This is a genomic window from Ruoffia tabacinasalis, from assembly GCF_042652985.1.
Lineage (GTDB): Bacteria > Bacillota > Bacilli > Lactobacillales > Aerococcaceae > Ruoffia > Ruoffia tabacinasalis.
Window position 1 is genome coordinate 1 of record NZ_JBHSHQ010000049.1, and the last position, 57671, is coordinate 57671.

At 36.2% G+C, this 57671-nt stretch carries 54 protein-coding genes, 1 pseudogene and 2 other annotated features (1 of these 57 running past the window's edge); of the genes and pseudogenes, 48 read left to right on the forward strand and 7 right to left on the reverse strand.

The genetic code is table 11. The features are described 5' to 3' along the window. A pseudogene (locus ACFO5Y_RS08160) lies at window positions 1-246 on the forward strand (IS110 family RNA-guided transposase); the annotation flags it as partial. A 185-nt stretch (window positions 247-431) separates the two neighbouring features. Here the strand turns inward: ACFO5Y_RS08160 and ACFO5Y_RS08165 are convergent. Beyond that, a complete protein-coding gene (locus ACFO5Y_RS08165) occupies window positions 432-1190 on the reverse strand; it encodes a hypothetical protein (RefSeq protein ID WP_197104591.1) in 759 nt (252 codons plus the stop codon). Window positions 1191-1416: 226 nt separating this feature from the next. Here ACFO5Y_RS08165 and ACFO5Y_RS08170 point away from each other — a divergent pair, with 226 nt between their 5' ends. The 9 genes from ACFO5Y_RS08170 to ACFO5Y_RS08210 all read left to right on the forward strand — a co-directional run bounded on the left by ACFO5Y_RS08170 (window position 1417) and on the right by ACFO5Y_RS08210 (window position 10682). Next, the gene (locus ACFO5Y_RS08170) at window positions 1417-1848 is read left to right on the forward strand and encodes an HIT family protein (protein WP_197104590.1); all 432 of its coding nucleotides are present in this window, start codon (window positions 1417-1419) and stop codon (window positions 1846-1848) included. Between the two features lie 14 nt (window positions 1849-1862). After that, window positions 1863-2216, forward strand: a complete 354-nt coding sequence (locus tag ACFO5Y_RS08175; RefSeq protein ID WP_197104589.1) for a YtxH domain-containing protein — start codon at window positions 1863-1865, stop codon at window positions 2214-2216. A gap of 123 nt (window positions 2217-2339) precedes the next feature. Further along, window positions 2340-3428 carry a peptidylprolyl isomerase gene (locus ACFO5Y_RS08180; protein ID WP_197104588.1) on the forward strand — a complete coding sequence of 363 codons (1089 nt, stop codon included), beginning with the start codon at window positions 2340-2342 and terminating at the stop codon, window positions 3426-3428. Between the two features lie 217 nt (window positions 3429-3645). After that, window positions 3646-3801: a hypothetical protein gene (locus tag ACFO5Y_RS08185; RefSeq protein WP_171031350.1), complete on the forward strand. Its 156-nt coding sequence runs from the start codon at window positions 3646-3648 to the stop codon at window positions 3799-3801. A 361-nt stretch (window positions 3802-4162) separates the two neighbouring features. Next, a complete protein-coding gene (locus ACFO5Y_RS08190; RefSeq protein ID WP_197104587.1) occupies window positions 4163-6037 on the forward strand; it encodes an FAD-dependent oxidoreductase in 1875 nt (624 codons plus the stop codon). A gap of 117 nt (window positions 6038-6154) precedes the next feature. Then, window positions 6155-7129 (forward strand): polyprenyl synthetase family protein, encoded by a 975-nt coding sequence (locus tag ACFO5Y_RS08195; RefSeq protein WP_197104586.1) that lies wholly within the window; start codon window positions 6155-6157, stop codon window positions 7127-7129. Window positions 7130-7238: 109 nt separating this feature from the next. Then, window positions 7239-8507 carry an FMN-binding protein gene (locus ACFO5Y_RS08200; RefSeq protein WP_197104585.1) on the forward strand — a complete coding sequence of 423 codons (1269 nt, stop codon included), beginning with the start codon at window positions 7239-7241 and terminating at the stop codon, window positions 8505-8507. A gap of 131 nt (window positions 8508-8638) precedes the next feature. Then, window positions 8639-9745 carry an FAD:protein FMN transferase gene (locus ACFO5Y_RS08205; protein WP_231606889.1) on the forward strand — a complete coding sequence of 369 codons (1107 nt, stop codon included), beginning with the start codon at window positions 8639-8641 and terminating at the stop codon, window positions 9743-9745. Further along, window positions 9738-10682, forward strand: coding sequence for a UbiA family prenyltransferase (locus tag ACFO5Y_RS08210; RefSeq protein WP_197104584.1), 945 nt, complete (start codon window positions 9738-9740; stop codon window positions 10680-10682). Before ACFO5Y_RS08205 ends, ACFO5Y_RS08210 begins: the two co-directional genes overlap by 8 nt. Window positions 10683-10720: 38 nt before the next feature. On the opposite strand, the gene ACFO5Y_RS08215 is transcribed toward ACFO5Y_RS08210, so the two are convergent. Then, entirely contained in the window at window positions 10721-11140 is a 420-nt protein-coding gene (locus tag ACFO5Y_RS08215; protein WP_197104583.1) for a DUF1801 domain-containing protein, read from the reverse strand. Between the two features lie 29 nt (window positions 11141-11169). Continuing rightward, a complete protein-coding gene (locus ACFO5Y_RS08220) occupies window positions 11170-11568 on the reverse strand; it encodes a NusG domain II-containing protein (protein ID WP_197104582.1) in 399 nt (132 codons plus the stop codon). A 160-nt stretch (window positions 11569-11728) separates the two neighbouring features. Between ACFO5Y_RS08220 and ACFO5Y_RS08225 the strand changes: the two genes are divergently transcribed. The 3 genes from ACFO5Y_RS08225 (at window position 11729) to serS (ending at window position 14592) form a co-directional block, all read left to right on the forward strand. Beyond that, window positions 11729-12346, forward strand: coding sequence for a 50S ribosomal protein L25 (locus ACFO5Y_RS08225; RefSeq protein WP_197104581.1), 618 nt, complete (start codon window positions 11729-11731; stop codon window positions 12344-12346). Between the two features lie 91 nt (window positions 12347-12437). Beyond that, on the forward strand, window positions 12438-12965 hold the full coding sequence (locus ACFO5Y_RS08230) for a tRNA (cytidine(34)-2'-O)-methyltransferase (RefSeq protein WP_197104580.1): 528 nt from the start codon (window positions 12438-12440) through the stop codon (window positions 12963-12965). A 34-nt stretch (window positions 12966-12999) separates the two neighbouring features. Next, window positions 13000-13225: a binding site (T-box leader), on the forward strand. Between the two features lie 77 nt (window positions 13226-13302). Then, a complete protein-coding gene (gene serS, locus ACFO5Y_RS08235) occupies window positions 13303-14592 on the forward strand; it encodes a serine--tRNA ligase (RefSeq protein WP_197104579.1) in 1290 nt (429 codons plus the stop codon). Between the two features lie 274 nt (window positions 14593-14866). Here serS and ACFO5Y_RS08240 read toward each other — a convergent pair whose 3' ends face one another. Both ACFO5Y_RS08240 and ACFO5Y_RS08245 read right to left on the reverse strand, forming a co-directional pair. Further along, entirely contained in the window at window positions 14867-15706 is an 840-nt protein-coding gene (locus tag ACFO5Y_RS08240; protein WP_171031349.1) for an undecaprenyl-diphosphate phosphatase, read from the reverse strand. A gap of 165 nt (window positions 15707-15871) precedes the next feature. Continuing rightward, window positions 15872-16900: a lactonase family protein gene (locus ACFO5Y_RS08245; RefSeq protein ID WP_197104578.1), complete on the reverse strand. Its 1029-nt coding sequence runs from the start codon at window positions 16898-16900 to the stop codon at window positions 15872-15874. Between the two features lie 133 nt (window positions 16901-17033). Here ACFO5Y_RS08245 and ACFO5Y_RS08250 point away from each other — a divergent pair, with 133 nt between their 5' ends. From ACFO5Y_RS08250 to ACFO5Y_RS08265, 4 genes are read left to right on the forward strand one after another with little or no spacing between them, the layout of a single operon-like run. After that, window positions 17034-18242 carry an AI-2E family transporter gene (locus ACFO5Y_RS08250; protein WP_197104577.1) on the forward strand — a complete coding sequence of 403 codons (1209 nt, stop codon included), beginning with the start codon at window positions 17034-17036 and terminating at the stop codon, window positions 18240-18242. Window positions 18243-18261: 19 nt separating this feature from the next. After that, window positions 18262-19746, forward strand: a complete 1485-nt coding sequence (locus tag ACFO5Y_RS08255) for a DUF5068 domain-containing protein (RefSeq protein ID WP_197104576.1) — start codon at window positions 18262-18264, stop codon at window positions 19744-19746. 18 nt (window positions 19747-19764) lie between these two features. Beyond that, a complete protein-coding gene (locus tag ACFO5Y_RS08260; protein ID WP_197104575.1) occupies window positions 19765-20445 on the forward strand; it encodes a DUF554 domain-containing protein in 681 nt (226 codons plus the stop codon). Between the two features lie 30 nt (window positions 20446-20475). Then, window positions 20476-22227 carry a M3 family oligoendopeptidase gene (locus tag ACFO5Y_RS08265; RefSeq protein WP_197104574.1) on the forward strand — a complete coding sequence of 584 codons (1752 nt, stop codon included), beginning with the start codon at window positions 20476-20478 and terminating at the stop codon, window positions 22225-22227. Between the two features lie 57 nt (window positions 22228-22284). Here the strand turns inward: ACFO5Y_RS08265 and ACFO5Y_RS08270 are convergent, their stop codons facing one another. Both ACFO5Y_RS08270 and ACFO5Y_RS08275 read right to left on the reverse strand, forming a co-directional pair. Continuing rightward, window positions 22285-22932, reverse strand: coding sequence for a type 1 glutamine amidotransferase (locus tag ACFO5Y_RS08270; RefSeq protein ID WP_197104573.1), 648 nt, complete (start codon window positions 22930-22932; stop codon window positions 22285-22287). 22 nt (window positions 22933-22954) lie between these two features. Further along, window positions 22955-24295 (reverse strand): Mur ligase family protein, encoded by a 1341-nt coding sequence (locus ACFO5Y_RS08275; protein WP_138405052.1) that lies wholly within the window; start codon window positions 24293-24295, stop codon window positions 22955-22957. Between the two features lie 288 nt (window positions 24296-24583). On the opposite strand from ACFO5Y_RS08275, the gene ACFO5Y_RS08280 reads away from it, so the two are divergent. The 31 genes from ACFO5Y_RS08280 to ACFO5Y_RS08430 form a co-directional block, all read left to right on the forward strand. Further along, entirely contained in the window at window positions 24584-25189 is a 606-nt protein-coding gene (locus ACFO5Y_RS08280) for a thymidine kinase (RefSeq protein ID WP_197104572.1), read from the forward strand. Then, window positions 25182-26261 carry a peptide chain release factor 1 gene (gene prfA / locus ACFO5Y_RS08285; protein WP_197104571.1) on the forward strand — a complete coding sequence of 360 codons (1080 nt, stop codon included), beginning with the start codon at window positions 25182-25184 and terminating at the stop codon, window positions 26259-26261. Before ACFO5Y_RS08280 ends, prfA begins: the two co-directional genes overlap by 8 nt. Beyond that, entirely contained in the window at window positions 26245-27096 is an 852-nt protein-coding gene (gene prmC, locus ACFO5Y_RS08290) for a peptide chain release factor N(5)-glutamine methyltransferase (protein ID WP_197104570.1), read from the forward strand. Before prfA ends, prmC begins: the two co-directional genes overlap by 17 nt. A gap of 14 nt (window positions 27097-27110) precedes the next feature. Next, on the forward strand, window positions 27111-28154 hold the full coding sequence (locus tag ACFO5Y_RS08295; protein WP_197104569.1) for an L-threonylcarbamoyladenylate synthase: 1044 nt from the start codon (window positions 27111-27113) through the stop codon (window positions 28152-28154). Between the two features lie 28 nt (window positions 28155-28182). Beyond that, complete coding sequence (locus ACFO5Y_RS08300; RefSeq protein WP_197104568.1) at window positions 28183-29406, forward strand: serine hydroxymethyltransferase; 1224 nt, start codon at window positions 28183-28185, stop codon at window positions 29404-29406. 23 nt (window positions 29407-29429) lie between these two features. Further along, window positions 29430-30068, forward strand: a complete 639-nt coding sequence (gene upp / locus ACFO5Y_RS08305) for a uracil phosphoribosyltransferase (RefSeq protein WP_197104567.1) — start codon at window positions 29430-29432, stop codon at window positions 30066-30068. A gap of 223 nt (window positions 30069-30291) precedes the next feature. Beyond that, window positions 30292-31551 (forward strand): hydroxymethylglutaryl-CoA reductase, degradative, encoded by a 1260-nt coding sequence (locus ACFO5Y_RS08310; RefSeq protein WP_197104566.1) that lies wholly within the window; start codon window positions 30292-30294, stop codon window positions 31549-31551. Window positions 31552-31589: 38 nt separating this feature from the next. Then, on the forward strand, window positions 31590-32771 hold the full coding sequence (locus ACFO5Y_RS08315) for a hydroxymethylglutaryl-CoA synthase (protein WP_380706434.1): 1182 nt from the start codon (window positions 31590-31592) through the stop codon (window positions 32769-32771). A gap of 355 nt (window positions 32772-33126) precedes the next feature. Continuing rightward, complete coding sequence (locus ACFO5Y_RS08320) at window positions 33127-33357, forward strand: DUF1146 family protein (RefSeq protein ID WP_138403656.1); 231 nt, start codon at window positions 33127-33129, stop codon at window positions 33355-33357. Window positions 33358-33418: 61 nt separating this feature from the next. Further along, a complete protein-coding gene (murA, locus tag ACFO5Y_RS08325; protein WP_197104565.1) occupies window positions 33419-34723 on the forward strand; it encodes a UDP-N-acetylglucosamine 1-carboxyvinyltransferase in 1305 nt (434 codons plus the stop codon). Between the two features lie 28 nt (window positions 34724-34751). Continuing rightward, window positions 34752-35819: a rod shape-determining protein gene (gene mreB, locus ACFO5Y_RS08330; RefSeq protein ID WP_197104564.1), complete on the forward strand. Its 1068-nt coding sequence runs from the start codon at window positions 34752-34754 to the stop codon at window positions 35817-35819. Window positions 35820-35841: 22 nt separating this feature from the next. Next, entirely contained in the window at window positions 35842-36039 is a 198-nt protein-coding gene (locus ACFO5Y_RS08335; protein ID WP_197104563.1) for a DNA-directed RNA polymerase subunit beta, read from the forward strand. 226 nt (window positions 36040-36265) lie between these two features. After that, window positions 36266-36640, forward strand: coding sequence for a hypothetical protein (locus tag ACFO5Y_RS08340; protein WP_197104562.1), 375 nt, complete (start codon window positions 36266-36268; stop codon window positions 36638-36640). A gap of 183 nt (window positions 36641-36823) precedes the next feature. Beyond that, window positions 36824-37255 carry a division/cell wall cluster transcriptional repressor MraZ gene (gene mraZ, locus ACFO5Y_RS08345; protein WP_197104561.1) on the forward strand — a complete coding sequence of 144 codons (432 nt, stop codon included), beginning with the start codon at window positions 36824-36826 and terminating at the stop codon, window positions 37253-37255. A 17-nt stretch (window positions 37256-37272) separates the two neighbouring features. After that, complete coding sequence (rsmH, locus tag ACFO5Y_RS08350) at window positions 37273-38226, forward strand: 16S rRNA (cytosine(1402)-N(4))-methyltransferase RsmH (RefSeq protein WP_197104560.1); 954 nt, start codon at window positions 37273-37275, stop codon at window positions 38224-38226. Between the two features lie 25 nt (window positions 38227-38251). After that, window positions 38252-38689: a hypothetical protein gene (locus ACFO5Y_RS08355; RefSeq protein ID WP_197104559.1), complete on the forward strand. Its 438-nt coding sequence runs from the start codon at window positions 38252-38254 to the stop codon at window positions 38687-38689. After that, window positions 38686-40401: a peptidoglycan D,D-transpeptidase FtsI family protein gene (locus ACFO5Y_RS08360; RefSeq protein WP_197104558.1), complete on the forward strand. Its 1716-nt coding sequence runs from the start codon at window positions 38686-38688 to the stop codon at window positions 40399-40401. Before ACFO5Y_RS08355 ends, ACFO5Y_RS08360 begins: the two co-directional genes overlap by 4 nt. Window positions 40402-40415: 14 nt before the next feature. Further along, window positions 40416-41921 carry a UDP-N-acetylmuramoyl-L-alanyl-D-glutamate--2,6-diaminopimelate ligase gene (locus tag ACFO5Y_RS08365; protein ID WP_197104557.1) on the forward strand — a complete coding sequence of 502 codons (1506 nt, stop codon included), beginning with the start codon at window positions 40416-40418 and terminating at the stop codon, window positions 41919-41921. Window positions 41922-41943: 22 nt separating this feature from the next. Beyond that, window positions 41944-42894 carry a phospho-N-acetylmuramoyl-pentapeptide-transferase gene (mraY, locus tag ACFO5Y_RS08370; protein ID WP_197104556.1) on the forward strand — a complete coding sequence of 317 codons (951 nt, stop codon included), beginning with the start codon at window positions 41944-41946 and terminating at the stop codon, window positions 42892-42894. An 18-nt stretch (window positions 42895-42912) separates the two neighbouring features. Continuing rightward, a complete protein-coding gene (gene murD / locus ACFO5Y_RS08375) occupies window positions 42913-44304 on the forward strand; it encodes a UDP-N-acetylmuramoyl-L-alanine--D-glutamate ligase (RefSeq protein WP_197104555.1) in 1392 nt (463 codons plus the stop codon). Between the two features lie 12 nt (window positions 44305-44316). Next, a complete protein-coding gene (gene murG / locus ACFO5Y_RS08380; protein ID WP_197104554.1) occupies window positions 44317-45429 on the forward strand; it encodes an undecaprenyldiphospho-muramoylpentapeptide beta-N-acetylglucosaminyltransferase in 1113 nt (370 codons plus the stop codon). Between the two features lie 40 nt (window positions 45430-45469). Continuing rightward, window positions 45470-46861 carry a cell division protein FtsQ/DivIB gene (locus tag ACFO5Y_RS08385; RefSeq protein WP_197104553.1) on the forward strand — a complete coding sequence of 464 codons (1392 nt, stop codon included), beginning with the start codon at window positions 45470-45472 and terminating at the stop codon, window positions 46859-46861. A gap of 142 nt (window positions 46862-47003) precedes the next feature. Next, window positions 47004-48557, forward strand: coding sequence for a cell division protein FtsA (gene ftsA / locus ACFO5Y_RS08390; RefSeq protein WP_197104552.1), 1554 nt, complete (start codon window positions 47004-47006; stop codon window positions 48555-48557). Window positions 48558-48586: 29 nt separating this feature from the next. Next, on the forward strand, window positions 48587-49888 hold the full coding sequence (gene ftsZ / locus ACFO5Y_RS08395) for a cell division protein FtsZ (protein WP_197104551.1): 1302 nt from the start codon (window positions 48587-48589) through the stop codon (window positions 49886-49888). Between the two features lie 128 nt (window positions 49889-50016). Beyond that, window positions 50017-50280, forward strand: coding sequence for a YggT family protein (locus tag ACFO5Y_RS08400; protein ID WP_197104550.1), 264 nt, complete (start codon window positions 50017-50019; stop codon window positions 50278-50280). Window positions 50281-50296: 16 nt separating this feature from the next. Then, window positions 50297-51079: a YlmH family RNA-binding protein gene (locus tag ACFO5Y_RS08405; RefSeq protein ID WP_197104549.1), complete on the forward strand. Its 783-nt coding sequence runs from the start codon at window positions 50297-50299 to the stop codon at window positions 51077-51079. A 40-nt stretch (window positions 51080-51119) separates the two neighbouring features. Next, entirely contained in the window at window positions 51120-52007 is an 888-nt protein-coding gene (locus ACFO5Y_RS08410; protein ID WP_197104548.1) for a DivIVA domain-containing protein, read from the forward strand. After that, window positions 51995-52216: a binding site (T-box leader), on the forward strand. (Overlaps the previous gene by 13 nt.) A 48-nt stretch (window positions 52217-52264) precedes the next feature. Beyond that, window positions 52265-55057 (forward strand): isoleucine--tRNA ligase, encoded by a 2793-nt coding sequence (gene ileS / locus ACFO5Y_RS08415; RefSeq protein WP_197104547.1) that lies wholly within the window; start codon window positions 52265-52267, stop codon window positions 55055-55057. Window positions 55058-55548: 491 nt separating this feature from the next. Continuing rightward, window positions 55549-56328: a sensor histidine kinase gene (locus ACFO5Y_RS08420; protein WP_197104546.1), complete on the forward strand. Its 780-nt coding sequence runs from the start codon at window positions 55549-55551 to the stop codon at window positions 56326-56328. Beyond that, window positions 56318-56968, forward strand: coding sequence for a response regulator transcription factor (locus tag ACFO5Y_RS08425; protein WP_197104545.1), 651 nt, complete (start codon window positions 56318-56320; stop codon window positions 56966-56968). The genes ACFO5Y_RS08420 and ACFO5Y_RS08425 overlap by 11 nt, the downstream gene beginning before the upstream one ends. A 150-nt stretch (window positions 56969-57118) precedes the next feature. Beyond that, window positions 57119-57671 carry the 5' portion of an ABC transporter ATP-binding protein gene (locus ACFO5Y_RS08430; protein ID WP_197104544.1) on the forward strand. Its footprint extends 389 nt past the window's final position, so only the first 553 of its 942 coding nucleotides appear in the window; the start codon lies at window positions 57119-57121; its stop codon lies off the right edge, out of view.

Here is a 57671-nt window from a genome sequence, read left to right on the forward strand (position 1 = left end):
GATAAAATTAGTAAACGAGGGAATACATTCGCTAGAAAAACATTATATCTTGTCATAACAAATATGATTCATTCACAAAAATCAGGTCCGAATCATATCGTTGATTACTATTATCGAGCAAAAAAACAACCTCACGCTAAAAAGCACAAGGTCGTTCTGATTGCTTGTATGGATCGATTTTTAAAATCCATTCACTATTTAGTACTTCACGGGAAACTATATGATTATGATCTCTCACCAAAATAATCAATAGGTTCTCTGTGATTAATTAAATTGTACCAAGTTTCTTCAAAAAAAAGTAGTCTTTTGAAGGATTATTTGGCATGCCTATCAGTTTACTACTCTCTCTCTAAATAGCACTTGACTAAAAGTAGGAAAATACCTTCTAACGAAGTTACTTGAAAAGTACTTATCGTTAGAAGGTATTTTGTTTAATGACTTGAACCTTGTGCAGAAATTAATTGTAAGACACGTTGTGTTGTCCCATCTGAAGCAGTTCGTTCGATAACTATGATACCGACAGTTGGGGCATAGTAATAATTATAAGTAACAGGACCGCTGTCTTCTTGCGCCTGTTCTTCAATACGTAGAACATCATTAAAGGTTTGGCCACCCACATCATATGAACTAATTAATTCAGATATCATGCGTCTTTTTTCATTATTGTAGCCACTTGAAAAACTTGATCCAATGGTTAAATTACTCGGTAGAATGAGCGATTCATCATTATCGCTTGCTTCAGGTGAGTAACGTAAATCTTCTACAACATAATAATCATTGAAAGAAGCTAGTTCATAAAAGCCTGTGTCGCGAATTTGATATACATAGGCGATGGCTTCTTGACCAGAGAATGATGTCACTTGAAAAATACCATTACTATCTGGTGAGTATTCCATAATAATATCTTGGGCGTCAAAGTAAACTTGGTCACCTTGATATTGATAATTTGTAAAATTTGCATACGGAACAAATTCCTCAAAGGAAATGCTTATTTCTTGGCTCGCACTTTCATCATTTAAACTTTCATTTGTTTCTTGATCCTCAGAAGAGTCAAGCGATTCATCTTGCTGGGAATCATTTATATTATTTTCTTGGGCTTGAATAACTTGTCCACTACTGATGCTTAAAAACATGATTGATAGAACAAAAGTTATAAACTTACGCATATTTAAATTAAAACTGACGCGCAAAATTGCCACCTACTTTCCATTTACTTCTTGTGTAATAAAAGTATAGCACATCAAAACTATATGTGTGTAAAGATTTCGGGGAATAAAGATTGAAGTTTTTACTAATTATAATCGGCTTTATGAATTATTTGTGAAATTAATCTCCGATTATCCATTTTATTTTTTGTATTTTCGACAAAATCTAGTATGATAAACAAGATAAGAATTATATGAGAGGGAGATAAAGATGACAGATTGTATTTTCTGTAAGATTATAAATGGTGATATACCTTCAGCAAAGGTTTATGAAGACGATGAAGTATTTGCATTTTTAGATATGTCGCAAGTAACTCCAGGACATACTTTAGTAGTACCAAAGAAACACGTTGAGAATATCTTTGAATATGATGAAGATGTTGCGGTAGCAATCGCAAAACGCTTACCTAAAATTGCGAATGCAATAAAAGAAGCATTTCCAGAAATTAAAGGAATGAATATCGTTAATAATAATGGTGAATTAGCATACCAATCAGTTTTCCATACTCATTGGCATCTATTACCACGTTACAATGAAGATGATAAATTCGCTATCGAGTTTAGTAATAATCAAGACAGCTATACACAAGAAGAGTTCAGTGAAAGAGCAGCATTGATTGCGTCACAAATCAAAGAAAATTAAAGAGGTGTATTTTTATGGCTGGATTTAAATCAGGATTATTTTGGGGTGCTTTCTTTGGCGGCCTAGCAGGGTTAATGAATGCGCCAAAGAGCGGTAAAGAAACGCGTGAAGATCTGAAACACTTTATCGATACGACAACTGATGACGTGAATGATGTTCGTTATAAAGTTGATAATTTAAGAATGTCAGTGCAGAAATTAACTCAAGAAGGTATGGATAGTGTTAAAACTGCGACAGACGGTATTCAAACATCTTTACAGCATTTTGAAGAAGAAACGTCTCCGCGAATTAATCGAATTCAACGTCATATCGAAGATTTGACCGAAGATATCGAAGAACAAGCAGAAGAAATTAATCTTAATAATTAATTTAAATGAACTAAAAGCAATATGTTTGAATTTTCCTAGATTAATATATTAACATGGAGTTCAAATACATAATGTATGATATATTTGTTACATATTTAAAAATAGTTAGGAGCCAAAAACTTTATGAAAAAAACGCTAAAAAAGGTATCATTAGTTGCTTTAACATCAACATTGTTACTTTCAGGACTAGGTAGTATTGCCCCAGTAATGGCACAAGAAGAATCAGCAGGTGAGGTCATTGCAACTGTAGGTGGCGAGGATATTACTAAAGATGAATTATATGAATCAATGAAAGCTATCGCTGGCGATACGACATTGAGAACAATTATTCTAGAAACTGTCTTAGAACAAAATGTATCGGATGCTGAAGCACTGAGAACTGCAGCGGAAGAAGAAGTTCAAGCTCAGATCGACGAAGCGGGTGGAGAAGAAGTTTTCCAACAATTACTTGCATACCAAGGTTTAAGTGATATCGAAACATATACTTACCAAATCTTTGTAAGAAATATGTTCCAAGAAGTAGTAGAGAGCCAAATTGATATGTCAGATGAAGCTATCACAAACTACTATGAGAATGAATACTCACCATTAATGGAAGCCCAACATATCTTAGTTGAAACTGAAGAAGAAGCACTCGATGCAATCGAAAGAATTAATAATGGCGAAGAATTTGATGCAGTTGCTCAAGAAGTTTCATTAGATTCAACAGCACAAAACGGTGGATTATTACAACCATTCCCAGCTGGACAAATGGTTCCAGAATTTGAAGAAGCAGTAATGAACTCAGAGAACGGCGAAATGACAGAAACACCTGTAGAATCACAATACGGTTTCCATGTTATTCGCACAATCAATAATGGTGAAAAACAACCATTAGAAGATGTTCGTGAAGAAGTTGAAGAACAATATGTTACTTCACGCTTTGCTGATAGCCAATTCGCTTATGGAGTCATCGGTCAATTAATCCAAGATACTGGTTATGAAATTCATGACGAAGACTTACAAAATGCTGTTCAAGACTTAATCGATCTTGCAAATGCAAACAATGAAGCAGCAACTGAAGAAGAATCAACTGAAGAGACATCAGAAGAATCTACGGAAGAAACTTCAGAAGAAGCAGCTGAGGAAACAACAGAAGAATCAGCAGAAGAAACGACTGAAGAAACAACTGAAGAGACAACCGAAGAATCTACAGAAGAGTCTGCAGAATAATTTATAGCTTTTAATAGACGACTGATTATTAAATCAGTTGTCTATTTTTTTGAGAATGAATGAGCAATTACTTATTATTGGCGGGGACTTCACATTTAGTTTAAGATAAACTCATGAAAAGACTAGCGATTTCTTAGGGAACTTTAAAGAAAGTCATCTGATGTGTATGTTAAATTGTATAAGGTTAAAAAACACATAATAATCAGGAGGCTATGAAATGACACAAACAATAATTTCAAGAATAACTCAAGGTAAAGATGTCGCTCAAAAAGCAATCGTTGAAAATTTCAGAGGTCTATATCGTAAAGATTCCCGTTTTACTTATCCTGAAGCCACACTAATACTACCAAAATCAATTAAAAACAATAAATAATCACTTACAAACTCCACTGTATATCGCTTGCTGATGTATAGTGGACTTTTTTTGTCTAATAATGTGAATGCAACTACAAGCAAAGTGCTGTGTGCTTGATAAAAAGTGTTTGTGAAAAAAACAATAGCAATTTTAATCAATAAATTAAAAAAGAATCGTATAGAGATAGCATTGATTGTTTGATAATAGAATATCCATTAAAAAAATTAATATGTGAAATAGCGAGCTAGCAGTCTTATTCCTATGGGATAAGCAACGAAACAACTTGTGAAAAAGTTATTAAAGTGAAAAAAACACATTGTAAAAACGCAATACTAGCGGTATACTATGAACGAAATTATTTGATAGGAAGTGAATTTAATTGGCAAAAGAAATAGTAATTGTAGGTGCTGGCTTTGCCGGTGTTGCTGCGGCAAGAAAATTAGGTAAGAAATATAAAAAAGACAAAACTGTCAATATTACATTAATTGATCGTCATTCATATTTAACATATATGACTGAATTACATGAAATTGCGGGAGGGCGTTTAGAACCAGATGCAATTAAATATGATTTACGTCGTATTTTCCATCGTTTAAACAACGTAAAATTAGTAACAGATAATGTATCTGAAATTGATCATGATAACAATGTTGTTATTGGTGAACAAAGCAATTATAAATTTGATTATTTAGTATTAGCTGTTGGTGCTGAACCAAATGATTTTGGTATCGACGGAGTGAAAGAAAATGGATTCACATTATGGTCAATGGAAGATGCAGAACGCGTTCGTGAACATATTATTGATATGGTATATAAAGCTGCGCGTGAACACGACCCAGTTAAACGTCGTGCTTTACTATCATTCTTAGTATGTGGTGGAGGATTTACTGGTGTTGAGATGATTGGTGAATTAGTTGAATGGTTACCAATCTTAGCTGAAGAACACAAATTAAATCCAGATGAAATCTCATTCCATTTAGTAGAAGCTGCTCCAAAGATTTTAAATACTGTTACAGAAAAAGAACAAGAGCGCGCTATGAAATATATGCGTAAAAAAGGCATTGATATTACTTTAGGTGATGGAATTGCTAAAATCGCTGAAGATCATATTGAACTTGCTTCAGGTAAGAAAATTGATACATATACTTCAATTTGGACTGCAGGTATTAAAGCAAATACTGATGCTAGCGAATGGGGTGTTGAACAAGCACGTGCTGGCCGTTTAGTAGCAGACCAATACATGCAAGCAAAAGGATACGATAATGTGTTCGTAGCTGGAGATTTAGTTTATTATGAAGATCCAACTAACAACAACATGCCTACGCCTCAAATCGTTCAAGCGGCAGAGCTAACAGGTGATGTTGCTGCAACATCAATCATTTCAGAAATTAGTGGTACTGAAAAAGAAGAATTTGAAGGTAAATATGATGGTAACATGGTATCTATTGGATCAACTTATGGTGTTGCTTATCTATATGATAAATATAGTGTTCAAGGCTTCATCGCTATGTTCATTAAACATGCAGCTAACGTGATTTACTTCTTAAGTATTGGAAGTTTCTACTATGCATGGTTGTATGTTCGTCACGAATTCTTTACAATCAAACACAAACGTAATATTTTCCGTGGTCACTTATCAGCTCATGGTAATATTCTATGGTCTGTGCCATTACGTCTCTTCTATGGAGCTATGTGGTTAGTTGAAGGATTGAAGAAAACATTTGGTATGTTTGGTGGTCAATCTTGGTTTGAAGATGAAGTTGTCTTCCCATTCCCTTGGTTACAAGAAGAAGTAACAAGTGCAGCGTCTGCAACTGAAACAGGAGAAGTTGTTGAAGTAGCAGAACAAATCTTTAGTTTAAACTATGTTTACGGTGAAGAGCCAATGTTAGTCTTTGATGAAATGCCAGGCTGGTTCGCATCAATTATGGAATTCATGATGCCGAATCAAGATGTTGCATTATTCATGCAAAAAATGATGTCCTTAGTAGAATTAGGAATTGGTTTAGCTTTAATTGCTGGATTATTCACATTCTTAGTAAGTGGTTTAACCGTTGTTTTAGTAGCAATGTTCTGCTTATCAGGAATGTTCGTATGGGTTAATATGTGGTTCATCCCAGCTGCGATTGCTTTAATGATGGGTGCAGGTCGTGCATTCGGATTAGACTACTATGTGATGCCATGGTTAGGTAAACTATTCGATGGTTGGATATGGGGTAAACCTAAGCATATCTACACAGATAATATAGGATAAGAGAATAGATTGTTTTTAAATCGAAAGCTAGGATTTTAACGGATAGAAAGTAGACCTATCTTCGTTAAATCCTGGCTTTTTAAATTTTTTAATGTTTATAGATGGGAGAAAAAAACATTGATACATGAGATTTGGCGTGAGTATCCTGAGATAGAAAAAGCCTTAAAAGAAACTAAACAAAACATGCGTGAAGGTATTTCTATTCGCATACCCGAAATAGAAGCTAAGATTCAAGAATATATTGATGCGCCAGGTAAATATCTACGTGCAGGTTTATCTTTGATGTTTTTCTATATGGAAAATGGCAGTATAAACAAAAAAATAATTACATATGCGGCGGCGATTGAGTTACTGCATTTAGCGACGTTAATTCATGATGATGTGATCGATACAGCTGATTCAAGACGCGGCATTGAAGCTATGCACATTGCCCAAAGTAATAAAATTGCAGTCTATGCTGGCGATTATCTTTTTAGCTACAGTGGCCGTTTAGCTTCTGATTTAATTAATAAAGTTCAGTTCCAAAACCGAAATAAGTGGATTTTAGAAAATATTATGAGTGGTGAATTGCGTCAACTAGCTAATACCTTTAATAAAGAGATGACAATGATTGATTATATTCGTCAAATAAGAGGAAAGACAGCCATGTTATTTGGACTGTCAGCTTCAGGTGGCTACTATCTAGCAAATAATGACATCCGAAAAGCACAAAATGTAAGATTACTTGGAACATACTTAGGCATTGCTTTTCAATTACAAGATGATTTAATTGATTTTCTAGTTCCAGCAGGAGATTCTGGAAAGCCTAGTATGCAAGACGTTCCTAATGGTATTTACACGGCACCTTTGCTGCTTGCGATGGAGAAGAGTGATGCAGTAAGTCGTTACGTTAATGAAACAGATGAGTGGGATAAAGCATCTTTAGATCAATTAGCACAAATGATTAAAGAAACTGGCGCTTTTCAAGACACAGAAGTACTCATTGATCGTTATATTGAAAAAGCATTATTTTATTTAGATAAAATAAGTGATTCTGAATATAAATCTCAAATTAAGAAAATAATCTTACTAATTTCTAATCGACAGTACTAATAGAAGTGTCATTACTAGACAAAAAAATGATTCTATTATAAACTAAAAATAAGTAATTTTGCCTTTGTAGCAAGAAGGTAAACACTTACCAAAAAAGGAGATGACATTAATGAAAAAGAATTTATTAAAGGGTACTCTATTATTAGGATCAATGTTTATTTTAGCTGCCTGTGGCGCTGAAGAAGAAGCACCAGAAAGCGTAGAATCTGAAGTATCAACTGTTGTCGAAGAGGAAGTAGAATCGGAAGAAACTACAGAAGAGACAACGGAAGAATCAGAAGAAACGACTGAAGAAGAGTCAGCTGAAGAAGAATCATCTGTGGAAGAAACATCAGAAGAATCAGAAGAATCATCTGTGGAAGAAACATCAGAAGAATTAGAAGAGTCATCTGAGGAAGAAACATCAGAAGAATCAGAAGAATCAACTGACGAAGAAACATCAGAAGAATCAGAAGAATCAACTGATGAAGAAACATCGGAAGAATCAGAAGAGTCAACTGACGAAGAAACATCGGAAGAATCAGAAGAATCAACTGACGAAGAATCATCAGCAGATTCAGAAGAATCAGCAGATGACGCTGCAGTAGTAGGAACTGACGAATCAGCAGAAGCTGGAGCATTAACAGACGGTGAATACTCAGTTGTAGGTAATCCAGACGAACGTGGATGGGCTGTAACTCATACAATCACTGTTGCAGATGGAGAAATTACTGATTCAAACTTTGATTACGAAAATGAAGACGGCGACTTAAAATCAGAAGATGAAGAGTACAATACTCAAATGGAAGATGTAACTGGCGTATCATCGGCAGATGCAACACAAGAATTAAATGATGCATTAGTTGAATCACAATCAGCAGATGTAGATGCTGTTTCTGGTGCAACAACAACATCGACTTCATTCCAATTCACTTCGCAAGTATTATTAGAGTTAGCTGCACAAGGTAACACTGAAGAAGTTAATGTTGATGAATTAGAATTAGCAGACGGTGAATATTCAGCTGAAGACTTAACAATTACTGTTGAGGGTGGCGAAATTACTGACGCAACATTTGAAGCAGAAGATCAAGATGTTGCTGATGAATTAGCAGCTGCTTTAGTAGAAGCTGGAAACGTTGAAGGTGTTGAGCCAGTAGAAGGACAAGAAGACCTTTCTACAACATTCATCGCTTTAGCAACTCAAGCTACAAATGATGCTAAATTAGCAAGTTTAACAGCTGATGAAGCTGATGCAGAAGAGTCTAGCGAAGAATCTGAAGAGTCATCTGAAGAATCAAGCGAAGAGTCAGCATCAGAAGAAACTTCGGAAGAATCATCTGAAGAAGAGTCAGAAGAATCGTCTGAAGAATCAACTGAAGAAGAATCATCAGAAGAATAAGCCAAAATAATTAAATAGAAAATATGTCATTAGTGAGCTAATTTAACAATTAGCTCACTTTTTCACTTTTATAGAAGCTATATGAATAGTATAATAGGAATTACGAATTAGAATAGCTAGGAGTATATTTAATGAAAAATGTAATGAAAAAAGTGGCCTTATTTGCTACAGCACTCATCTTATTTGGTTGTGCAAGTGATGATGAGCCAGAAGTGGTTATATCAGGAGCAAGTCCGACAACTACGACAGAAGTAAATGAAAATGGACTCCCGATTGCTAAAGAACCTACAAGCATAACGGAGACGATGTTACATACGGTTGTTCAAATGCAAGTCTATCATGAAGGCGTCGAAGATGTGATGCAAGAAGCGATTGATTATATGGCGGAGATGGAAACACTCCTTTCCACAAACGTTGAAGGATCTGACGTATATAGAATCAATGAGAATGCTGGGATTGAGCCGGTTGAAGTACAACCTGAAACAATGGAAATCATTAAACGTTCAATTCAAATTGCTGAAGAGAGTGATGGGCTCTTTGATATCTCAATTGGGGTTCTCACAGATTTATGGCAAATCGGAAGTGATGATGCGCGTGTTCCAGAAGATTCTGAAATAACTGAAGCCGTTAATCTAATCGATTATGAAAAGATTAGCATTGATGAAGAGAATATGACGGTCATGCTTGAAGAAGAGGGAATGTCGCTAGAGTTAGGTGGTATTTCTAAAGGATACATTGGTAGTGGTATTGTTGAGATTTTTGAGGAAAACAATATTACCACAGCCATCATTAACCTTGGGGGAAATGTCGTTGTTATGGGGACATCACCATCTAATGAAGAGGGTTGGAATGTTGGGGTTCAAGACCCTGATGAAGTACGTGGTGAAATTGTTGGGACTCAACGTGTCATAAATGCAGCCATTGTTACAAGTGGAATTTACGAAAGATATTTAGAAGTAGACGGCACAAAATACCATCACATAATGGATCCACGTACAGGATACCCTTTAGATAATGAGATTTCAGGTGTAACTGTCTTTGCACCAACCTCTTTTGATGGTGACTCTTATTCGACAGCCTTATTCTTAATGGGCATTGAAGAAGGTATCGAGTTTATTAATTCAAAAGATGGCTTTGAAGTAGCTTATGTCGATAAGGAAGGTGGCGTACATCTTTCTGCTGGTATAAAAGATAGTTTTAATTTAACGAATGAGGAGTATTACATCGCCGATGAATAAAATAAATTTAAAAATATTTTTAGAATTTGTCGAAATTCGAACAAAAATAGCTAGTTTTTTCCCAATGATGGTTGGTTTTTTATGGACAGGTTACTATTTCAAGGAATTTAATTGGTTGAATTCAATTATATTTTTCCTAGCTGCGACTTGTTTTGATATGACGGTAACAGCGATTAATAATACATTGGATTATCACAAAGCCTTGGATAATAACTATAAGGAAGAGCAGAATGTGATTGGTAAATACAAATTAAATTACCGCACGATGGTCATAATTGTATTTATCCTATTAGCTATTTCGCTGATACTTAGTTTATATCTCGTTTGGTTAACAGATCCAATGCTCTTGTTGATCGGAGCTTTGTTATATTTTATTGGAATAATCTACACATTTGGACCGTTACCTATCTCACGGACACCTTACGGGGAGATTTTTTCGAGTTTAACGATGGGATTCGGTATCACTTTTCTGGCGGTATTCATGACCCGCTATGAAGTACTGCTTTCAAGTGAATGGACTTGGACGAATTTAGTATTGAATATCGGTTGGTTTGATATTCTTAAGATATTTTGGTTCAGCTTGCCACAAATATTTTTAACAGCGAATATTATGCTTGCCAATAACACCCGAGATTTGGATACAGATATTCAAAACGAACGACGGACGTTAGTTTACTATATTGGTAGACCGAACGCGATTCGCTTGTATCAGTTCCTTAGCTTTTTACCATGGGTTGTTTGGATGACTTATATTATTGCTGGTTTATTCCCATGGTGGACGATTGTTACTTTAGCCGTTGGCTATGTTCATTATCAAAGTGTGATGCGATATACGGAAAGAATTCCACAGCCAATTGCCTTTAAAGAAGCTATTCAGAGTTTTATATTGTTTTTAAGTATGTATGTCATTGTTTTATTTGTTTTATTGTTAGTATAAAGACAGCCTCGATTTTATAGAAAATCGAGGCTGCTTTTTTATTTAGGATATTTACTTAAAGTATGTTCCATTGAGTTTTCTAACATTGTTTTTAAGACATCTAAATCAATATCAGCTAATTTATTTACGTAAATACACATTTTACCAGTGGTGTGTTTTCCAAGTTGTGCTAGTAATTTCTCTTTGTCTTTGAAATCGGTAGCAAGGTACAAACTAAATTTGGCTTTTCTAGGGGAAAAGGCTAAATAGGATGTATCGCCTTCACGACCAGAATCGTAAACGTAATGGTAAGTTCCAAAACCGATAATATTTGGATACCACATTTGAGGTTCAAAACCAGTCACTTCTTTAAATAAATCTAGTAAAACAAATGAATCAATTTGTTTTTGTTTTGAATCAATCGACTCAATAAATTCGACGACATCTTCACCTGTGGGTTTAAATTTGGCTGCTGACATGATAAAACCTCCATTTTATGATTAGTTAATTACAAAGGCAGTATCAATTCATCTTCAGCCATTTGGCCGGTAATCTCTAACACGAGCCCGTGGGGTAGACAAATCGCAGTTTGTCCTGGTCTTTCAATCCAACCTGTTCTAACACCAACTTGATCAGGACTATTATCTTCTTTAATACGAGCTTGGTTATTATTGATTTCGATAATATTGTACTGGTTATCGTTTGGATAATATGTCTTTTCGACTTCTAATCCTTCGGATAATGGGAACTCATCTACAACTTCACCGTGGATCTTCACTATCGCAACGGCATCTCCTGAATCATTGAAATGAGCATTCGTAATGACATTTGGAATAAAAGAAATGATAATTGATACGATAATAAATACATAATCAAAGGGTTTAAAGTAGCTTAATATTTTTCTCATGGGACCTACCTCTCTATTGCAAAGCAACGAATCTTTACTTATTGTATAAAAAAAATACGGTTTTATCTAGCTTTTTAGAGGAAAATTTGATACTATAACGTATGTGCGAAAATTACTATTTGAAATGCATTAAATTATTTATAGATAAGGAGATTTTATTATGAACTTAAAAGCAGAACTTAGAGAAACAACTGGCTCAAGTGCTTCACGCAAAGCTCGTGCTGAAGGAAAAGTGCCTGTATCTTTATACGGTAAAACAGTAGAAGCAACTTCGCTTTTAGTAGATCGTCGTGATTTCGAAGCTTTATTAAAAGAAGAAGGTACTAACGCGGTATTCAATTTAGATTATAACGGTGGTACTCAAAAAGTATGGTTAAAAGACTATGAACGTGCAGCGTTAAAAGACGAAATGTACTCAATTGACTTGGAAGCTATCTCTGCTGACCAAACATTAACGGTAGAAATTCCATTATACGTTGTTAATGATGAAACAATTGAAGAAGGTATCGTTGAAATCGTTGAAAACGAAATTACTGTTGAAACTAAACCAGATACAATCCCTCAATACTTTGAAGTGGATGTTAAAGGCTTAGAAATCGGTGATACTTTAACTGTAGCGGATATCACTCTTCCAGAAGGTGTAGAAATTATGATGGAAAACGATGCAACAATTGTTTCAATCTCAAATCCTACTGAAGAAGCAGAAGACGTAGATCCAGATGCAGAAGCAGCTGAACCAGAAGTAATTGGTGCAACTGAAGAAGCAGAAGAAGAGTAATCTTCAAATAATTCTATTAAAAGACACGTTCTATACGTGTCTTTTTCTATCTAGACATTCACCAAATTACGTGAAGAAAGGGAGGATTCCATTGAAAAATCATATTGCTTTATTTGAACCGTTGATGCCTGCTAATACAGGGAACATCTCAAGAACATGTGCGGCAACTAATTCAACGCTCCATTTAATTCATCCACTAGGATTTTCAACCGATGATAAAATGTTGAAACGTGCTGGCTTAGATTATTGGCATAATGTTGATATTGTCGAGCATGATAATTTAGAGGCATTTCTTTCATACGTTGGTGAACGTAAACTGTATTTAATTACTAAATTTGCACCTCAAATTTATTCTGAGGCAGACTTGGCTCAAAATGAAAGTAATGAGCAATTCTTCCTATTCGGAAAAGAAACAACGGGTCTTCCTATTGAGTTGATGGAAGCGCATAAAAATGACAGTTTGCGAATCCCAATGAATGACGAACATGTACGGTCACTTAACTTATCAAACACAGCTAATATCGTTATATTTGAAGCTCTACGCCAACAACAATGGCAAGGGCTAGAGGCAATTCATCATTATGACGATACTGACAAAGCGAAAGACTTGAATTGGTAGGATTGCTTGACTTTATGGCGGGATAATTTATAATATGATTAAATGAGAAACGAATAGTATTTGAGATAACTGTTAAGAGAAGTGATGGTTGGTGAGAATCACTCAGTTTAATCAAAGAATCCACGTTTTATTCAGCCTACGAAAGCGCGATTAAGTAGTGCCGGCCTCACCGTTATTGAATTTAAGAGCAAGTAAACTTACTATTATTGGGTTTATTTGAACTTGGGTGGCACCGCGAATGAGAACCTTTCGTCCCATGAATTATTCAGGGACGGAAGGTTCTTTTTTATGGCTATTTTTAATAAAATTAAAATTTAATATCACAGGAGGAAATAATATGTTAGATCGTAAAATGTTAAGAGATGACTTTGATTTTGTCGCAGAAAAACTTGCAACCCGAGGTGTGGAACGTGAGGTATTAGAAAATTACCGCGACTTAGACGCACAAAGAAGAGAATTAATTGCTCAAACTGAAGAAGCGAAACAAACACGTAACGAAACTACTGAGAAAATTGCTCAATTAAAACGCAACAAAGAAAATGCGGATGAGCAAATCAAAGCAATGCAAGAAATCGGGAAAGAAATTAAAGCGATGGATGACAAGTTAGACGCGATTCAGACTGACTTAAATAATATTGAATTCACATTACCTAATATTCCACATGAAGATGTGCCAGTTGGTGAAGATGAAGACGATAATGTTGAAATCCGCCGTTGTGGAGAAATTTCAGAATTTGATTTTGAAGCATTAAATCATTGGGATATTGCTGAAAACTTAGGTATCTTAGACTTCGAACGTGGAGCAAAAGTTGCCGGTGCGCGTTTCGTATACTATGTAGGTCTAGGAGCTCGTTTAGAACGTGCTGTTTATAACTTTATGTTAGATACTCACGGGAAAAATGGCTACCGCGAAATGATCACACCTTATATGGTGAATGAAAAAGCAATGTTCGGAACTGGACAATTCCCTAAATTTAAAGAAGATGTATTTGAGTTAGAAGGGGACCGTAACTTAACTTTAATTCCAACGGCAGAAGTTCCATTAACGAACTACTATGCTGATGAAATTCTTTCATTAGATCAATTACCTGTACACTTTACAGCATTTTCACCATCATTTAGATCAGAAGCTGGAAGTGCTGGTCGTGATACGCGTGGATTAATCCGTATGCACCAATTCCATAAAGTTGAATTAGTTAAACTTGCTCGTCCGGATGAATCATATGCAGAATTAGAAAGCATGACTAAAGATGCTGAAGGTATCTTAGAAGCATTAAAAATTCCATACCGCACAATTGTCTTATCAACTGGAGATATGGGATTCGCTGCCGCTAAAACGTATGATATTGAAGCATGGATTCCAGCTCAAGATACTTACCGTGAAATCAGTTCTTGTTCAAATACAGAAGCTTTCCAAGCTCGCCGTGCAAAAATCCGTTACCGTAACGAATATGAAAAAGTAGAACATGTTCATACTTTAAACGGTTCAGGATTAGCAGTAGGCCGTACTGTTGTAGCAATCTTAGAAAACTACCAACAAGCAGATGGATCTGTGAAGATTCCTGAAGTACTTGTACCATACATGGGTGGCATTACAGAAATCACTAAAGAAAATGCTATGGGATAATTAAATTAAGTTAAATAACCGAAAACCATAACTAAGTCGTGTGCTAAGTTATAGTTTTCGGTTTTTTGTTTTGGGGTTTGGGTGGGATGGGGCGTCGTGAGCTGGCGCGACACTCCGTATTTCGATTTGCTGTCCATCGCGAGTCGGCACGACACTCCGCATTCGCATTTCCGGTCCGTCACGCCACCTCACGACGCCCCTTAAGAGCCCATTTTATAAAAAATAACCCAGCTAATTGCCATTAAGACAATCAACTGGGTTTATAAATTAAATATTAAAACTGGAACAGCGAGTAAAGTATAACGATTGCACCTAATACGATACGATATTTACCAAAGCCAGTAAAGTCATTACGTTTCAAGTAGTTCAGTAAGAATTTAATTGCAAATACTGAAACAATAAAAGCAACAAACATTCCGAATAATAAGTAAATCCATTCAACTGTTGTGAATGCGAAACCTAAGTCTAGTAGTTTAACTAAACTTGCACCAAACATAGCTGGGATACTTAAGAAGAATGAGAACTCAGTCGCAATGTGACGAGACGTTCCAACTAATAATCCACCGATAATCGTAGAACCTGAACGAGATGTTCCAGGAATGATAGACAATGCTTGGAAGATTCCGATTTTAAAAGCTGTCGCAAAAGATAATGAATTAAAATCAGTCACTGTAGCTGCATGTTTAGATTCACCGGTGCGTTCAATCCAAATAAAGATAATCCCGTACACAATCAGTGCAATAGCAACAACAATCGGATTATAGAAGTATTCATCCATATAATCTTTTAAAGCAAAGCCGAAGATTGCAACTGGTATGCTTGCGAAAGCCACTTTAAACCAAAGTACCCAAGTATCCTTACGCTCCACTGAAGTTTTCTTTGGTGAAAATGGGTTTAATTTATTAAAGTAAAGTAAAATTACTGCGAAAATTGAGCCTAATTGTACAAGTACTAAAAAGACCTCAACGAATTCTGAAGATAAATTCAAAGGAATTAAATCTTCTAAGATAATCATATGTCCCGTACTACTTATCGGTAGCCACTCTGTGATCCCTTGTACCACACTCAGGACAAATATTTTTATAAGTTCAATAATATCAATCATTTGATCCATGTTTCCTATCCTCTCTAGAAATTTATTCAATCCATTATAACGTAAATTCACTAAAAAAGTATAGTATCCATGATAAAATCGAATTTAAACGTTTTCGTCAAAGAAAAATAACAGCAAAAAAAGCCAAACTGAAATGGTTTGGCTTTGAATTCATTATTTTGTTAATTAAGCTGAGGCGATGCACACACACTCAGGTGCTAGTGTATTATTTTGAATAAATGTTAATTGACCTGTCTCAGCGTTACGGTCAAAGACAGAAATATGATCTGTATCTTGGTGAGCAACTAGAACAAATTTTTCAGTTTCATCAATATTGAAATCACGAGGGATTTCACCGTTCGTATCGATTTCTTGAATTTTCGTTAAAGCTCCACCATCTTCAGAAATTTCAAAGACTGTTAATACATTATGGAAACGAGTTGAAACATATAAGAAGCGGCCATCATTCGTAATACGAATTGCAGCGCCGGCAGATTTTTCAACATGTTCTTCAGGAATATTTAATTGCGTTTCAACGGCTGCCATTTTACCCTCAGCGTCTAATGATACAACGGTTGTTGTGTTTGCTAATTCACCGATGATGTATGCGTAGGGTTCTGTTGGATGTAATACTAAATGACGTGGACCCGTTCCAGGAGTTAATTTAATCTCGCTAGAAGGAGCTAAAGTACCGTCTTCAGCGATTTCATAAGTTGTAACGAAATCTGTCCCTAAATCACAAACAAATAATAAGTTTTGCGAATCATTGAAATCAGCATAGTGAACGTGAGACGAGTCTTGGTTTTCATGAACACTTGAACCAGAATGTTCAACGGTTTGAATCACATTTAACTCTTCACCGTCTAATTTGAATACATCAATCACTCCAGCATGGTAGTTAGATACATAAATAGTTTGACTACTTTCACGGTAACTCACGTGACAACCACTACCGTTATCACCAAAACCACTAGCAAATTTGTCCCAAGTACCTTGGTCGTTCTTTTTGAAAGATACGATTCCACCTTGGTCATTTTCTTTATGAATCGCAAAAAGCAAATCCTTAGCTTTAGATAAAGCCACAAAAGTAGGGCCGTTTAATTCGCTAATTAAACTTGGATCTGAAAAAGCGCCTTCTTTGGCATCGAATTCTACTTGATGAATTCCTTTATTGTCTCGTTTTGTATAGCCACCTAAAATAAATGTTTGAGTCATTTGATATCCTCCCAGTATATTAATACATAAAGTATAGCATAGATGAGTAAAATCATGAATGAATTAGATTCTTGAGTTTTTTTATTAGTAGTGTGTTAAAATATCATTATCTTAAGTCATTGGAGTGAATTTTATGACAGATAATAAACGGAACGAAAAGCGTAAAGAAAGTTGGTTTGTAAGTCAATTTCTGAACAACCAATTTGTAATTTTCTTATTCAATACACTGTTAATTTTATTAATTATTTTAATATTTACACGTGTCGCGTACTTATTTACCCCAATCGTCACTTTTGTAAATTTAGTGGCTTTTCCAATTGTTGCAGCGGGGATTTTATATTATTTATTTTCACCATTTGTTGCGCAATTAATCCAACGAGGCGTATCAAGAAATATTTCGATTTGGATTATTTTTATCATTATTATTGCATTAATTAGTTGGGGTATTTCCACATTAATTCCATTGCTAAGTGAGCAAGCGACGACATTCGTAGAGAATATACCTAATTATCAAGCATCTCTAATGGAAACGATCGAGTCTTTACCCATCGATCTCGAAAGTGGTTTTATTGACCCGAATATTACTGAATATTTTGCCAATATTGATTGGAATAGTATCACAGATCAGTTGAATACGATTATTACATCTACATTTGGCGGTTTAGGAAGTGTGATTGGAACGGTGGCACAATTGGTAACCGGGTTAATTACAATGCCAGTGTTACTATATTATTTATTGCTAGAAGGATATAAAATTCCGCAATATATTCTCTACCATGTGCCAGATAAATACCGACCAAAAGTAGGGCGGATTTTATTCAAGTCGAATCACCAAATCTCCCAGTATATTCGAGGTCAAATTTTAGTAGCACTCGTAGTCGGGATAATCTTTGCGATTGGTTACTCAATCATCGGTTTAGATTATGCAATATCACTTTCTGTGATTGCGGGTATATTTAATATTATTCCTTATTTGGGTTCTATTATGGCGGTTGTACCGGCATTAATTATCGGACTATTAATCTCGCCATACATGTTTATCAAAGTATTAATTGTAGTTGCTATCGAGCAATTGCTTGAAGGACGATTTGTATCGCCACAAATATTAGGAAACAATTTAAAAATACATCCAGTAACAATCCTATTAGTATTACTAGGTGCCGGACGCCTATTCGGCTTATCAGGAGTTATCTTAGGGGTTCCAGGCTATGCGGTTATTAAAGTAATTGTGACGGAGCTGTATAATACATTCCGAGAATCTTCAGGATTATTTGAAGAAGCATACGAAGTGGAAACATTACCACCTGAAGTCATCGCAAGTCCTGTAGAGGAAAAAGAATAAAAGTAAAAGGTTGAAGTATATGAACAAACACATTAACAAAATGAAATTTTATAAAAAAATAGGGCTCGTATTTATTGGAGTTCTGTTCCTTGTCGGTTGCGGCAAGATTGAAGAAACAATTGAAGAGGTTGTTTCTAGTCAAGAAGTAAGTCAAGTAGAATCAGATGTTACACCTTCAAGTGCGGAAAATGCTGAAAATGAAACAGCCATTGATGCGCGCTTTGTGCCAGAATTTAGTCAAGTGATTGCTGAATTTAGAAACAGTGATGTTTTAACACTAGCGGAAGAGTCTAACTTTAAAGTGAATGAAACATTCTCTCAAACACAGAATAATTTTCAATTAAGTGTCGAGAATATGGAAGTCTTTGAAGTTGACAGTGCCGATGAATCTGTAAGTAGCGAATTTAACTATGAAGACAATCCAGGTGCAGTTATCTTAATGGAAGTTGCTATAACAAACTTAACAGATGAAACGATTTATTACCCGATTGAAGGCTTAAGAATGAGTTATCAATCAGCAGATATGCAAATGCACCCATCATCCGCTTTATATCCAGCTCAAAGCGGGGATTTAACGAAAATACTCGAACAAAATAACGGCGAAATAAGACCAAGCATGACTGTTAACGGTTATCTTATTTATAGCCTTGGTCAGGATGAGTGGGAAGAAGCATCAGATTTAGGAAATGTTTACCTAACTGTTGTACCACCTCAGTCGGAACCAGATGCCATCTCAGGAGTGGGTGCAAGTTTACTAGGAGATGAACGCGTTCTTTACTTACCTTTAGACGAGGAGACTCAAGAGCAATTATCTGAGAATAATCAAATGATTCCAGATCGTTTATCATCAGAATGGTGGGGTCAAAAGACGATCTTAGCTCAAGATGAATTGAACGAAACGAGTGAAGATGACGATGTTTCAGTTGAGTTATTAAGAGCTGAAATCAGTGATTTTGAACCGAAAGATATTTATGAAGAAAATTTTCAAAACTTTAATTATGGTCAAATCATCGTATCTATTGAGTATGAAGTTACTAATAATAGCGATCATGAACTCCTTCCAGTAGATGGGGTTGCCACTTTACAAATTGGTGAAGATAGCTTGAATAGTGATTACGTCTTAATTAATGATTACAACGGTACGGTCATCAAACCAGGAGATAGTTATACAACAATTAAGACTTTTGCCTTAGATAAACTGAGATATCAAGAAGTTTGGCAAGGGGAACCCTTATATATCGCGATTAACACACCAGTGAAAAGTGATGATGAAGAAGAATTAGAAGAGGAAGCTGCAGAAGAAACAATTGAAGATAGCGACGATTTAATTTATTACTTTGATTTCACTTGGACACCTAATTTGGTTAATTACATCAATGAAGATTTAGATGTTGTAAGTGAAAGTGAATATCAAACGGATAATGAGTCACTTGATGAGAGTGACTCAGAAGAAGTTGAAGAGGAAGAGAGTTCAACTGATGAAGCGAGTGATGAATTAAATTAATCGAATGGGAGTTGGAATATGGGAGCAATCGTTAATGCAGTAGCCATCATTGTGTGTTCTTTGATTGGACTACAAATTCGTTCAGGTATCCCTGAGCGAGTACAAAAAAGTTTAATGCAAGCTGTTGGCTTGTGTGTTCTATCTATCGGAATTGCCGGTGCAATCCAAGGGAATAATACTATTGTTATGATTTTAAGTATTGTTCTTGGAACACTCATTGGCGAGTGGGTTGATATTGATCGCCGTGTTCTATTTGGCATTAATAAAGTAGAGAAGAAAATCGGTAAAGGTAGTGCCAAATACGGTGACCTTTCACACGGAATGGTCAGTGCCGCAATGATTTTCTGTATTGGATCAATGGCCATTGTCGGATCTTTAGAAAGTGGCCTCATTGGTGACAATACAACTCTTTATACGAAAAGTATCTTAGATGGTATTACATCGATTCTATTAGCATCATCTTTAGGTATTGGTGTTACCTTAGCATCAATTCCTGTTCTATTGATTCAAGGAAGTATTATTATTTTTGCTGGCTTACTAGAGCCTTGGCTACCCGCGGATGTCATCACAGAGATTATCTGTGTAGGTTCTGTATTATTAGTTGGCTTAGGCTTGAATATGATTGAAGTCACTCAATTCAAAATAATGAATTTTGTTCCAGCAATTATCTTACCTGTAATAATTATGTTATTTATTTAAGTAAATGTAGAAAAGAAAGGGCGTTATAAAATGTACAAATGGCAACTCGATGATTTATATGTAGGCTATGAGAGTGAAGAATTTAAATCGGATTGGGCAAAATTAAAGCAATTCGAAGAGGATTTTAACCAATTAACTTTAGAAGATAATTTAGAAGATATTAAAGCGGCTGTGAGATTTAAAGAAGACTTATTAATTACAGCAAGACGCATTGGATCATTCATTAGCCTAACATTATCAACAAATACAACTGATGAAACTTCGACTAATTATCGTGGTCAGTTTTCAAAAGTAATGTCACAACTGACTAAAAACCAAATTATCTTAGATCGTTTTTTAGGAAGTATTACAACCGATATTACTCAAGATAGTGAGTTATCAGACTATATATTTGCCTTTAATGAATTGAAAGAAGAAGCAAAGCATTTATTAGATGAAGATATTGAAGCAGTGATTTCAAAACTAGATAACTCAGGTGCAAGTGCTTGGTCAAACTTACATACATTCTTAACTTCTACAGTAGAAACTGACGTAGATGGAACAACATATACGTTAAGTGAAATTCGAAACTTAGCTTATGATGCAGACCAAGATGTACGTAAAAAAGCCTATGAAGCTGAATTAGCCATGTATGACAAAATTAAAGACCCCGTTGCTTTCTCATTAAATAATATTAAACAACAAGTTCTAACAACTTCATCATTACGTGGCTATGAGTCACCCATAGATGAAACGTTGCAACAATCACGCATGGACCGTAAAACATTAGACAGTTTAATGACAGCAATTCAAAAATACTTACCTGAATTCAGACGTTATTTAAAACAAAAAGCCACTTACTTAGGACATAAAAATGGCTTACCATTCTATGATTTATTCGCACCCATGGGTGAAGCAAGTCAACAATTCTCAGTTGAAGAATCTGGAGAATACTTAGTAAACCACTTTAGACCTTTCTCAGATAAGTTAGCTGATTTAGTGCAAGAATTTTACGATAAGAACTATGTGGATTTCATTCCAAGAAAAGGTAAACGAGGCGGGGCGTTCTGCTCAAACTTACCATTTATTGGTCAATCACGGATTGTGACAAACTTTGATGGGTCTCTATCTAGTGTCATTACAATGGCACATGAATTGGGCCATGCGTATCACGGTTCAATTATTCAAGCCCATAAACCATTGAATTGGTCATATTCAATGCCAGTTGCAGAAACAGCGTCTACATTTAACGAAACATTAATTATGAATGACTTGTTAAATAATACAGATGATGAAGTGGAGCAACTTGCTTTAATCGAATCATTATTACAAGATACGACTCAAATTATCGTTGATATTTATTCACGTTATTATTTTGAAACAAAATTAATTGAAGCAAAAGAAGATAAATTCTTATTCAGTCAACAACTGGAAGAGTTAATGAAAGAAGCTCAATTAGAAGCTTATGGCGACGGGTTAGACCCAGATTACTTACATCCATATATGTGGGTAAATAAAGGTCATTATTATTCAGCTGGTTTAAGTTTCTACAACTTCCCTTATGCATTTGGTGGTTTGTTCGCTAGAGGATTATACACAATCTATGAAGAGCAACCAGAAGGGTTCGTTGAACGCTATGATGAGTTATTGAAACTAACGACAGTCTCATCTGTTGAAGACACAGCAAAAGCGATGGATGTCGACGTCTCGGATGTTGCGTTCTGGGAGAAATCTTTAGACACGTTTGTTAACTACATCGATCAATTTGAAGAAATCACAAACAAATTAATGACAACAAAATAATTAAACACAAAAAATTATCCCTGACTTTTTCAATAAAAAATGAGTCAGGGATAATTTTTATTTATTTTGTATCGCTAAATCAACAATATGTCTTGCGAGCCATTCATTTCGAACGAGTAAGGGACCGTGGAAGTAAGAGCCGAAGGTGTTTTTGTAATGAACTCCTTCAGTTTGGTCCACACCGTTATTCCCGTTTCCTATTATAACACGCCCCAGAGGTTTTAACTCAGATCCTAGATGAGTGACGCCGTTGTGGTTTTCAAAGCCATAATAAGTTTGATCATTTTCTTCATCATAGATTTCAATATCACCTATAAAACGAGAATCAATTTGTCTCTCAGTATAATGAGGTAAGATATTCATACCCTCTAAACGATCACCAGCGGCATTAATGTAGTATTGACCAAGTAATTGAAAGCCACCACAAATGGTTAACATAACACCGTCGTTCTCGATGAACGATGCAATTTCATCGCGGATGCGAGGTAAATCTTGCGAGACAATCTTTTGTTCATAATCTTGCCCACCACCGAAGAAAAGCAAATCAAAATCTTCAGCTAGAAAGTCATCACCTAGACTGACAATCGTTGTTTCAACCTGATAACCTGCTTCTTTAGCGTAATGCTGAAGCATTAGTAAGTTTCCATTATCGCCATATGTATTCATTAAGTTGCCATATAGATGACCAATTCGAATATTTTTCATAAAGGGCACTCTTTTCTTTAAGTTATTTTGTTATATAGCCTGCTTGAATTAATTCTTTTCGTAAATCCAGCATGGCTGTATAAGTTGCGAAGATATGGACACTGTCTGTCTTCGCTTCGCGAGTCGCTTGAACCACTTCTTCTACAGAATTGAGTTCTTGAATGTCACCATCGAATAACTCTGCTACTTCTAAGCGTTTCGTCATATCTTCTTTACGCATTCCTGCAGTGTAGACAGATTGAATATTGAAATCAGACATCTTCTCGAAGTCTCCGTCCCAAATCCAACTCACATCTGTTCCATCAGCGTATTGATTGTTTAAAATCGCAATAAACGTCGATGGGTCTTTATCCAGGCCAACTAAGTCAATCACTTGATTTAAGCCGACGGGGTTCTTAACTAAATTAATTAACACTTGCTTGCCTTCAATATCTAAAATCTCTTGACGGCCAAAGACACGTTCTGCTTTCTCAAAGCCATCGTGAATTTGTTCAGGAGATAAATCAAAGAAGCGACCTAAACTATAAGCAGCTAAGGCATTGTAGATATTATACATTCCAGCGACTGGAATTTGGAATTGATAATCATTAATTGTAAAAGTTGAGTCTGTAATGTTCAAATCATCTAAACTCGTCACTTTATAGTCCAACTCAGGGCGTTTAAAGTCACAATTTTCACAATAGAATTTACCTTGGTTCGCATAAGTTAACGTGTGGTATTTTAACACGTGGTCACACTTAGGACATAAGATACCATCAGTGTTATGATGCGGAACGACATTGCCATCCATTTGATCTTCAAAACCAAAGTAAAGACGAGGGTTTGGTAAATCAATGGAATTTAAGATCGGCGAGTCTGCATTAGAAATCACTGTCGCTTCAGGCACTTCTTTTGCTGCATCAGCCATTAATTTATAAATTGTATATATTTCACCGTAACGGTCCATTTGATCACGAAAGACGTTCGTGTGAACAAATACTTTCGGCTGCACGTATTTGACAACGTGTTTTAGGGAACCTTCATCAACTTCAAGCACAGCAATGCCTTTTTTATTTTTCTCAAGGCGAGGGGCAGCTAGAAAAGTACTGACAATCCCTTGCTGCATATTTGAACCTGTCGGGTTAGTTAAGACGTGAGGGTAAGCTTCATTCAAAGCGTAGACACTTAACGCAGTCGTTAAGGTTTTACCATTCGTTCCAGTGATGATAGCAACATCATAGTTTTCACCTAATGTAGTTAGTATATCAGGGTCAATCGTTAAGGCTAGTTTACCGGGCAAACTACTTCCGCCACCAGTAAATTTTGTAAGAGCCCAACGAGATAGGCGGCCAACGTGAGTGGCAATATTACTTCTAAAGCTCATTCATAATTCTCCTTTGGTGAGTAAGATTACTCTTTTAACATTAGTATTTTAGCAATCATCCGTCTTAAAATAAAGTATTATATTTCCATAAAGTCATTCCAAAATACACTTTTACCATAATTGTAATCAAAGTCGAATGCAGGTATGATATTCTTAGTTAGGAATATATAGAGTATACCCTAAAATCACTTAAGATATTTTTATGATAATATTTCATCCAAGCAATTGACTAAGATGCTTGAGTATTTTATTATTAATAGTTGAGAGTAGAAAAGAAGGAGTTAGATCATGGCGAAACTGTACTTCAAATTCGGTGCAATGAATAGTGGGAAATCAATTGAAATCGTAAAGGTTGCACATAACTACGAAGAGCAAAATAAACCGGTTAAAATTTTTACGAGTGCTGTCGATACACGTACAAAAGTAGGCTTAGTTGCAAGTCGTACAGGATTAGAACGTGAAGCAACTCCGATTACGGATGACATGGATTTATTTGAAGAGATTGCTGCAATTGATACGGAGTTATATTGTATCTTAATCGACGAAGCGCAATTCTTAAAGAAACATCATATATTAGAACTTGCTCGTGTTGTAGATCAACTAAACATACCAGTCATGGCTTTTGGATTAAAAAACGATTTCTCAAACGAGCTATTTGAAGGTTCAAAATACCTTCTAATCTATGCTGACAAGATTGAAGAACTCAAGACAATTTGTTGGTATTGTCACCGTAAAGCAACAATGAACTTAAGAATTAATGACGGAGAACCGGTATATACAGGGGAACAAATCCAAATAGGTGGAAATGAATCCTACTTACCAGTCTGCCGAAGCTGCTATCACAATCCAGGCGGCGTAAACAAGTTAAAAGAAATGGGGAAAAATAATGTTTGAACAACTAGATTCGTTAATTTTTCGCTATGACGAAGTCAATGAATTACTAAGTGACCCAAGTGTGATTAGTGATACAAATCGTCTACGAGAATTAACAATTGAAGAAAGTGATTTAAGACCCAAAGTCGAAAAAATCAAACGCTATAAACAAGTTAATGAAGAAATCGGTGAAACAGAAGAAATTCTATCTGAGAACACCGACGATGAAATGGCTGAGTTAGCGAAAGAAGAATTATCATCATTAAAATCTGAGCGTGAAGAATTAGAAAGCCAAATTAAAATTATGATGATTCCTGAAGATCCAAATGATAAAAAGAATATCATTATGGGAATTCGTGGAGCAGCCGGTGGAGACGAAGCACAATTATTCGCTGGAGATTTATTAGATATGTATACACATTACGCTACTAACCAAGGTTGGAAAGTAGAAGTCATTGATGCAAACATTACGGGTATCGGTGGTTATAAAGAAGTAACCTTAATGATTTCAGGCGACAAAGTGTATTCAAAACTTAAATATGAAAACGGTGCTCACCGTGTTCAACGAGTTCCTGAGACTGAATCTCAAGGACGTGTACATACTTCAACGGCAACTGTAATCGTTATGCCAGAAGCGGAAGAAATCGATTTCGATATCGATGACAATGATATCCGTGTCGACATCTACCACGCGAGTGGAGCGGGTGGACAGCACGTTAACAAGACAGCTTCAGCTGTACGTTTAACACATATTCCAACGAATACAGTTGTTGCGATGCAAGATGAGCGTTCACAATTGAAAAACCGTGAAAAAGCAATGAAAATCTTACGTGCACGTGTGTTCGATAAAGTGCAAGAAGAACAACAATCTGAGATTGATGCAGATCGTAAATTAAAAATCGGAACAGGGGACCGCTCTGAAAGAATCCGTACATATAACTTCCCACAAAGCCGAGTGACTGATCACCGAATTGGACTAACAATTCAACAGTTAGACGCAATCTTAAGTGGTAATTTAGATGACATAATTGATGCATTAATTGTCTACGACCAAACTCAACTATTGGAGGAGTTAAATGGTCCAAACAGTTAATCTAACATTAGGTGAAGCTTTGAATAAAGCTTCACTTTTTTTAAAAGCTTCGGGGTTAGATGAGCATTTAGCAAGAACGTATTGGATGATGACTTTTGAACAAACATTAACAGATGTTGTACTAGGTTTGAATAAACCAGTCAAAGAAGAAATGTATACACACTATATGCGCATACTTGAACAAATCGTTGAAGGAAAACCCATTCAATATCTACTCGGCCATGCTTACTTTATGGAAGAGAAATTTAAAGTGACAGAACACACACTTATCCCAAGAGAGGATACGGCGGGTATTGTCACTTTATCTAATAACATTTTAGAAAACAAAGTGGATGCTAAAGTATTAGATATTGGAACGGGTACGGGAATTTTAGCTATAATGATTGCGAAGTTAAATACTAAGCAACACGTATTTGCTTCAGATATTTCACCTGAAGCACTCAAAGTCGCTAAAGAGAATGCATTAAATCACCAAGTTAATGTGGAGTTTATCGAAAGTAATTTATTTGAACACATTCCACAACAAAGCTTTGATCTTATCGTATCCAACCCACCTTATATTAGTGAAGATGAGTTGGATTTAATGGATGACAGCGTGAAGAAGTTTGAACCGCCATTAGCCTTATTCGCAGAAGATAATGGATTGGCGATATACAAACAGCTCGCTAAACAAATACAATCATATGTAAAGAAAACGAGCATGATCATTGTGGAAATTGGTTTCCAACAAGGAGAAGCAGTTAAAACTATCTTCTCTGAGACCTTTCCAAATTCCACTATTGAAATTATCCTAGATTTAAATGGGAAAAATCGTTACGTACAAATTGAATTGTAAAGTAGGTATATAGAATGAATAATGAAAAACTAAACAAAACTAAAATATTTGGGCGTGAAGAGTTGCGTGAAGCCGCGGATTCTTTAAAGCAAGGAGAATTAGTTGCCTTTCCAACTGAAACCGTCTTTGGCTTAGGTGCGATTGCGAACAACAATCAAGCTGTCAAACAAGTATTTAAAACTAAAGGACGACCTTCGGATAATCCTTTAATCGTGCATGTTCACAATATCAATTCAGTTTATGATTATGTTGAAGAAGTGAACGATGTGGCTTTGAAATTAATGGAAACTTTTTGGCCAGGACCTTTAACAATTATCTTTCCAGTGAAGAAAGGTATATTTGCTGAAAGTGTGACACCGAATCAAAAGACTGTGGGCATTCGCATGCCCAATCAATTGGAAGCTTTGCTTTTAATTGAGATGGTTGGCTTTCCTTTAGTAGGCCCAAGTGCAAATTTATCTGGTAAACCGAGTCCAACGTCCATTGAGCATGTTATTCATGATTTCGATGGAAAGATTGCGGGCGTCGTGAATAATTATTCTGAGTTCACACAAGTCGGTGTTGAGTCAACGGTAGTTTGGCCAACAGCAGAACGCATCGAGATATTAAGACCTGGTGCTATTACTCAAGCGATGTTAGCCAATGCAACAGGCATTGAAGTGTTAGAGAAATCGAGCGAGGAACAAATGAAAGATACTACAATTGCCAGTCCAGGTGTGAAGTATACGCATTATAGTCCGAGTCAACCTGTTAAGATGATTGATCCTTCTCATTCGCTTGAAGATTGGAAAGACTTTATTAATGAAACAGATTTAAAGATTGGAATCTTGGCACAGGAACATATTATTTCTGAATTACAGACAAATAGTATTGGCTTCAGTTACTATTCATTAGGGAGCAATGAAGAGCTTGAACAAGCAACTCAACGCCTATTTGCAGGCTTACGTTTCCTTGAAAGTAGTGACTGTGATGTGATTTTTGCGCAGGCATTTGAAGAGACTGATGAAACACATGCATATTTAAACCGTCTTTCTAAAGCATCGTCGAGTATGATATAATATGAAAAAATAACCTGGAGGTGTCACTATGACATTTACTGATGATACATTTGTATTTGAACAGATTAAGAACGAGCAACTACGTCAACAAAATGGGATTGAATTAATTGCGTCTGAGAATTTCGTTTCACCAAGTGTTTTAAAGGCTCAAGGGAGCATTTTGACTAACAAATATGCTGAAGGGTATCCTGGTAGGCGATATTATGGCGGTTGCGAATTTGTTGATAAAATTGAACAAATTGCGATTGATCGAGCAAAAGAATTATTTAATGCCGAGTATGCAAACGTGCAACCACATTCTGGTTCTAGTGCAAACTTAGCTGTTTATCGTGCCTTTTTAGAACCAGGCGATAAAGTTTTAGGTATGGACTTATCTCAAGGTGGTCATCTAACTCATGGCTCACCAGTCAACTTTAGTGGACAGTCTTATGAGATGTATAGTTATGGTGTTGATCCGACGACAGAATTCATTGATTACGATAAACTTGAAGAAATTGCTACAGAAGTCCAACCCAAAATGTTGATTGCTGGTGCAAGTGCTTATTCGCGTGAAATCGATTTTGAACGCATCGGTGACATCGCTAAAAAAGTGGGAGCGATCTACTTTGTAGATATGGCTCATATTGCTGGTTTAGTAGCGGTTGGAGAGCATCCAGATCCTATTCCTTATGCGGATGTTGTAACGACAACAACACATAAGACACTTCGAGGACCTCGTGGTGGGATGATTCTTGCGAAAGAAGAGCATGCGAAGAAATTAAACAAAGCGATATTTCCAGGTATTCAAGGCGGGCCATTGGAGCATGTCATTGCTGCCAAAGCTGTTGCGCTTCATGAAGCATTGCAACCAGCCTTTAAAGATTATATTAAGCAAGTAAAACTCAATGCAAAAGCAATGTCACGAATATTTGATCTAAGTCCACTAAGAATTATTTCAGGCGGCACAGACAATCACTTATTCTTAATTGACGTGACTCCACTTGGTATCACAGGTAAATGGGCACAAGAGCGTTTAGATGCAGTAGGTATCACTGTAAATAAAAACTCAATTCCATTTGATAAAGAATCATTTGTTCAAACAAGTGGTATTCGAATTGGAACAGCTGCAATTACTACACGTGGATTGAAAGAATCAGATGTAGAATTAGTAGCGGATTTTATCCTTGATGCTTTATCAGCAGAAGAGGACGAAATGTCAGAAATTAAAGACAAGGTCTATGAACTAATGAAAGACCGACCATTATTTAAATAATAAATTATCTTAGGAGGAATAAAATGGCAAAATTTGAGGTAGTAAATCATCCATTAATTCAACATAAACTAACAATTATTAGAGATAAAGATTGTTCAACAAAGGTATTTCGTGAAGTAACAAATGAAATTGGTATGTTGATGGCTTATGAAATTACGAGAGATCTTCCTTTAGAAGACATTGAAATCGAAACACCCATTATGAAAACAACTCAAAAACAAATTGCAGGTAAAAAATTAGCAATTGTACCAATCTTACGTGCAGGTTTAGGTATGGTAGACGGTATCATGGACATGATTCCAGCAGCTCGTGTTGGACATATCGGAATGTACCGTGACCCAGATACGTTAGAAGCGATTGAATATTTTGCTAAATTCCCACAAGATATCGACGAGCGTCGTGTGTTCGTTGTTGATCCAATGCTTGCGACAGGAGTTTCTGCAATCACTGCACTTAACCAATTAACAACAAAATATAATGTAAAAGAAGAAAACATTACATTTGTTTGTTTAGTAGCAGCACCAGAAGGAATTAAAGCTTTACAAGAAGCACATCCAAATGTAGATATCTACACTGCGGCTTTAGATGAGAAACTAAACGAACATGGTTACATCATCCCAGGTCTAGGAGATGCTGGAGATAGAATTTTCGGAACAAAATAATTAATTTAAGACTCGTTTAAAAAACGAATATGCTATTCATGATGACTGGACACAGACGAAGTTTAGAAATTTACTAGAATATAAAATATATTCATAGTATAATAAACGGCTGAAACGGTAAGTGTACTTTGTACCCCATCGTAATAGTTATATTCGTTTTTTAATGTCTACAAACAACGATTGACTCACTATATCTAAAATATCAATTTGAAGGAGCAATAATATGGACCAAAGGCAATTTTTCTCAGGCTTTTATAAGCATTCGATTTCCAAACGGATAGAATTAATCGAATCATGGCTGGATGCTTCAATCGATTCAGCGAGCACCGTGTTGCCGGAAGCCTATGCGAATCAAATGATAGAAAATTATTTGTTTAATTATCATTTACCTCTTGGAGTAGCAGTTAATCTTAAAGTGAATAATGCTGAGTATGTAGTACCGATGGCAATAGAGGAACCATCGGTGATTGCAGCGGCAAGTTTCGGTGCTAAATTACTAGGCAATATTCAGGCAGAAACAAAAGAGCGCTTGTTAATTGGTCAAATTATTATGACAGTTCAACAACCCTTTATTGAAATTCAACAAATCATTAAAGAAAATAAGGCAAAGCTACTCAACATTGCATCTCAAGCAAGTGCATCCATGGTCAGACGTGGCGGTGGACCAAAAGATATTTGGGTTGAAGAGAAAGAGCATCCAAATCGTAATTATGTTAGTGTTTATTTATCACTTGATCCTTGTGATGCTATGGGGGCTAATGTGATTAATACCGTCTTAGAAGCACTTTCTCCAACGATGGAATCCATCATTGAAGGTGAAGTCTTAATGAGTATATTATCCAATTACCAACCTCAAGCTGTGACCATAGCTACAGCCAAAGTGCCATTTGCTCATTTAAGTAAAGATAAAGAGGAAGCCAAAAGTTTAGCAGAGCGTCTTGAGATGGCTTCAGACTATGCTTGGCTAGATCCTTACCGTGCCACAACACATAATAAAGGGATTATGAATGGAATTGACGCCGTGGTTATTGCAACAGGTAATGATTGGAGAGCGATCGAAGCCGGCGCCCATGCTTATGCCGTCAAGGATGGCCAATACCGCTCACTGACAAAGTGGCAAGTAAACTATGAAGATGAATCATTAGAAGGTAGCATTGAGATACCGTTACAAGTTGCTACCGTTGGTGGTACTTTATCGTCACATCCAACCGCAAAACTTGCCCTAAAAATGCTCAATATCACCTCAGCCAAAGATTTATCAAATATCATTGCATCTGTTGGCCTCATACAAAACTTTGCTGCTATGCGCGCGCTAGTGAGTGAAGGCATCCAAAAGGGACATATGCGTATGCAAGCACGTGCTTTAGCCATGCAAGTTGGAGCAACAATTGAAGAAATACCGGCTGTTGTGACTCAGCTAAATGAAGCAGCGCAAATGAACCGGGATACAGCGAGAAGAATTTTAGAAGAAATAAGGAAATAGAGATAGAAAAGGAGTGGATTCAAATCGTAAAGGTAGGAATCGATCAAATTACATTTCACGTACCAAATCATTACGTTGATATGGTTGAATTAGCAAAAGCTAGAGATATTGACCCAAATAAATTCTTAATTGGTATTGGCCAAGAGAAGATGGCCGTACCGACCATTGAAGAAGATATTGTTGCTATGGCAGCAAATGCAGCCAACAGAATTGTAACTGAAGAAGATAAAGAATTAATTGATCAAGTCATCTTCGCTACAGAATCAGGTTTTGATTTCTCAAAATCAGCTGCAACTTACATTCACCAAATGCTAGGTATTCAACCATTTGCTAAAGCATACGAAGTGAAACATGCTTGTTACGGTGGAACAGCAGCGCTTATATCTGCATTTAATTACGTAAAGCTGAATCCAGAGCGAAAAGTTTTAGTGATTATGTCAGATATCTCACGCTATGGACTTAACTCAGGTGGGGAAGCGACTCAGGGTGCAGGTGCAATTGCTATGTTAGTAACAGCAAATCCTCGCATCTTAGCATTAGATAGCGAAACGCTCAGTCTAACAGATAATCAGTTCGACTTCTGGCGTCCATCTTACGCAGAAGTGCCATATGTACAAGGAAAATACTCAACAGAACTTTATATTGAAATGTTTAATACGATAATTGAAGAGTATGCAAAGCGTTACCCTGAACGCTTAAGTGAATTACAAGCTATCTCTTTCCACTTACCATTCACAAAGATGGGACGTAAATGTCTGCAGTCTTTAGAGAATAAAGAAGAAACGAATCTTGATTCAGAGCTAGTTGAAAGATGGTTTAGTCATTACGAAGACTCAACATTCATTGGCCGCCAAGTTGGGAATGTTTATACTGGATCATTATACTTAAGCCTAATTTCCTTACTAAACTTTGATGAGAATCTTGAAGAAGGACAGAGAATAGGGATGTTTAGTTACGGATCTGGTGCTGTTGCAGAATTATTCACAGGAGTCCTTCAACCAGGCTTCAAAGACCATATTTCTAAAGAAGGTACGTTATTGCACTTGAATCGACGTGAAAAATTAGATATCAGTGCTTATGAAGAGAATTTCGAACAAACACTCTCTAATGAAGATGGTGTCATCGAAGTCGTAAAAGATAAAGAAACACTTCATCCAGGATTCTACTTAGATCGCATTGACGATCACCGTAGATACTATAATGAAATAACAACAAAATAATCTAAGATTAAACTAGAACAATTCATCATTTGTTCTAGTTTTTTTTATAAAATAATATTATTAACTAGCCAAGAATATGATAACGTATTCAAAATAAAAATTAATATACTAAGATTTGCTTGTTAATAAATTTTATTGTTAAAGAAAGTTAAGAATTACTTAAATTTGATAAAATGGCGAAATTGTAATATTTGTAAAAGGGATTGGTGTAAACTTATAAGAGCAATGTTTGAATTATTACACTTGTCTTTTTTAAGATTTAATTTTGACAAGTCGCAAATTAGGATAAAATAAATCAGTTTAATTAAATTTGAATTTATGCTATGATAATTTCGAACTAGAAAGGTGGCGTAGTATGGCGATTTTTAATGGTATGGCAGTACTTGTTGTCCGTTTTACGTTTATCCTATTGAGTTATATGGTCTTTAAAGATATTAATTGGCGTCAGTTTTTTACTGAACGCAAATATTACATGGCACAGTACGCGTGTATATTAGTTAGTATTGCAGTTGGACATGTAGCAGGTTCGTTCGTACTGACGATCATTGAGGTACTTCAAAATATATTTTTGAGTAGCTTTCTATAAATATTATATTTTTTGTCGTAAGCTCCAATGCGACAAAATACTTAAAGGGGATTATTTTAAAATGCAAGAAATTATTGTTCAAGGTGGAAATCGCCTAGAAGGTACGGTAAAGGTTGAGGGAGCAAAAAATGCCGTTTTACCTATTTTAGCAGCATCAATTTTGGCAGAAACTGGTGTGACTGAACTAACGAATGTACCTATTTTATCTGATGTTTTTACAATTAATGAATTATTAACGAATATTCAAGTAGAAAATTCATTTAACGAAGAAGCGAACGAAATGAAAATTGACGCGACAGGTGAAGTTAAAACAATCGCTGACTATGATTTCGTAAGCAAAATGAGAGCATCAATCGTAGTAATGGGTCCATTATTAGCTCGTTTTGGTCATGCAAAAGTAGCTATGCCTGGTGGATGTGCAATTGGGACTAGACCCATTGACTTACACTTAAAAGGCTTTGAAGCACTTGGTGCTGAGATTAACAGCCAAGCAGGTTACGTAGAAGCAACAGCGTCTAAATTAAAAGGAGCAAGAATCTATTTAGATTTCCCAAGTGTGGGTGCGACTGAGAATATTATGATGGCTGCAGTCTTAGCAGAAGGTGAAACAATCATCGAAAACGTAGCTCGTGAACCAGAAATCGTTGATTTAGCTAATTTCCTTAACAAAATGGGTGCTAAAATTGTCGGTGCAGGAACAGAAATGATTAAAATTAAAGGTGTTGAATCACTTCACGGTGTGAAACACTCTGTTATTCCTGACCGTATTGAAGCAGGAACATTCATTGTTGCAGCCGCTGTAACACAAGGGGACGTTTTTGTTGAAGGTGCAATTCGCGATCATAACAAACCATTAATCAGTAAATTAACTGAGATGGGTGTTGAATTCGAAGAATACACAACTGGAATCCGTGTTAAAGGTCCAAAAACCTTAAAAGCAACAGATGTTAAGACACTTCCTTATCCAGGTTTCCCAACAGATATGCAAGCGCAAATGTCAATTGCACAATTGTTGGCTGGCGGAAGCAGTGCTCTAACAGAGACAGTCTTCGAAAATCGCTTTATGCATTTTGAAGAGTTACGTCGTATGAGTGCTAAATTTACAATTGAGCGTCAGACTGCGATTATGTATGGACCAACTGAATTCAGTGGTGCAAGCGTAAAAGCAACTGATTTAAGAGCTGCAGCCGCATTAATTATTGCTGGTTTGGTAGCGAAAGGATTAACTCGCGTTTCAGAATTAAAAAACTTAGACCGTGGATATTATAAATTCCATGAGAAATTAGCTAACTTAGGTGCTAATATTGAACGTGTGGAAATTCAACCAATTGTTTCTGAATCTAATAAAACTAAAGTACTCGCTTAAAGTACAGAAAATAGATGGGTGAAAATACATGAGCAGAGATATCGGAATTGACTTAGGTACTGCGAATGTTTTGATTCATCTTAAAGGTCGAGGGGTCATATTAAATGAACCTTCAGTCGTTGCTTTAGATAAGCAAACTCAAGAAGTCATCGCTATTGGTAATGAAGCGTATGAAATGATTGGTAGAACAGCAGATTCGATTGAAATCATTAAACCTTTAAAAGGTGGCGTGATTGCAGATTACGATATCGCTGAAGCACTCCTTGTACTTTTCTTTCAAAAGATTCACTCACAAAGATGGTTTACAAAACCTAATGTACTTATTTGTAGACCGTCGAATATTAGTGAGATTGAACAAACGGCACTTGTTGAAGCGATTGAAAAAGCAGGTGGCGGCAAGATTTTTATGGAAGAAGAGCCCAAAGTGGCAGGAGTTGGCGCTGGAATTGATTTACTAGATCCTTCTGGGAATATGGTTATTGATATCGGCGGTGGGACTTCTGATATTGCAATAATTTCAGGTGGTGAAATTATTCAAAGTACATCATTAAAGATTGCTGGGGATGATTTTGACGCTAATATTATTCAATACTTCAAAGATAAATACAAACTGCTCATTGGTGAACGTTCTGCGGAGCAAATTAAGATAGAATTAGCTTCAGCAGTGTTCTTTGAGAATCAAGCTCAATTAGAGACTAAGACATTAAAAGGCCGAGACTTAGTTTCCGGACTACCAAAATCAATTAATGTCACATCGAACCAAATATATGAAGCAATTCATGAACAATTAGCTATGATAGCTAGAGCAGCTAAAGAACTGCTTGAAGACACACAACCTGAAATTGCGTCTGATATTATGGAAAAAGGGATACTACTTACAGGCGGGGGAGCATTAATCGGTTCTATTGACGTTTTTCTATCCGAGTATTTAAATGTCTCTGCCATTCGTGCCAATCAACCTATGAGTTGTGTAGCGATAGGGACGGGTATTATGCTAGATTTAATTCAATCTGGTAAATTACAACGGACAAATCTATCTTGGCAACAAAAAGTTGCGCGCTATTTCTCAAGATTGAAACGCCGTCTCATTGGATAAACTAACGATAGGGGATCGAAATATGTCAGATAAATATATTGAAGACAATGTTTTATTAACCGTCTTAAAAACACTTGGTAAAATAATATTATTTTTATTATTTATCGCTTTGTTTTTCGTTCTTGGTTTATTTATTGGATATTCCATTATAGGTGACGGAAATTACTGGGAAGTGTTAAATCAAGATACATGGCAACATATTCTTGACTTTATAAGATGACAGAATATTACAAATAAACAAATGAATTGATCGAATGATAAATCAAAGGGATTTTACACGCTATGTCAAATATGTGTAAAAGTTAGCTCATGATTTTTCATTCGATTTTTTTTATTTTAAAAGATTTGGTGTATCCTTCTAGAAATGATTTAAGTTACTGGTTAAATTGTGTATAATTAAGAGACTGAGAAATAAAGCAAATGAAGCTGAAAGTGGAGGTGTTTTAATGACAAATGACTTTGTGTTTTCGGAATTACTTTTATATATTGTTCCTGTAGTTATTATTTTTGTTGTTCAAAAGTATTTGAAATCATATTTGAAGTTTTTTGATAAGTATCCGTTGAATTTAGCTATTTTGTTATTACCACTGTGGTTGACATTAATTCATCTTTTTTCAAAATTAATCTTTGGCTTTAGTCTGATCCCATTCATACTTTTTATTACGGCATTTGCCTTAGGATTGCAGCTGTATGATTATATCAGACGCATTGATATGTTTACTTTTCAAGAATACTATATGCCTGCTAGTCAGTTAATATCCAAAATGTTTTCAGCTTTCTTAGTTGGTTTAGTCATTTTAAGAGTATATACATACTTTTAGTGGGAAAATCCCCCACTAATCTTCCACTCGCCCCCACTTTTAACAAAGGTTGATAATAAGCTATTTAGAGTCGTTACTCGAAAGAGTTTCGGCTCTTTTTTTGTTTAAATTTGGTAAATAGTGGTACGAAGTGGAGGGATGTGGTAGAATGAAATTAACTAAAATGGAGGAGGTGTAATCGTCGTGCTGATTGGTGAATATCAACATAATATTGACGTAAAAGGGCGACTGATTATGCCATCGAAATTCCGTCCAGATTTAGGTCATAACTTTATTATTACTCGTGGTTTAGACGGATGTTTATTCGGCTATCCACTCGAAAATTGGGAAACTATTGAAGAGAAATTACAACAATTACCTTTAGCAAGAAAAGATGCACGTAAATTTACTCGTTTCTTTTACTCAGCTGCCACTGAAGTAGAAGTAGATAAGCAAGGGCGAATAAATTTACCAAAAACACTTATAGACTTCGCTAAAATCGATAAGAGCTGTCGTGTGATCGGCGTATCAGATCGTATCGAGATTTGGAGTAGCGAACGTTGGGAAGAATTTGCAGATAGCATCGAAGAAGATTTTGAAGATATCGCAGAAGACATGATTGATTTTGGATTTTAGAAACGGGGGGATTATGAATGTCATTTGAACATGAGACGGTTCTATTGCATGAAACAATTGATATGCTAGAGATTAATCCGAATGGAACTTATGTAGATTGCACCTTGGGGGGAGCAGGTCACGCTAAGTATTTATTATCTCAATTATCAGAACGCGGACATTTATATGCCTTTGACCAGGATATGACAGCCATTGACAATGCAAAAGTTGTATTAGCAGAAGAGATAGAAGCAGGTAAAGTAACTTTTATTCATCGTAATTTTAGAGAAATCGAACAAGGTTTAGCAGAACATAATGTTAAATATGTTGACGGTATTTATTATGACTTAGGGGTTTCATCTCCACAATTAGATATTGCTGAACGTGGTTTTAGTTACCATCAAGAAGCACGTTTAGATATGAGAATGGATCAAACTCAAGAACTTAGTGCATACGAAGTTGTGAATGAGTGGGATTTCAATGATTTAATAAGAATTATTAGTCGTTATGGGGAAGAGAAGTTTGCGAAGCGAATTACTCGAGCCATTGAATCAGAAAGAGAAAAAGCACCGATTGAAACGACAACACAATTAAGTGAGATTGTGAAGTTAGCAATACCGGCTGCAACTAGAAGAACGGGTGGACATCCTGCTAAACGAACTTTCCAGGCAATTCGTATCGCTGTGAATGATGAATTAGGCGCACTGGAGGAATCACTGGAAGCAGGGTTGAAATTATTAAAAGTTGGTGGACGTATGAGTGTTATCTCATTCCACTCTTTAGAAGACCGTTTAGTCAAACAGTTATATAGAGAGAAATCAACGCCACCAGAAACACCACCTAATTTACCAGTACTGCCAGCAGAGCACCAACCGGAATATAAATTTATTAACCGAAAACCAGTTACTGCTGATTCTGAAGAATTAGAACATAATAATCGCGCTCGAAGTGCAAAACTTAGAGTGATCGAACGTACGACAATTAAAGAATAGATTTAAAGGATTTAGGAGGCATCGGATGTCAGAACTATTAGAAAAGACAAATTATAATGAAGAGCAATATTTTGAACGTAAATTGGGGAATCATTATGATAATCATCAACCTGTTGCCTCGCCAAACTATAGTGTGCCAGCAAGTGATCAACCATATGAAGAACAAGAAAGTAATGTTTCCAAAAAGAAAAGAAAACTATCTAAATTTGAAACAATTTGGTTATCTCTTTGTAGTATAATAGCCGTTGGAGCGATCATCGCTAGTTTCTTTATTAGAGTGGATATTATTGAACAACAACGTTCAATCAATAATTTAGAAGATTCTATTACAGAATACCGTTCTAATACTGATATTTTAAATAGTCAAATTACTGACCAATTCAATTATCAACAAATTAAAGAAGCAGCGGATAGCAACAATATGACTATTGAGAAAGACAGAGTAAGGACTGTTGAGAGATGAGCGAAAAACAAAGCAATCATTCTAATTTAAATATATTATTATTAATAGGCGTCGCAGCTATAACATTTATTTTGTTAGGTGCACGCTTCTTTCAATTAAACGTAACTCAGTCTTCGCATGGTGAGGATTTAGTAGAATATATCGAAGATTCACAAGACCCAAGAAGTAGTATCATCGAAGCAAAACGTGGCACGATTTATGACATTCAAGGTCAGCCGATTGCGATTGATACTACTTCTTATTCCATGTATGCAGTATTGCAAGGGGGCAATGGTTACGACGCAGTTGAAGACAGAGATCACACTGCTAAAGTATTAAGTAATTATATTGATATGACCCGTGATGAGGTCTTGGATATACTATTAAACTATGAGGCGATTCAAGTTGAATTTGGTACAGCGGGTAGTAATATAAGTCAAGAAACTCGCGATGCCATTGAAGAAGATAATTTACCAGGGGTTTATTTTGTCAGTCAAAGTTCTAGACAATACGTGAACGATTATTTCAGTTCACATCTGATAGGCTATGCGTCGAAGCAAGAACAAAATAATTCTTGGATGCCGACAGCGGATATCTTAACTGGACAAATCGGGATTGAGTCAGCTTATGATGCTGAATTGAGTGGGCAAAACACCATTGAAAATAATCCTGACCTGGTTGAAAGAACGCGAACATTATTGGGAGAAGATATTTATCTAACTTTAGATAGCCGACTCCAACATTATATGGAAGAGTTACTTGATTATTCATATAATAAGTATCAACCTGAAGAGATGAGTGCTTATTTGGTCGAAGTTGAGACTGGTAAGTTATTAACAGCTGCTCAAAGACCGACATTTAATTTGAATACTCGTGAAGGAATTGAGACGCAATGGACCAACCAATTGGTTGAAGAAGTTTATGAGCCAGGTTCAACCATGAAGATATTAACACAAGGAACAGCTTATGATATGGGCGTTTATAAACCCGATGAATTAGTTGAGACTGGTTCAACAGAAATTGAAGATGTGACAGTTCGAGATTATAACTTGTACGGTTGGGGACCGATTGCTTTTGATGAAGGATTATCTAGATCAAGTAACGTAACTATTGTTGAATTAATTCGCCGTATCGGCTTAGACAATTGGAAGAAACAACTCACAGAATTTGGCTTTGGACAAACGACAGGTTCTGGTCTGGCTAACGAAGCGACAGGAACGGTGGAGTTTGATAATCCAGTGTCTGCAACAATGTCAGGTTTTGGTCAAGGGTTTGCGACAACACCGATTCAATTATTACAAGCTTTCACTTCGATTGCTAACGATGGGAAAATGATGAAAATTCAATACCTTAACGGCATTGGAGAGAATGATGAATTTCAACCGATTGAGATTAATCAACCAATCTCAGAAGAAGCAGCTGATCATATAGTTGATTTAATGGTTAATACTGTGAATGAAGAATATGGAACAGCTCAAGAATATAGTGTGCCGGGCGTTCAGATAGCAGCCAAAACAGGTACGGCGCAAATTGCCAATCCAGATGGATTAGGTTATTTAGAAGGTGCCAATGATTATTATTTCTCTGTTGTTTCATTCTTCCCAGCCGAGGATCCGAAATATATGTTGTATTTCTCAATGAAACGACCAACCAATGATCATAATTTAATGGGATCGCAAATATTAGCTGAGATATTTAGACCTTTTGTGGAATATGTATCAGTTTATGAATAGAAAGTAGGAGTACGATGGAACAAAAAGAATTAATAAACGTATTATATGATGGTCATGTAATTAATACGCAGTATTTAGAAACTGAAGTGTCTAGTTTAGTAAATGATACGCGTAAAGTAGAAAATAATTCATGCTTTATTGCTATCAAAGGCGAGAACTTTGATGGGCATCAAGCGATTGAAGACGTAATTAACAAAGGAGCAAAATTAATTATTGTTGAAGATTTGCCCCAAGAGCCAGAGCAATTTGATGCAACCATCGTGCAAGTAGCTTCAACTTTCCGTACTCAAGCGATACTTGCAAACCAATATTACAATGAACCGTCAACACAGCTTAATGTTGTTGCGGTAACTGGGACTAATGGGAAGACAACAACGAGTAATATGATTAGTCAATTACTCGAAAGTCTCAATCGTAAGACAGGTGTGATTGGAACCTTGCATTATAAAGTAGGGGAAACATATTATCCTGCAGTAAATACAACACCAAACGCTTTAGAAATGCAGAGATTATTCAATGAAATGGTTGAAACAGACTGTCAAGATGCCATCATTGAAGCATCTTCACATGCTTTAGCTTTAGGACGATTATCGTTTACGGATATTGATTGTGCCATCTTTACGAATTTGACGCGTGAACATTTGGACTTTCATTCAACTATGGAAGGTTATGCAAATGCGAAAAGTTTATTGTTCAGTCATTTAGGACAAAGATTCCATAGTCACCGCCCGAGATTGGCCATTCTAAATATGGATGATCCTTATCACACGACGATGGCAGAAGTAACTAGTGCCGATATTGTGACATATAGTTTAGAACATCCTCAAGCTACAGCTTATGCACATTCAATTTCAGAGAAAAATGGTAAGACTGAATTTGTTATAAATTACAACGATCAATCTTATACAGTTGAAATACCGATGCGTGGTTCTTACAATGTTTCGAATTATTTAGCAGCATTTTTAACATTGAGTAAATATTACCAATATACAATAGATGATATTCTGAAAGCGACTCAAGGTTTTACTGGTGTCACTGGACGTATGCAAGTGGTTGATGAAGGACAAGAATTTGAAGTGATCGTTGACTTTGCACATTCACCCGATGCACTTGAACGAGTGATGCAAGAACTCATTGAACATAAATCAAAGGATCAAAAACTCATCGCCTTAATGGGACATAGTGGTGGAAACCGCGATAGCGGGATGCGCGAACCTTTAGGAGATATCTTGTTTAAGTATGCGGATGAAATTGTGTTCACTGCTGACAATCCAAGATTTGAACCCGTTGAAAAAATTGTTAATGAAATGATTGGTTTACATCATAATGATAATAAACCTTATTCAATTATAAAAGACAGAGCAGTGGCAGTACAACAAGCCATTGACATTGCTCAAAAAAATGATATTGTCTTATTCGCGGGTAAAGGTGGAGAACCTTACCAAGTCATTGGAAACGACAATATACCTTACGATGAAGTGCAAACAGTTATTGATGCTATCCATCGTAAACAGTTATAAAAACTAAGGAGTGAACGAAAAGTTGAATATTATCTTACCAATCGTGACTAGTTTTTTATTAACAGTCATTGCGATGCCATTTTTCATCCAATACTTTAATAAAAAGAAGTTAGGTCAAACAACACGGGAAGATGGGCCATTATGGCATGAAGTAAAGACTGGAACACCGACGATGGGTGGAACAGTATTTATCTTAGCTATTTTATTAGCGATGTTAATCTTTGGCTTTATCCAAACGTCTTACTCAGGCGAGTTCTGGATGATTTGGTTGGCATTTTTATTATTTGGTGCCATTGGTTTTGTTGATGATTTTATAAGTATTTTCAAAAAAAGAAATGAAGGATTAACTGCTAAACAGAAGTTTTTAACACAATTGTTATTTGCTTTTGTTATTGCGTTAATTGGCATGGTAACAAACCAACACATTTTCATACCATTTTTTGGTTTTGAAATCTCTAACATTCTGTTAGTCGGATTATTCATGTTTATCTGGATTACTGGTTTTTCAAATGCAGTGAATTTAACGGACGGTTTAGATGGTTTAGCGACTGGCTTAAATATTATTGCGTATGGCGCGTATTACTTTATCGCCGCAGCTGAAGGGAATTCAAATGTAGCGACAGCTTCATTAATTGTAGTTGGATCGTTAATTGGATTTTTAATCTTTAATCGTAAACCAGCGAAGATTTTTATGGGAGACGTTGGTTCACTTGCCTTAGGAGCAGGACTGGCAGTTATGTCATCCGTACTTAATAATCCATGGAGTTTATTAATTATTGGTTTTGTCTTTGTAGTTGAAACTGTAAGTGTTATGCTTCAAGTATTATCCTTCAAGACTCGAGGAAAAAGAATATTTAAGATGGCGCCAATTCACCACCATTTCGAAATGATTGGTTGGAGTGAATCAAAAGTGGTAAATGTATTTTGGGCTGTCGGATTAATTAGTGCATTGATTGCATTATTTATCTTTTAATAGGGAGCGATTTTTAGAATGGGAACGAACGAGAATTTATCAGACAAAGAAATACTAGTGTTAGGCTACGCAAAAACTGGGAAAAGTGTAGCTGAGTTCCTAGTAAAACAACAAGCAAATGTAACGATTAATGACCGAGGGGATCTATCACAGGACCCGTCGGTTACTTTGCTTTTAGAAGAGGGCGTCCAAATCGTAGATGGTGGACATCCTTTAGAACTGCTAGATAAGCATTTTGATATGATTATCAAAAACCCTGGGATACCTTACACAATCCCGTTTTTACAAAAAGCGATTGAAAAAAACATCCCAATATATACAGATGTTGAACTCGCTTCAAGATTTAATAAGGCACCGATTATTGGTATTACAGGTAGTAACGGTAAAACAACGACAACGAGTTTACTGAGAGAATTATTAACTCAAAGAGCAAAAGGGAATGCTTACCTTGCTGGAAATATTGGTATCCCAACTTTAGATGTTATAGATCAAGCGACAGAAGATGATGACATCGTCATGGAATTATCTAGTTTCCAATTAGCAGGAACAGAACAATTCCACTCAGAGATTGCGGTTATTACAAATATATATGAAGCGCATTTGGATTATCACCAAACCCGAGAAGAATATGCCAAAGCTAAATTAAAGATTTTAGCCAATCAAACACAAGATGATTATGTCGTCTATCGTTATGATAATGCCGAGTTACATCAATGGGTGGAAGAATTTAAAGGTCAGCTTGTACCTTTCTCAATTGAAACGATCGATGAGTTTGTACGTGAGAATGGTGCTTATGTAGAGGGCGAATGGATATACTTTAAAGAAGAGCAAATTATTCCATTATCAGATATTCAAATTCCTGGTAGCCATAATGTTGAGAATGTCTTGGCGGCTGTTGCAGTTGCTAAACTAAAAGGCATTTCTAACCAAGAGATTTCTGATATTGTCAAAGAGTACAAAGGGATGCGACATAGAATTCAGCCAGTTGCGAATGTCAGTGGACGTAGTTTCTACAATGATTCAAAAGCAACGAATATTACCGCAACGATTACCGCTTTAAATAGTTTCAAACAACCCATTCGATTTATTGGTGGCGGCTTAGATCGTGGTAATGAATTTGATGAGTTAATACCCTATCTTAAGAACGTATCAGGAGCTTATCTTTACGGTGAAACCAAAGACAAGATGGCAAAAGCCTTTAAAGCTGCGGGCGTTAACACTATTGAAATTTTTGATGATTTAATAGAAGCTACATCAAAAGCTTACCGTGAAGCAAGACAAGGTGAAGTCGTCTTATTATCACCAAGCTGTGCGAGCTGGGATCAATATCAAAACTTTGAAATTCGTGGTGACGTTTATATCGATACCATTGAACAATTATTACTAGAAGAACCATATACGGATGAATAGGAGTATCATATTATGAAAATCAATCGAATCATCTTATCTGGTGGAGGAACTGGGGGACATATTTATCCAGCTCTTGCAATTTATAATCGAATGAAAGAACTCAATCCGGACTTAGAATGTTTATACATCGGTACAGACAAAGGTCTCGAAGCAAGTATTGTTCCAAACGCGAATATTGACTTTAAATCCATTGAGATATCTGGTTTAAAACGTAGTTTATCGCTGGATAATATAAAAGTCGCTTGGCAAATGTTAACGAGCACACAAAAAGCGAAGAAATTAATCAAAGAATTTCAACCTGAATTAGTCATAGGAACTGGCGGCTTCGTATGTGCACCTGTCCTTTATGGAGCAACCCAATTAGGTATTCCGACACTGATTCATGAACAAAATAGTGTCGCGGGAGTAACTAATAAATTCTTAAGTCGCTTTGTAGATAAAGTTGCGACGTCTTTTTATGAAGTTGAGAATGACTTTGCAAAAGTTAGTCACAAAGTGGCATTTACTGGAAACCCACGAGGGCAAGAAGTAACAAACTATGCTAAAGATGAGCATATTCTATCTAAAAATTATGACTTTAATGACCAATTACCAACAGTACTAATATTTGGAGGTAGTCGTGGTGCGCCAGCTATTAATAAAGCAGCTGTAGAATCCATCGAAGCCTTTGCTAATAAAGAGTATCAAGTAATTATTGGGACTGGTTCAGTTCATCACTCAGAATGGATGACTTATATACAAGAGAACCAGATTAAAGTACCTAATAATGTTAAAATAGTACCATACATTGATAATATGCCGGCACTATTTCAAAGCATTGACTTAGTTGTTTGCCGAAGTGGCGCAACGACATTAGCAGAATTGACAACACTTGGGCTTCCGAGTATTTTAATTCCTAGTCCATACGTTACGAACAATCATCAAGAGATGAATGCCATGGCATTAGTGAATAATCAAGCTGCTGAAATGATTAAGGAAAGTCAACTTGACTCAAGTCAATTAGTTCATACGATTGATCGAATGATACTAGATCAAAAAGCATTAAATAAAATGGCAGAAAATGCCAAAAAATTAGGTACGCCACATGCAATAGATGATATTATTAAACTAGTTGAATCTATTTAATAAGTAATTTAGACTAAATATTTTCGAGGAGGTGAAAGCTATGAGTAATAATGAGCGGCGAGGAAATTATCGAACAGGACCTCAAAATACGCCAAATAATCGTGAACCAAACCGACCAGAAAGAGGGCAATCCAGTCAATACAGTCAATCTAGACAATCTAGACAGGCAAGCGGACCATCTCAAACGATCCGAGGGAACTATCGCATCGACAGTAATGGAAATCCGATTATTCCAAAGCAAAGTGGCATAACAAATCGAGACGAACTTGAGCAAGATTATTTCACTCGGACTCAAAACACCCAAACTGAAGGGAATCAGAATCGAGAAGAACAGTATCAACCGAATCAAGTTATTCATCCGATACCACCTCAGTCAGGTCCTGTTCAACAGCGACGTGTATATCATATGGATGATTACAGACGCGATCAGAATGAGTTTCATAGTCGTGCAAATCAACCAAATAGTCGAAACTTCGACCAACCTCAATCAAACACTCGAGAAAGAGCGACTAGACAGCAAAATCAGAATTTGAATCGAAGTCGAAATCAAAATCTGAACAGAAATCAGAACTTAAACCGAAATTACTCAGGCAATCAACCACCACGAAGAAATCAACCTCAAGGTAGTCGAACTAATTGGTATTATAACTTGCATCAAAGGGTCAATAGACAGATGAATAAAAGTTCTAATGCGACCTTGCCAGAAGGAAAGACTGTACTATTTGCAGTTTTTGCATTAATATACCTAACAATGCTAGTGACGGGTTGGCAATTAATGCCGTTTAATAAAGTGAATAATTTAGTCGTCACAGGAACCGAGCTTGTTCCGGAAACGTTTGTAAAAGGATCGTCTCGAATATATAAATTCGATGAAGTGGATGAAGTTATGAGCCAAAGACAAGACATTGAAGCGACAATTAAAGAGGAAAATCCTTTAATTGAAAGTGTCGTATTTAATCGACCAGATTGGAAGCAATTAGAAATTAATGTTGTTGAACATGACCTTGTGGGGTTAATTAACCAAGATGGTTATCATCCAGTCTTGAATAACGGTGAGATTCTGAATGTATCTGGAAACCAAGAATTAGCAAATATAGCCAATGAAGCATTACCAGAATTAATCGGCTTCGATACAAGTGGAAAACTGACGGAAGTTGCACAAGGTTTGCGTCAAATTGATCCAGAGATATTAGCTATGATGGAGACGGTGACTTCCGCAGATGACGAGAATAAACCGAATGCCATTGTTGTTGAAATGGAAGACGGAAATACCATTAATGCCATTATTTCGACTTTTGCTCAAAAAGTGCAATATTATCCGGATATTTTAACACAATTAGACGGACAAACCGGAGTGATTAATTTTGAAGTCGGTGCATACTTCACACCAGCAGAAGATTCTGCTAATAGTGTCAAACTTGACAATAATTAAGATAAGTTATATGTAATTATACTTACATTTATCTTTTTTTCTTCTATTAAAATGAAGTTTGTGCTAATATAGGTAATGTGAAATTGAAGAAAATTAAACAAAATATAGAAAAATAATTAGCCAGAAGGGGGTTAATACCTAAATGAGAAATCAAGAAATTTTTGTTAGTTTAGATATTGGTACGACCTCAATTAAAGTCGTTGTCGCTGAGTATATTAATGGAAATATTAATATTATCGGTGTGGGAAATGAAAAATCACGTGGATTGAGTCGTGGGGTTATCGTCGATATAGATGATACAGTCAACTCGATTCAAAGAGCCATTTCTCAAGCAGAACGCAAAGCAAATGTTAAAATTAACGAAGTGATCGTTGGTGTTCCAAGTAATCAAATTATGGTAGAAGATTGCCACGGTATGATTGCTGTTGCAAGCGATAATAGGGAAATAACTGCCCTAGACGTTGAGAATGTAATCAATGCAGCTAAAGTTCGTTCAGTACCACCTGAAAGAGAAATTATCTCAATTATTCCTGAAGAATTTATTGTCGATGGATTTAACGGAATTAAAGATCCAAGAGGTATGATTGGAGTTCGTTTAGAGCTCTATGCTCGTTTAATTACAGGACCAAGAACAATCATTCATAATATTAGACGTTGTGTTCAAAAAGCAGGTTTATCAATCAGTGAACTTGTCGTTCAACCAGAAGCAATTGCATCCGTAGCTTTATCAGCAGATGAACGAGAATTCGGAACAGTGGTTGTTGATATGGGTGGTGGACAATCAAGTGCATCCATTATGTATGACGGCCAGATGAAATATTCATTCGTGGATCAAGAGGGTGGAGATTTCGTTACAAAAGATATCTCAGTTATTCTAAACACGTCACTTGATTCAGCTGAGCGAATCAAACGAGAATATGGCTTTGCTATCGCAAGTCAAACTACAGACGATGAGTACTTCCCAGTTGAAACAGTTGGAAAGAAAGAACCTGTCCGTGTAGATGAACATTATCTTGCTGAAATTATCGAAGCACGTTTAGTGCAAATCTTTGAAACATTATATGAAGAATTAAATCGTGTTGACGGACTCGATTTACCTGGAGGATATGTTCTGACAGGTGGAGCTGTGTCTTTACCAGGAGTCCTAGACTTAGCTAAACGATACTTTGGAAGTAAAGTTCGCTTATTTATTCCTGAAGAAATGGGAATGCGTAATCCAATTTATACGACAAGCCTTGGAATGATCGAATATGCTGCAAATCTTGATGATGTGCACCGAATTGCTCAAGGAACTTTTGCAGTTCCTTCACAAGCTGCCCCAAGACAATCTATGCCGCCACAAGGTGGACAAAGACGTCCGGCACCATCTAGTGGCCGTAACCAAGGGCAAGCGGCACGAGGTCAACAATCAGGTGACTTGTTCGGCGGTCAACGTCGTCAACCAGCTAACGAGACAAACCAAATGGCAAACGACCAACGCACGATGCCAGACACTATGCCTAGTTCAAATCAACAAGAAGATTATCAACAATATAATTCATTTGATGACGACTATCGTTACGAAGATGCGGCATACTATGATGACTATTCGCAAGATGACGAAGCGAACAAATATTCAGAGCCTGTTACTGATCAAAGTAATGGGAATGGCATAACGGCAAAAGTCCGTGACTTTTTCCAAACATTTTTTGATTAAGACTTGATAGATAAACAGGAGGAATATAAATGGAATTATCATTCGATTCAACAATGGGATATGATGGCGCAGTAATTAAAGTAATTGGTGTAGGTGGAGCAGGTGGAAATGCCGTTAATCGTATGATTAAAGATGAAGTTCAAGGTGTTGAATTCATCGTTGCAAATACGGACACTCAAGCACTACAAGGTTCAGACGCTGAAATCAAAATCCAATTAGGCCCAAAAGTAACTAAAGGGTTAGGTGCAGGATCATTACCAGAAATTGGACTTAAAGCAGCTGAAGAAAGTGAAGAGCAAATTCGCGAAGTACTAGAAGGAGCAGATTTAGTGTTTGTTACTGCTGGTATGGGTGGAGGTACTGGTACAGGTGCTGCACCAGTCGTGGCTAAGATTGCTAAAGACTTAGGCGCTTTAACAGTAGGTGTTGTAACACGTCCATTTACTTTTGAAGGACCAAAACGTGGACGCTTTGCAGCTGAAGGATTGAAAAACTTAAAAGACGCGGTTGATACATTAGTAATTATCTCAAACAACCGTTTATTAGAAATCGTAGACCGTAAAACTCCAATGTTAGAAGCGTTCAGTGAAGCAGATAATGTTTTACGTCAAGGTGTACAAGGTATCTCTGATTTAATTACAGCACCAGGTTACGTTAACTTAGACTTTGCTGACGTGAAAACTGTAATGAAAGATCAAGGAACTGCATTAATGGGTGTTGGTCAGTCATCAGGTGAGAACCGTACGGCTGAAGCAACTAAGAAAGCTATCTCATCACCATTATTAGAAGTATCTATTGATGGCGCAGAACAAATCTTATTAAACATTACAGGTGGAGAAGACTTAAGCTTATTCGAAGCACAAGATGCTAGTGATATTGTTGCAAATGCATCAAGTGGCGATGTAAACATTATCTTCGGTACGTCAATCAATAATGATTTAGGTGACGAAGTGATTGTTACAGTAATCGCAACTGGTATTGAGAATGAGAAGACTGATCGTAATAAAATGAGCACACCACCAAGACGCTCATTCAATACACCATCATCTTCAGCAGAACCAACTCAACCAGCTCAAAGTCAACAACAACCAGAAACACCAAACCAATCAAACGAACCAACACCACGTCGTCAACAAAAACGTGATTTATTCAGTGATTGGGATATTAATAGAGAAACAAATACACGTGACGTAGATACATCTGAAGCAGATTCTAAACCTAAACGTCAATTTGAACGTCCAAATACGGATGGATCAGGAAGTCGTCAAAGTGAAGTGAATGATTCAGATGAATTAGATACACCACCATTTTTCCGTAAACGTCATCGTTAATAAAGAGTTAAGATGCTAAAGCATCAAAATAATAATAGAGGAATCAGTATTGGTTCCTCTTTTTATTTATCAATAAGGAAAGATTTATGTTATAATTCATAAGATAAGAATTTAAGGGAGTGTTATAGTTGGGCCTTTTGAGCTTAGTTTCTAATTTATTTCAGGCATATACACTGGTTTTAGTCGTATACGCACTATTATCATGGTTACCAGGTGCCCGTGAAAGTGCCTTAGGACAATTTATTGTTAAATTAGCACGACCATATTTGGATATATTTGATCGATTCATCCCGCCATTAGGGGGCATTAGTTTCAATGTTATTATTGCAATTTTTGTTTTACGATTTATCCGAGATGGTTTAATCTGGATATTGGCAGCAATATTATTTTAAAAATGTGGTGAATTAAATGTCAGATGATATATATCAACATTATCGACCCGAAGAGCAACCGTTTATTGATAAAGTGTTCGGTTGGATAGATCAAGTAGATTTAACTTATGCGCCTTATACAACTGTATTTTTAACACCGCGAGAGAAGATGATTGTTGAACAACTTGTCGCAAGTCGAGATGAGATTTCAGTTATTTTCAGAGGTGGTTATGAAGGTGCGGAACGTAAACAAGCCTGTATTTATCCGCAGTATTATGAACCGAATGATGAAGATTTTACAATCGTTCTATTCAACATTAAATATCCAGAAAAATTTGGAAATTTAACACATGGTAGAATTCTTGGAACTTTTATTTCAACTGGAATTGAAAGAGAGCGCATTGGGGATATTATTACAGATGGAACAAATTGGCATGCACTCGTTGATGCATCAATTAGTGACTATTTGAAAACTCAAGTGACTAAAATCGCGAATGTCGGAGTTCAATTGGAAGAGTTATCATTTGATGATATATTAACCTCAGAAGAACAATGGGAAGTAAAGCATGTAATTTCTAGCTCTTTACGGCTTGACACTTTATTAAGCAAAGTCTATAATTTTTCTAGACAGCGTGCGAAAAATTCAGTCTCACAAGGTGATGTGAAAGTGAATTTCGTTCCAATGGAGAGACCTGACGTTGAGATTGGTATCAATGATATCATTTCATTACGTAAGTTTGGACGCTTCTGGATCAATGATATCGAGGGTATGACTAAGAAAGATAATTATCGATTAAACGTCAATGTGCTTTTAAAGTAAATTACATAACTTGAATATATTTGAAAGGATTTGTAAATTCATGGTATTAACACCTAACGAAATATTAAATAAAGAATTTAATTCGAAGTTTCGCGGATATGACTCAGACCAGGTTAATGATTATTTAGATATAATTGTTGCGGACTTTGAAAAGATGATTGCGGAGAATAATGAACTTAAGAAAGACTTAGCAGCATCAAAAGAAAAAAATGAGTATTTTGCACAATTACAAGACTCATTAAACAGTTCAATTGTAGTCGCTCAAGAAGCAGCAGATCGCTTGAAACAAAACGCACGTAAAGAAGCAGAACTTATCTTATTCGAAGCAGAAAGAGAAGCAGATCGAATGATTAATAGTGCTTCAGATACAGCAAAAAATATTGTCACTGAATCTGATGCATTACGCCGTTCAAGCAAATCTTACCGTAATAAACTAGAGCAAATGATTCGCCAACAACTTGAAGTTGTAACGAGTGAAGAGTATCATAGATTATTTGATGAAGAGATAGAATCACAATTTAATCCTGATCACTTCCATGAAGCAACAAATCAACGAGTGAACCAACGCGTAGATCGACTTGAAGAAGAGAACAGTGCTGATTTTAATGCAGCGCATGAAATTACAAATGATCGCTTTATTGAAGAAGAAATCAGAAACGCGCCAGAACCTACTCCAGAAGTAGATTATCCGGCAACTATTGGTGTAGCTGATCATGAAGATACTGAAGCGACACGAGTTGATTTAAATCGTGATGAGTTATTAAATAATGTTGAGCCAGAAGGGCATGAAATTGATTCTAGACACGCAGAATTAGAATCGATGATTGATGAAGAAGCACAAGCTGAAGCTGAACGCGAAAAACGTGCAGCTCAACGTCGTGAAAGTGTATTAGGGCAAACAATTAGAATTGAATTACCAAAAGATTAATAAGAACAAGTTAATCTTAGGATACTTTTAGCGAGTCAAGAGTGGTGAAAGCTTGGCAGTCCCTCCTTTGATTAATATCATCTTTGTGTTTGTTATGGTGAAAGTAAGTAATCATAACCGCTTAAATAGCGTTAACATTTAGAGTGAATAAGTCATCTTTAGGGATAACTTATTAATTTGGGTGGTACCGCGTTTATAACGTCCCTTTTTTAGGGGCGTTTTTTATGTTTAATAAATCAATCAGATTGGAGATAATAATGAAACTAAAAGATACATTAAATTTAGGTAAAACAGATTTCGCCATGCGCGCAAATTTACCTACAAAAGAAGTAGAATTACAAAAAGAATGGTCAGACGCTGACATGTACGAGAAAATTCAAGAGAAAAATGAAGGACGTCCTTCATGGATCTTACATGATGGACCTCCGTATGCGAATGGTAAATTACATATGGGGCATGCATTAAATAAAGTAACTAAAGACTTTATTGTACGTTACCATTCTATGGCTGGATATAGCTCACCTTATGTTCCTGGTTGGGATACACATGGTTTACCAATTGAACAAGCCTTAGTTAATGCTGATGGCGTAGACCGTAAGAGTATGTCTGTCGCTGAATTCCGTAAATTATGTGAAGAGTATGCATTGAAACAAGTTGAAAATCAAAAAGAAGACTTTATGCGTTTAGGTGTGACTGGTGAATGGGATAATCCGTATTTAACTTTAAAACCCGAATATGAAGCTCAACAAATCCGTATCTTTGGTCAAATGGCTGAACGTGGATATATCTATAAAGGACTAAAACCAATTTACTGGTCACCATCAAGTGAATCAACATTAGCAGAAGCAGAGGTTGAATATAAAGACGTTACTTCACCTTCAATTTTCGTTGCTTTCAAAGTTAGAGATGGCAAAGATGTCGTACCAGCAGATGCTGAGTTCGTTATCTGGACAACGACACCATGGACATTACCATCAAACTTAGGGTTATCTGTGAAAGCAGATGCTAAATATGTTTTAGTAAACGTAGATGGACGTAAATTTATAGTTGCAGAAGCTTTACTAGAAGCAGTTGCTAAGAAAATTGGATGGGAAGATCATTCAATCGAAGCAGAATATAAAGGGGAGCAATTTGACCGTTTAACTGCACAACATCCGTTCTATGACCGTGAATCATTAATAATGTTAGGTGACCACGTTGAATTAGATGCTGGTACTGGTGTCGTTCATACAGCACCTGGACACGGGGAAGATGACTACATTATTGGTCAAAAATATGGCTTAGATGTTCTTTCTCCAATTGATGACCGTGGACACTTCACAAATGAAGCACCTGGATATGAAGGAATGTTCTATCTTAAAGGGAATAAAGTCATCGTTGAAGAGATGCGTGAAACGGGAGCGTTACTGTTTGATGAGAAGTTTGAACATAGCTACCCACATGACTGGCGTACTAAGAAACCTGTTATTTATCGTGCAACACCACAATGGTTTGCATCAATTAATAAATTCCGTGAAGAGTTATTAAACTCAGTTGAAAATGATGTGAAATGGTACCATCCTTCGGGAGAACGTCGTATGTATAATATGATTCGTGACCGTGGTGACTGGGTAATTTCTCGTCAACGTGTATGGGGTGTACCATTACCAATTTTCTATGCAGAAAATGGAGAGCCTATCTTAACAACTGAAACAGTTGAACACGTTGCTCAATTAGTTGAAGAATTTGGATCAAACGTTTGGTTTGAAAGAGAACCTAAAGATTTATTACCTGAAGGATTCACTCATCCAGATAGTCCAAATGGTAAATTTACTAAAGAAAATGACATTATGGACGTATGGTTTGACTCAGGAACATCTTACGCTGGGGTATTACAAGTCCGTGAAGACCAAAAATTCCCTGCAGATATGTACTTAGAAGGATCAGACCAATACCGTGGGTGGTTCAACTCAAGTTTTACAACTTCAGTAGCTGTGAATGGTTTCCCACCGTACAAATCAGTTCTTTCTCAAGGATTCGTTATGGATGGAAAAGGTCAAAAAATGAGTAAATCAATCGGTAACGTTATTACACCGGAAGAGATTACTGAAGAATTAGGTGCAGATATCATCCGTCTGTGGGTTTCAAGTGTGGATTATGAGAACGACGTACGTATCTCTAAAGACATCTTAAAACAAGTATCAGAATCATACCGTAAGATTCGTAACACAGTACGCTTTATGTTATCAAACTTATTTGATTTCAACCCTGAAACAGATAAGATTGCTGAAAATGATTTAGCAAAAGTTGATCAATATATTCTTGCTAAATACCGTATTTTAGTTAATGAAGTAACAAAAGCTTACGAAAATTATGATTTCTCTACTATCTTTAAGAGAGTAATTAACTTCATTACTGTTGATTTATCTGCGTTCTATTTAGACTTTGCAAAAGATGTCGTTTATATTGAAGCGGCAGAATCTAAAGCGCGTCGTGCAATGCAAACTGTTATTTACACAGTTCTTGAAGGTTTCATTCCACTATTATCACCAATCTTACTTCATACAATGGAAGAAGCTTGGAAAGAATTACCTGGAGCTGATGGTTTTGTTCAATTACAAGACTTACCTAAATCTGAAGACGTTTCTCAAGACAAAGAAACTGTTAAAGAATGGGATGTCTTCTTCAAAGTGGAGTCAGCTGTTGCTAAAGGTTTAGAAAATGCAAAAAATGATGAAGAACACCCAATCAAGAAATCATTTGAAGCAAAAGCAACTGTCTATACAGATCAAGAGACAATTGATCAATTGAATGACTTAAGTGATCATTTAGACCAATTATTAATAGTATCTGGTTTAGAATTAAAATTAGCTGATGAAGCAGACGAATCAGTGGTTGATTATGACGGCTTTGGTGTTAAAGTTCAGCCGGCAGAAGGTCATACTTGTGACCGTTGTCGTGCGGTAAGACCAGAAGTTGGAACAATTGAGGCGGCACCAGAATTATGTCACCGTTGTTTCTCAATCGTAGAATCACACTTCCCAGAGTATTTCGAGGAAGCAGCTGAATAATTAGAGTAGTTAAATTGCCCCACTAGACAGATTTTGTCTGGTGGGGTATTTCTATTTATCTAGAAATTATGTAAAATCTACCATTCATACTTGGCGTCTGTTATATTTAAATATGTAAAAGATGAGGTGAGTGTATGAAAGTGATTAAATATATATTATTAATCTTAAGTATGGGGCAATTTTTCCCTTTAGAAAGTTTTTGGCAAAGTAATTTCTTTTGGTTTTTTATTTGGATTATTTGCTTTCATTTAGGTTGGTTTTATATGGAATGTTTGCAATATAAACAGATAAATAGTGTTGTATTGTGTCTTTTAGCCTTAATCAATATATGGCTACTGCCATCCTTTCCATATTTGATGCTAGGACTTTTAACAATTGAATTAAGAGAGTTATTTTCACGGAAAAAGACTGTACTTATATTATCTTTAATGGCGATTGTTTCGGGGTTTATATGGTCAACGCTCACGATTTGGCCGCAGGTGGATTATTTAATGTTCACAGTGAGTATCGTTATCATATGTGGTTATTTAGCCGAACAAGCAACCCGCTTAGAAGTACAAGAAACTAGTCTTTATGAGTTTCGCACTCAAGCAGATGAGCAAGAAGAGCGGTTGATAGAGCAAAAGGCACAAATGATTGCGATGGAGGAAATTCATACCCTTAATGAGAGGAACCGAATTTCTAGGGATTTACATGATACGGTAGGGCATACTTTATCGACCATCGTCATCCAATTGGCAGCCATTGAGAAATTGACAGAGGAAAAGATGCCTCAAGCATCAGCTATGTTAAAGCAATTACATCACTTTACTAAAGAAGGTTTATCGGATGTTCGCCAGGTGATTCACCAATTAAAGCCAAAGCATTATCAAAAGTTTGCTTTTATTGAGCAGGTGCACCACATCATTTCAGACTTTGAGCATAATAGCCCGATTAAAGTTTATTTTAATAATAATCAATTACTTTGGAGCTTATCACCTGAACAAGAGTTATTATTTATGAGGGCGATTCAAGAGTTTTTAAGTAATAGTAGTAAACATAGTCAAGCAGATGAAGTTCGAATTCAATGTCACTTTACGGATTCGACGGTTATCTTAACGATGAAGGATAATGGAAAAGGAACGGAATCGATTAAACCGCAAATGGGCATTACGGGGATGAAAGAACGGACGAAGTTATTAGGTGGAAAAGTTCAGATTCAATCCGCTCTAAATAAAGGCTTTAAAGTCAGAATCGTATTACCAAAGGGAGGCAGCAGTTATGACGGATAGAATCAAAGTATTACTTGTTGATGATGAACAACTCATCAGAGGTGGTTTAGCTATATTACTAGGTTCTTTTGAAGATATTGAGATTGTTGGAGAGGCGACTAGCGGTAAAGAAGCGGCGATATTTTGCCAACATAATCCGGTTGACGTTGTGCTCATGGATATTCGCATGCCTGATTCAAATGGGATCGAAGGGACCGAGTTAATCAAAGTGGCTCATCCTCAAATTAAAGTATTAATACTAACAACTTTCCAAGATGTGGAGTACATCGCTCAATCGATGCAATTAGGAGCATCGGGTTATTTACTTAAAGATAGTAGTCATGAAGAGATTCATGAAGGCATCCGTATTGTCTATAACGATAATGTTGTTTTGGACGGAAAGATTAGTCAAGCTATGTTATCTAATAACCCCAACTTCCAAAGTAAAAGTTTTAATGGAAAGGACTTTGATTTATCAGAGAAAGAAATTAAGATGATTTCGCTTATAGCCAGCGGATTAAATAATCAAGAAATTTCTGATACTTTATATCTCTCTGTTGGAACAGTTAAAAACAATATTAGTACGATTTTAAATAAACTCGATTTAAGAGACAGAACTCAACTAGCTATTTTTGCTTATGAGAATGGCTTGATGAATTAAGATAACACCCTTTATAAATGCAAATTCCTGCGTTTATTGAGGGTGTTTTTTAAAATAGTGACTAAAGTCACTCGAATCAGTGACCTCAGTGAATAGTTGACACAGCAATGTTTAGTTATACTTAAGTTGGAAATAAAGAGGAGGGTAATTATGAGCTATGTAGAGATTAACAATATATATAAGAGTTACGGTAAAGATCAAGTATTAGATAATGTTTCCTTTGAGATTGAAAGTGGGGAATGCTTTGGCCTAATTGGACCCAATGGAGCTGGGAAATCAACATTGATTGATATTATTACCGGTCTGACACAATATAATTCAGGGGATATTTCAGTCGATGGGCACGTGGTTCCTCAAGATGTTGTGAAAGTCCGTGAACAAATTGGTCTAGTACCTCAAGAAATAGCTCTGATGCAAGAGTTAAATGCGACATCAAATCTAGAATACTTTGGTGGACTGTATGGTTTATCGGGTCGCATGTTGAAAGAACGTATCAATGAAGCCCTTGAGGTGGTTGGGTTAACGGAACATACGAAAAAAGCAGTTAAAACTTTCTCTGGTGGGATGCAAAGACGGTTAAATATCGCAGCCGCAATTCTTCACAGACCCAAATTTCTCATCCTGGATGAGCCGACTGTTGGGGTGGATCCTCAGTCAAGAAATAAGATTTTCGAATTTATTCAATATATGAATCAGGAGTACG

Excerpts from the sequence above, each read along its gene's own strand:
- ACFO5Y_RS08170 (WP_197104590.1), top strand. The coding sequence starts at position 1,417 with ATGACAGATTGTATTTTCTGTAAGATTATAAATGGTGATATACCTTCA.
- ACFO5Y_RS08175 (WP_197104589.1), top strand. The coding sequence starts at position 1,863 with ATGGCTGGATTTAAATCAGGATTATTTTGGGGTGCTTTCTTTGGCGGC.
- ACFO5Y_RS08180 (WP_197104588.1), top strand. The coding sequence starts at position 2,340 with ATGAAAAAAACGCTAAAAAAGGTATCATTAGTTGCTTTAACATCAACA.
- ACFO5Y_RS08185 (WP_171031350.1), top strand. The coding sequence starts at position 3,646 with ATGACACAAACAATAATTTCAAGAATAACTCAAGGTAAAGATGTCGCT.
- ACFO5Y_RS08200 (WP_197104585.1), top strand. The coding sequence starts at position 7,239 with ATGAAAAAGAATTTATTAAAGGGTACTCTATTATTAGGATCAATGTTT.
- ACFO5Y_RS08205 (WP_231606889.1), top strand. The coding sequence starts at position 8,639 with ATGAAAAATGTAATGAAAAAAGTGGCCTTATTTGCTACAGCACTCATC.
- ACFO5Y_RS08210 (WP_197104584.1), top strand. The coding sequence starts at position 9,738 with ATGAATAAAATAAATTTAAAAATATTTTTAGAATTTGTCGAAATTCGA.
- ACFO5Y_RS08215 (WP_197104583.1), bottom strand. The coding sequence starts at position 11,140 with ATGTCAGCAGCCAAATTTAAACCCACAGGTGAAGATGTCGTCGAATTT.
- ACFO5Y_RS08220 (WP_197104582.1), bottom strand. The coding sequence starts at position 11,568 with ATGAGAAAAATATTAAGCTACTTTAAACCCTTTGATTATGTATTTATT.
- ACFO5Y_RS08225 (WP_197104581.1), top strand. The coding sequence starts at position 11,729 with ATGAACTTAAAAGCAGAACTTAGAGAAACAACTGGCTCAAGTGCTTCA.
- serS (WP_197104579.1), top strand. The coding sequence starts at position 13,303 with ATGTTAGATCGTAAAATGTTAAGAGATGACTTTGATTTTGTCGCAGAA.
- ACFO5Y_RS08240 (WP_171031349.1), bottom strand. The coding sequence starts at position 15,706 with ATGGATCAAATGATTGATATTATTGAACTTATAAAAATATTTGTCCTG.
- ACFO5Y_RS08245 (WP_197104578.1), bottom strand. The coding sequence starts at position 16,900 with ATGACTCAAACATTTATTTTAGGTGGCTATACAAAACGAGACAATAAA.
- ACFO5Y_RS08250 (WP_197104577.1), top strand. The coding sequence starts at position 17,034 with ATGACAGATAATAAACGGAACGAAAAGCGTAAAGAAAGTTGGTTTGTA.
- ACFO5Y_RS08255 (WP_197104576.1), top strand. The coding sequence starts at position 18,262 with ATGAACAAACACATTAACAAAATGAAATTTTATAAAAAAATAGGGCTC.
- ACFO5Y_RS08260 (WP_197104575.1), top strand. The coding sequence starts at position 19,765 with ATGGGAGCAATCGTTAATGCAGTAGCCATCATTGTGTGTTCTTTGATT.
- ACFO5Y_RS08265 (WP_197104574.1), top strand. The coding sequence starts at position 20,476 with ATGTACAAATGGCAACTCGATGATTTATATGTAGGCTATGAGAGTGAA.
- ACFO5Y_RS08270 (WP_197104573.1), bottom strand. The coding sequence starts at position 22,932 with ATGAAAAATATTCGAATTGGTCATCTATATGGCAACTTAATGAATACA.
- ACFO5Y_RS08275 (WP_138405052.1), bottom strand. The coding sequence starts at position 24,295 with ATGAGCTTTAGAAGTAATATTGCCACTCACGTTGGCCGCCTATCTCGT.
- ACFO5Y_RS08280 (WP_197104572.1), top strand. The coding sequence starts at position 24,584 with ATGGCGAAACTGTACTTCAAATTCGGTGCAATGAATAGTGGGAAATCA.
- prfA (WP_197104571.1), top strand. The coding sequence starts at position 25,182 with ATGTTTGAACAACTAGATTCGTTAATTTTTCGCTATGACGAAGTCAAT.
- prmC (WP_197104570.1), top strand. The coding sequence starts at position 26,245 with ATGGTCCAAACAGTTAATCTAACATTAGGTGAAGCTTTGAATAAAGCT.
- ACFO5Y_RS08295 (WP_197104569.1), top strand. The coding sequence starts at position 27,111 with ATGAATAATGAAAAACTAAACAAAACTAAAATATTTGGGCGTGAAGAG.
- ACFO5Y_RS08300 (WP_197104568.1), top strand. The coding sequence starts at position 28,183 with ATGACATTTACTGATGATACATTTGTATTTGAACAGATTAAGAACGAG.
- upp (WP_197104567.1), top strand. The coding sequence starts at position 29,430 with ATGGCAAAATTTGAGGTAGTAAATCATCCATTAATTCAACATAAACTA.
- ACFO5Y_RS08310 (WP_197104566.1), top strand. The coding sequence starts at position 30,292 with ATGGACCAAAGGCAATTTTTCTCAGGCTTTTATAAGCATTCGATTTCC.
- ACFO5Y_RS08320 (WP_138403656.1), top strand. The coding sequence starts at position 33,127 with ATGGCGATTTTTAATGGTATGGCAGTACTTGTTGTCCGTTTTACGTTT.
- murA (WP_197104565.1), top strand. The coding sequence starts at position 33,419 with ATGCAAGAAATTATTGTTCAAGGTGGAAATCGCCTAGAAGGTACGGTA.
- mreB (WP_197104564.1), top strand. The coding sequence starts at position 34,752 with ATGAGCAGAGATATCGGAATTGACTTAGGTACTGCGAATGTTTTGATT.
- ACFO5Y_RS08335 (WP_197104563.1), top strand. The coding sequence starts at position 35,842 with ATGTCAGATAAATATATTGAAGACAATGTTTTATTAACCGTCTTAAAA.
- ACFO5Y_RS08340 (WP_197104562.1), top strand. The coding sequence starts at position 36,266 with ATGACAAATGACTTTGTGTTTTCGGAATTACTTTTATATATTGTTCCT.
- rsmH (WP_197104560.1), top strand. The coding sequence starts at position 37,273 with ATGTCATTTGAACATGAGACGGTTCTATTGCATGAAACAATTGATATG.
- ACFO5Y_RS08355 (WP_197104559.1), top strand. The coding sequence starts at position 38,252 with ATGTCAGAACTATTAGAAAAGACAAATTATAATGAAGAGCAATATTTT.
- ACFO5Y_RS08360 (WP_197104558.1), top strand. The coding sequence starts at position 38,686 with ATGAGCGAAAAACAAAGCAATCATTCTAATTTAAATATATTATTATTA.
- ACFO5Y_RS08365 (WP_197104557.1), top strand. The coding sequence starts at position 40,416 with ATGGAACAAAAAGAATTAATAAACGTATTATATGATGGTCATGTAATT.
- murD (WP_197104555.1), top strand. The coding sequence starts at position 42,913 with ATGGGAACGAACGAGAATTTATCAGACAAAGAAATACTAGTGTTAGGC.
- murG (WP_197104554.1), top strand. The coding sequence starts at position 44,317 with ATGAAAATCAATCGAATCATCTTATCTGGTGGAGGAACTGGGGGACAT.
- ACFO5Y_RS08385 (WP_197104553.1), top strand. The coding sequence starts at position 45,470 with ATGAGTAATAATGAGCGGCGAGGAAATTATCGAACAGGACCTCAAAAT.
- ftsA (WP_197104552.1), top strand. The coding sequence starts at position 47,004 with ATGAGAAATCAAGAAATTTTTGTTAGTTTAGATATTGGTACGACCTCA.
- ftsZ (WP_197104551.1), top strand. The coding sequence starts at position 48,587 with ATGGAATTATCATTCGATTCAACAATGGGATATGATGGCGCAGTAATT.
- ACFO5Y_RS08405 (WP_197104549.1), top strand. The coding sequence starts at position 50,297 with ATGTCAGATGATATATATCAACATTATCGACCCGAAGAGCAACCGTTT.
- ACFO5Y_RS08410 (WP_197104548.1), top strand. The coding sequence starts at position 51,120 with ATGGTATTAACACCTAACGAAATATTAAATAAAGAATTTAATTCGAAG.
- ileS (WP_197104547.1), top strand. The coding sequence starts at position 52,265 with ATGAAACTAAAAGATACATTAAATTTAGGTAAAACAGATTTCGCCATG.
- ACFO5Y_RS08420 (WP_197104546.1), top strand. The coding sequence starts at position 55,549 with ATGTTCACAGTGAGTATCGTTATCATATGTGGTTATTTAGCCGAACAA.
- ACFO5Y_RS08425 (WP_197104545.1), top strand. The coding sequence starts at position 56,318 with ATGACGGATAGAATCAAAGTATTACTTGTTGATGATGAACAACTCATC.